Genomic DNA, 57,671 nt, shown 5'->3' with positions numbered 1-57,671 from the left:
ACCGGTCATGGCCGGCGCGAGCCAGTAACTCAGCAGCGGCGCCATCAACGCCGTGGCCAGCGAGGCCACCGCCGCCGTACGCACGCGCCAGGCCAGCAGAAACCAGCACAACGCGCAGATCAATGCGACCGGCGTCGCCAGCATCAGCAGCACGCCAAAGGCGCTGGCCACCGCTTTCCCCCCGTGGCCTCGATGCCAGACCGGGCAGCTGTGCCCAACCAGCACGCCGAGCCCCACCAGTCCCTGCGCCCAGACCGACAACGACAGCGCCCCCGCCAGCCACAGCACCGGCATGCCTTTGACCGCGTCGACGATCAGCGTCAGCAGCGCCGGCCGCCAGCCAAACGCCCGCAGCACATTGGAAAACCCCGGGTTTCCGGAGCCGGCAAGACGCGGGTCGCGAAGCCCCCAGGCACGACAGACCCAGATCGCGCCAAGCAGCGAACCACTCAAGTAGCCGGCCACCATCAGCAGACCGGTAACGAGGACCGAGGGCAAAGGCATCAATCTCCTTGTTGGCGCGGGTCGGGCATCATCGAGAGGCCCTGATTCTGCCACTCTCATCGCGTACAATCGACGCCACCTTGGCCGGGGCCTCGATCGACACGCCTCATCGCCGACAACACCGGCCGCCAACCCGACCCGCTGCTGACGAGGACATCGCGTGGATCAGATATTGATCGAGGGCCTGACCCTGGAGACGGTGATCGGCGTCTACGACTGGGAGCGCACCGTACGCCAGCGCCTGGAACTGGACCTGGAACTCGGTACCGACATCCGCCCCGCCGCCCGGGGGGACGATCTCACCCGGACACTCGACTACGCCGCCATCTGCCAGCGCCTCACCGCCTATGCCGAGGCCAACGCCCATGGCCTGGTCGAGACCTTCGCCGAGCGCGTCGCGGCCATACTGATCGATGAGTTCGGCGTTCGCCAGCTGCGCCTGACCGTGCGCAAACCGGGCGCCGTGGCCGCGGCGCGCGCCGTGGGTGTCCGTATCGAACGCAGCGTCGACTGATGGCGCTGGTCGTGCTCGGGCTGGGCAGCAATCTGCAACGCCAGCGCCACCTTCGCCGCGCGCTGGACGCGCTGACCGATCTCGCCGGTGCGTCGCCGCTGCAACTCTCCCGAGTGTTCGAAAGCCCGGCCGTTGGCTTCGACGACGACCGCCCCTTCTACAATCTGGTCGTGGCATTCGAAACCGAGCTGTCGCCGGGAGACGTGACCGATCGCTGCAAGCGTATCGAAGGGGATAACGGCCGTCCGCCGGGGCCTGCCAAGTTCATCGCCCGCACGCTGGATATCGACGTGCTGCTATGGGGCGATGCCGTCGGGTGCTACGGTGAGGCACGTCTGCCACGCGAGGACATCACCCGCTACGCCTTCGTGCTGCATCCGCTGGCCGAATTGCTGCCCGCGCACGCACACCCGGTCGACGGTCGCACTTTCGATGAGCTGTGGGCAGCCTTCGACGCGACCGGTCAGCCTCACTGGGCGGTGGACTTCCGCTGGGGGGGCCGCTGGATTTCCCGCGCCGACGAGCGCTGATCGAGCTGGACTCGGCCAGGCGCCCGACAATTTCCAGCGCGACGATCTTCAGAACGACGATCTCCAGCACAACAATCTCCATAATGTTTTCCCATTGCCTGAATCGTCATTGCTTCGCCTTGCGCCACACTCCAGAGATCGACGCCACCCGTGAAAAAGCCAGACGCTATGTCTTTATCGCTCAGCAGCCGACGTGACTGGCCACGACTATCACGCCTCAGCATCAAGCTCTTCGCCATCATCCTGATCACCAACGTGCTGATCAGCGGGCTGGTGTTCGTTTTCGTGTCGCGCAGTCTGGACGAGGGTTTCGTCAACTATCTCGAACGCAGCCAGTCGACGCGCGCCGAAACGCTGGCCAACGCGCTGGGCGAACAGTGGACCCAACGCGGCAGCTGGCAGTGGCTGCGCGACAACCCCCGCGCCTGGCAAAGCCTGGTCCGCAGCCAGCTGTGGTCGAGTGATCGCCATCCGCCCACGGGCATCGATCGCCAGCTTTCCGATGCCCGTGGCTACGTGCTGCTGGATGAGCTGAGCAATCCGGTCATCGGCGAGCCGCTACTCAAGCCGCCCCCCGACGATCTCGACATGCCTCCGCCGCCGGAGCCGCACTTCGTGCCGATCCGTAGTGGCGACAAGCTGGTCGGTCAGCTCGGCTATCTGCCGCCGGAGCGACTGATGGCGCGCATGGATCAGATCTTCCTCGAACGCCAGCAGCGCAACCTGACGATCATCGTCGGCTCGCTGTTTCTGACCTCGCTGCTGCTGGCCGGCGGGCTCGCCTGGTGGCTGGGTCGCCGCGCCCGCCTGATGACGCTCGCCACCCGGCGGCTGACGCTGGGCGACTACAGCGTGCGGCTCTCCGAGCGCGGCCGGGACGAACTGTCGCGCCTCTCCGCGGATTTCAACCAGCTCGCCGAGACGCTCGAGGCCAACCGCCGCGCCCGCCAGCGCTGGGTCGCCGACATCGCGCATGAACTGCGCACGCCGCTGGCGGTGCTGCGCGGCGAAATCGAGGCCATGCAGGACGGCGTGCGGCCGCTGTCGTCGGATAACCTGGGCTCGTTGCAGCAGGAGGTCGATCAGCTCGGCCATCTGGTCGAGGATCTGCGTCTGCTGGCTCAGAGCGACGCCGGCGCGCTGGATATGCATCTGGTCCCGGTCGATCTCGGGGAGTCGCTGGAGCAGCGGCTCGACGACAGTCAGGCGCGGCTAGAAGGTCACGGGCTTTCGCTGCAGCTGGAAACCGAATCGCTGTGGGTGCGTGCCGACAATCAGCGGCTCCGCCAGCTCTGGGACAATCTGCTGTCCAACACCATTGCCTACACCGACAGCCCCGGTACGCTGCGAGTCACGCTGAAACGCCAGGATCAGCGCGCGGAAGTCACCTGGGAAGATACCGCGCCGGGCGTCTCGGACGACGAACTGCCGCGCCTCACCGAACGTCTCTATCGTGTCGAGGGATCGCGCAATCGGCGTAGCGGCGGCAGCGGACTGGGCCTGTCGATCGCCCGCGCACTGATAGAGGCGCAAGGCGGCACCCTGATCCCGTCCACCTCGTCGCTGGGCGGGCTGCGCTGGACGCTGACCTTCCCGCTTGACCTGCCCGACAGCGTGTCGACCGATGTTTCGAGCCATGTTCCGGCCGGATCCGCTGCGGGATCATCACCGACGCGATCCCCGAAGCGATCTCGACAACAACCCAGCGAATGACCCGATAAACACGGCAGTCACGCCAACTGACCCGGAGCCGGCTTGATGAACGACACCATTTTGATCGTAGAAGATGAACCCAAGATCGCGCGCCTCGTCGCCGACTACCTGTCGAAGAGCGGCTACGCTTCCGACCATATCGATCACGGCAATGCGGTGATGGAGTGGCTGGAAGAGAACCAGCCGATGCTGATACTGCTCGACCTGATGCTGCCCGGCACCGATGGCCTGACGCTGTGTCGCCAGATCCGCGAGCGATTCCCGGCAATTCCCGTCATCATGCTGACCGCGCGCGTCGAAGAGGTGGATCGTCTGCTGGGGCTCGAACTGGGTGCCGACGACTACATCTGCAAGCCCTTCAGCCCCCGCGAAGTGGTGGCCCGCGTCAAGGCGGTGTTGCGCCGTAGTCAGGGCGTCGCCAGCGTGGGCGAAGACAGTGTCGCCGCCGCCGACCGGCTGACGCTGGACGAGGACGGCTGGCGTGCTCTGGCGGGCAGCGAGGATCTCAATCTCACCGCCGTCGAGTTCCAGCTGCTCAAGGTCATGATGCACAGCCCAGGGCGGATCTTCTCCCGCGACCAGCTGATGGATCACATGTACCGCGATCACCGCATCGTCTCCGAGCGCACCGTCGACAGCCACGTCAAGAAGCTCAGGCGCAAGATCGCCGACATCTGGCCTGAGCGCGATATCATCCGCTCGGTCTACGGCGTCGGATACAAGTACCAGCCCGAGGAATGATGCATAACCAGCCCGAACAATGCATGAAAAGCGTCCCGAGACTGACTACGAGAGAATGACTACGTCGAGAGGGACGCGTTTTCGAGAAAGCCCTCGGCGTCCGAGCTGGAGAAGAACATCAACGTCACCGTGAGGCCGGGAAACTCGGGCAGCGTCTCGCCCATCACCCCAGCCACGATCTTCGCCGCCGCATCGGCCGGATAGCCGTAGATCCCCGTGGAAATGGCGGGGAATGCCAGCCGTTTGAATCGATGCTCACCCGCCAGACGCAGGGCGTTGCGGTAGCAATCGGCCAGCTGTCCGGAACGATCCTCGGACTTCGCGAAAACCGGCCCCACGGTGTGGATCACTTGAGACGCCGGCAGTCGAAAGCCCGGCGTCATCGTCACCTCTCCCACGGGCAGTCCGTCCGGCCAAGTCGTGCGCCGCAGCTCGCGACACGCCTCGAGCAGCTCGGAGCCCGCCGCGCGGTGAATCGCACCGTCGACACCACCCCCGCCTTGCAGACTCTTGTTGGCGGCATTGACGATGGCATCGCCGTCGAAACGGGTGATATCGCCCTCGGCGACGATCAGACGATCTCCCTGCCAGTGAATCTTCATTGCGACCTCCGCTTGGCGACACGTACCTGATTATTCCCCAACGTAGGTCGCGATACCGACTTTCGCGAATCAGGAAGCCTGCCCACCCGCCTCGGCGTTGCCGCCAGCGACTGGCGCCGCCGTTGCCACTGCACTCTCACCCCGCTTGAGCAAGGCGTAGCCGACACCGGTGATCACCGAGCCCGCAGCGATGGCCAGCAGATAGAGCAGCGCCAGGTTGACCGCATTCGGAATCAGCAGCACGAACAGCCCGCCGTGTGGCGCCATCAGCTTGACCCCGAACCACATCGACAGCGCCCCGGTCACCGCCCCGCCGATCATCGAGATCGGAATCACCCGCAGCGGGTCCTTGGCCGCAAAAGGAATCGCCCCCTCGCTGATGAAGCACAGCCCCAGCACGAACGACGCCTTGCCCGCCTCGCGCTCGGCCTGGGCGAATCGGCTGCGCCGCAGGAACGTGGCCAGCCCCATGCCGATGGGCGGCACCATCCCCGCGGCCATGATCGCCGCCATCGGCATATAGGTCTCGGTCGACAGCAGCCCCACGCCGAAGGTGTAGGCTGCCTTGTTGACCGGCCCGCCAAGATCGAAGCACATCATCGCGCCGAGCAGCACGCCCAGCAGGACCGCGTTGGTCGACCCCATGTTGTTGAGAAACGCCGTCAATGTCGACAGCAGCGCGGCCACCGGCGTACCCACCACATAGATCATCACCAGCCCGGTGAACAGGCTCGCCAGCAGCGGGATGATCAGGATCGGTTTGAGCGATTCCACGCTGGACGGCAGCTTGACGTAGCGCGTCACCGCCTTGGCCGAATACCCGGCCAGAAAGCCGGCCAGAATCCCGCCGATAAAGCCGGCCCCCAGGGTCGAGGCGAGCATCCCACCGATCATCCCCGGCGCGATCCCTGGCCGGTCGGCGATGGAGTAGGCGATATAGCCGGCCAGCACCGGCACCATCAGCGCAAAGGCGGTGCCGCCGCCGATCTGCATCAGCGCCGCCGCCAGCGTCCCTTCCTGCTCGTAGGCCTTGATACCGAACACGAACGACAGCGCGATACAGAGCCCGCCCGCCACCACCATCGGCAGCATGAACGAGACCCCGGTCAGCAGGTGCTTGTAGAACCCGCGCTCCTTGGCGCTTTTCGGGGATCCGCCGCTCTTGCGCTCGCTGCCGGCCGACTCCACCTGAGCGTCGTCCAGCGCGCGCTGGATCGTCTGCTGCGGCTGCTTGAGCGCGCTGCCGGTAGAGGTCCGGTAGACCCGCTTGCCCGCAAAGCGCGCGTCGTCGACCTCGATATCGCAGGCCAGCAGCACGATGTCCGCGGCTTCGACGTCCTCGTCGGTGATCCGGTTCTGCGCCCCCACCGACCCTTGCGTCTCGACATGAATTCGATGACCCAGCGCCCGCCCGGCCTGCTCCAGCGCCTCGGCGGCCATGAAGGTGTGCGCCACACCGGTCGGGCACGCCGTGACCGCGACGATGCGCTTGATACTGGAGCCCTCGGACGACACTGCCGCCGCAGGCCCCACCGGCTCGCTGTCGGCATCGAATGTCGTCGCCTCGCGAGCGGCGCGGTCGAGAAAGGCGTCAGGATCCGGTAGCGCCTGCTGGATCGGCGCGCGGTAAAGCCTTTTGCCAGCGAAGCGCGCCGCTTCGGGCACCCGCTCGGCGGCCACCACGACCAGATCGGCCGCCGCGATCATGTCACGGGATACCGGCGTCACCGGTTCGAGCTCGCCGTGCATCTCGGTGTGGGGCTGCCAGCCGCGACGCTGCGCCGCCTGTTCCAGGCGTCTGGCGGCCAGGAAGGTCGTCGCCATGCCGCCGGGACAGGCGGTAATCAGAATGACGTTCATGTGTTCCCCGCTCATCCGCTCTTCGCTCATCCGTTCCCCATTCAGGGACTCGCCGTTCATACTCCCCTCCCGACGTGCGCTTCGCCGCAGCGGCTGACGCTCGTCTGTTGCCGTAATTGCTGAAAGTCGCTGGCGTGCGGGTCACCGACGCCGACGTGGCGCACCGCCTCCGCCGCCAGCGCCGTCGCCTGGCGCAGCGTCTCCTGCGGTGATAGATCCTTGATTACCCCGTGCAGCATCGCCGCCAGCAGCGTATCGCCGGCGCCGACCGTATTTCTGACCTCGACCCGGGGCGGGATCGCCTGCCACTCGCCGCGTCGGCTGATCCACAGCACGCCTTCGGCGCCAAGCGACAAAATTGACTCCTCGACGCCGGCGGCGTGCAGACGCCGGGCGGCGTCGAGCTGCGTCGACGCATCCGTCAGCGGTTCGCCGGCCCAGTCCGCCAGCTCCTGTTCGTTGGGCTTGGCCGCATGGGGCAATACCGCCAGCGCCGAGGCCAGGGCCGGCCCGCTGGTGTCGACCCAGACCGGCACGCCGCTGGTCTTGAGCGCCTGGATCAACGCTGCCAACGCCTCCGGCGTCACCCCCGGCGGCAGACTGCCGGTGACCACCACGGCAGCGGGCGATGTCGTCTCGCAGCGGGCGACCAGATCGGTGCTCAGCTCGGCCAGTGCCGCCTCGGAGACCTCAATGCCCGGGCCGTTAATGTCGGTCACCCGGCCGTCGTCCTCGGCCAGCTTGGCGTTGATCCGGGTCTCGCCCGGCAGACGCAGGCTGGCGTCTTCGATCCCGTCAAGCTGGCAGGCCTGGACGAAGGCCGTGTCGTTGTCCGCACCCAGAAAACCGGAGAGCGTGACGCGATGGCCCAGCGCCACCAGTACCCGGGCCACGTTGAGCCCCTTTCCGGCCGCCGCCAGATGCGACGACCGGGCACGATTGACCGCGCCCGGTTCGAGCTGAGGCAACTGGATCGACAGGTCCAGCGCCGGGTTGAGCGTCACCACAAGCACGTGCGCCATCAGAGCGCCTCCAGCGCATCACGCACGGCCTGACTGGTGGCCTGTGCCAGCGCCGTCTCGGCGTGCAGGCGCGCCGTTTCCCAAGTGATGCCGCGCAGCCGCGCCTTGACCATCGGCACCTGGCGCACGGAGACCGAGAGCTCGTCGACGCCGAGCCCGACCAGCACCGGTACGGCAGCGGCGTCCGACCCCAGTTCACCGCAGACACCGACCCACTTGCCCTCGGCGTGGGCGGCGTCAACGGTCATCTGGATCAGCCGCAGTACGGCCGGGTGCAGGCCATCCGCCTGCGACGACAGCTCGGGATGACCACGGTCGATCGCCAGGGTGTACTGGGTCAGATCGTTGGTGCCGATGGAGAAGAAATCGACCTCGGCCGCCAGGCTCGGCGCCAGCAGCGCGGCGGAGGGAATCTCGATCATCACCCCGACCTGAACGTCGGGTGCGGCGATCTCCTGCTGCAGCCGGTCGACGATCGCTCTGGCCTGGCGGTACTCGTCGACGTCCTTGACCATCGGGAACATGATCCGCAGCGGACGGTCGCCGGCGGCGGTCAGCAGCGCCCGCAGCTGGGTTTCCAGCACGTCCGGGCGAGTCAACGCCAGGCGAATGCCGCGCAGACCGAGAAACGGATTGTCTTCCGCCGCCACCGGCCAGTACGGCAGCGGCTTGTCGCCGCCGACGTCCAGCGTGCGCGCCACCAACGGCCGACCGTCGAGGGCATCGAAGGCGCGCCGATATTCGCCGATCTGGGTCTCCAGATCCGGCGCCTCGGGATACGCCATGAACAGGAACTCGGTACGCAACAGCCCGACGCCCTCGGCGCCCTGCTCGACGGCGTCCGCGGCATGCGCGGTGTTACCCAGATTGGCGGCGACCTCGATACGCCGGCCGTCCGCCGTACGCCCCTCTTCGAAGCGCAATCCGTGCGCGTCGCGACGCAGTGCCTCGAGCTCCTTGAGACGCAGCTGGGCGCGATCGCGTCGCTCGGCACTGGGCCGCACGATCACCCGTCCAAGATCGCCGTCGAGAATCAGCTCATCATCGTTGGCAAGCGTCAGCGCTCTCGCGCCAGCGCCCACCACGGCCGGGATTCCCAACGCCCTGGCGAGAATCGCGCTGTGCGAAGTGGCGCCACCCCGTGCCGTCAGCAGTCCGCGCACCTGCGCCGTATCGAGCCGCGCCACGTCGGAAGGGCCGATGTCGTCGGTGACCAGAATGTAGGGCCGCTGCGGCGGTGTCGGCATTGTCACGCCGCAGAGTACGCCCAGCACGCGACGCCCCACGTCGCGCAGATCGGCGGCGCGCTCGGCCAGCAGCCGATCCGCCAGCGCTTCCTGGGCCCGCGCCGCGGTATCGATCGCCTGCCACCACGCCGCTTCGGCGCTCAGACCATCGCGCATGCCCTCGAAGGCCGCTTCGTGCAGTTCGGGATCGTCGAGCATCTCGGCGTGCATGGAAAGAATTTCGGAGACGTCACCGCCCTTGGCGGTGCCGATCAGCGCACGCAGCTGATCGCGCGCTTCAATCAGACTGGCCCGCAGCCGCTCGCGTTGGCGCTCTGCATCACCCTGCCTGTCCGGCGTCAGGTCCCTGGCCCGCTCGGGATAGTCGAAGCTCGGTGCGCGCATCACGAAGACCGGCGCGATTGCCAGCCCCGGCGACGCGGCGGTGGCCGGCAGCGCGGTATCGTCGGCGAAGGGTTCGTACGCCGCTTCAGACAGGGTTCCGGCATCCGATACGTTGGGCTCGTGACGTCGAGCGCCCTGATGCCTGGCATCGCCGACGTTCGACAGCGGCCGCACGGACTCGCCGAGCCCACCGTTGACCGCGGCGACCATTGCCGCCAGCGCCGCTTCGGCACTTTTCCCTTCACCCCGGCCGTCGGCACTCTTGCCTTCACCCCCGCCCTCGGCGGAGAAGATCAGCGTCTGTCCACGCCGCGCGCCGAGTCCGATGACCTTGGTCAGGCTGGCGGCGGAGACGGTTTCCGCCGCGCCTTCCATCAGGCGCACGCGGACCGGCAGGGATTGCTCGCGGGCCGCTTGAACCAGCAGCTTGGCCGGGCGCGCATGCAGGCCGTGAGCGTTGAGCAGCGTCACGCGGGCCGTCTCGGTACGGCTCGATTCGCCGGATAGACGGGCCAACACGTGATCGGCATCGGCATCGACCAGGGCTTCGCCTTCGCCGCTATCCAGCAGGTCCGCCAGCCGCCCCAGCAGCTCACGGTGCGCTTCGCCCTGCGCGGCGACGCAGAAGACCCCGTTGACGGCACCGCGGGGGCCGGCGAACGCTCGCTCCGGCGTGGCCAGCGCCAGCGCCGGCTGGCTGACACCGGTGCCGGCGCTCACCAGCCACAGCCCCTGGCCCAGTGAAACCGGCTCCTGCTCGGTGATCGCGGCCACGAAACGCGCATCGACGCATTCGGCCTGGCGCAGCCGCGCGGCTGCCGCCAACGCCAGCTCGAACCGGTCTCGCGCCGGGAATCCCAGACATAGCGTGCCGGCGTCCAGGCGGGCCTTGACCTTGGGCTTGGCGAGCAGCGCGACCATGGCCTCGGCCGTATCCGCCTTGGCCAGACGTTCGGCCACGCCCTCGTCGTCAAGCACGTGGGTCAACCGGCGTAGCACGTCGAGATGCTCGTCGCTGGCGGCGGCGATCGCTACCAACAGGAAGACCCGGTTGCCGTCGTGCCAGGTCACGCCGTCGGGAAACTGCAGCAACCGCACGCCGGTTCGATGAATCTGGTCGCGACTTTCCGGGGTGCCGTGAGGAATGGCGATACCGCTGCCGAGAAAGGTCGAGCCCTGCGCCTCGCGGGCATGCAGCGCATCACGATAGCTGGCTTCGACCAGGCCGGCTTTGTGCAGCGAGGCGGCGGCCTGATCCAGCGCGTTCTGCCAGCTGTCGGCCTGACAATCGAGCGCCGCGTCCTGCGGTTGGAGGGTCAGCATAACGGTCTCTCCGAAGGGTCATTCGATGCACGCAGCATGGTCCGCCAAAGCCTCCCGACGCAATCGGCGCTGTCCAAGAGGTGCATTCTGCCGGATGCTGAATCGTGTCACCTAGATGATAAACATGCTCGCCTTTCGCGACCGCTTTGACAAGCTAGACCTTCGACGCAAGCGATGCCGGGCCGCTGTGCATCACGATCGGGCTGGGCCAGAAAAGCCCGACGAGGTATCGTTCCAGGCTGGTCGGATGCATCCCACCGATCATCAACGTTGCAGGAGCCTTGCATGAAGCTTGCCGATATCGCCCGTCTGGCTGGCGTTTCCCGGACCACCGCCAGCTATGTGCTCAACGGTCAGGCCAGGACGCGGCGCATCAGCCAGGCCACGGTGGAGCGCGTTCTGGCCATCGCCAGCGCCCACGATTATCGAATCGATGCCCAGGCGGCTGCGCTGCGCGGCGGCGACAGTCGCACCCTGGGTCTGATCGTGCCGGATCTGGAGAACGGCAGCTACGCGCGCCTGGCCAAGCGACTCGAGCACGGCGCTCGCCAGCAGGGCTATCAATTGCTGATTGCCGGTTCCGACGACGACCCCGGCAGTGAACGCGAAGTCGCAAAGTCGCTGCGCGCTCAGCGCTGCGACGTGCTGCTGGTTGCCAGCAGCCTAAGCCCGGAGGATCCGTTCTACGTCGAACTGATGGCGCAAGGGCTGCCGGTCATCGCCATTGACCGCCCGCTGGACCCTGAGCGGTTCGTCAATATCGTCACCAACGGCCGCGCCGCCGGCGAGATGTTGACTCGTTCGCTGCTGGCCGAGGGCGTCTCCGACGTGGTGTGGCTGGACGCGGTGCCGGATCTGTCGATTAGTGCCGAGCGCCGACTGGGATTCCTGGACGCTCTGCGGGACGAACCGGACTGCCAGCCGCGCTGTCTCAGCGGCGAGCGTTATGACCGCGATAGCGGGGCGCGACTGATGCGCAGCCTGCTGAACGACGGCGGTCTGCCGGATGCCATCGTCACCGCGTCCTACACGCTGATGGACGGGCTGCTCGACATCCTGCTCGAGCACGGCGCGCCTCCGGAGACCCTGCGACTGGCCACTTTCGGCGATGATCGGCTGCTCGATTTCCTGCCCTGCAAGGTCAACTCGCTGCCGCAGGATCACGATCGGGTCGCCGAGCAGGCATTGGCAAGAGCGATGCAGGCGGCACGCGGTGAGTACAGCCCGGGGCTGGACGTGATCGACAGAACGCTCAAGCGGCGGCGCTGAAAGCCTGCCTGTCGGCGTGAATCGTGCGTCGCCCCTTGAACGCGCTCTTCATGGTCGCTGTATAGCGGCTGAAGTATGCTTAGCCCATCGACGCTTTCAGGAATGACGACTTGTCAGACGATCTCCCCGACATTCTGGCCGGCCCCCTGCTCCGCCGCGCCGCACCCCGTCGGCTGGTGTTGTGGTTGGCCGCCTCCCGCGCCCTCGAACTTCAACTGACCCTCAGCTCTGACGAAGGCGACCGGATCTATGATCTGGAAGCGGCGACGACCCGGTTGGCGGTCGGTAGCCACGCGCACCTTCACCTGATCGATCTGCGACTGGACGATCCCCTCCCTCTGGATGCCGTGATCGCCTACGACCTTGCCTATCGTGTGAGTGCGCAAGGGGGATATTCCGAAGGGGAAGGTTCCGAAAGCGAAGGTTCCGAAAGCGAAGACGTCGGCTGGCGCTCGATGCGCGAGTGGGGCGCGTCGCTGTGCTACGACGGTGAGCCGCTGCCGACGCTGGTGTTGCGTTCGCGCTACGACAATTTGCTGCATGGTTCCTGTCGCAAGCCTCACCATCCCAGTCAGGATGGTCTGGCGCGCGCCGATCGCTGGATGAGCGAGCGCCATCAAGACAGCGCCGCCCGGCCTGCAGCGCTGCTGATGACTGGCGATCAGATCTACGCCGATGATGTGGCCGGCCCGATGCTGGCCGCCATCCATTCGCTGATCGCCCGTCTGGGGCTCCACGACGAATGCCTGGAAGGTACGGACATCGCCAGCGGCAGCGAGTTGTATGCCCGAGACGAGACCTACTACCACCGCGATGACCTGCTGCCGGCCATTCGATCCACCGAGGCCCTGCGCGAGAAGTTCTTCGGCGGCGTGCGCAAGCCGATCTTCACCACGGCCAGCGCGGAAAATCACCTGATCACCTTCGCCGAGCTGCTGGCGATGTACCTGCTGGTCTGGTCGCCGACGCCATGGCGGCTGATCGAGGTGGAGATTCCTGAGCTCGCCGCCGAGGAGCTGGACCGTTATCGCGGCGAACAGCAGCATATCGATGCTTTCGTGGCCGGGCTGCCGAGCGTGGCACGCCTGCTTGCTCATCTGCCTACACTGATGATCTTCGACGATCACGATGTCACCGACGACTGGAATCTGTCCGCCGCCTGGGAGGCTGCGGTCTACGAGCACCCCTTCTCGCGCCGGATCGTGGGTAACGCGCTCATCGCCTATCTGCTATGTCAGGGATGGGGCAACGATCCTGACGGTCTGGCCGAGCCGTTGGCCGCCAGCCGTGCGTGGATCCACTCGGCCAGCGCCAGCGGCCAGCTCGACTGCGAGAGCCAGAATCAGCTCGTGACGCAGCTGCTCCGGTTTACCGGCTGGGGCTACACGATCGACTCGACGCCTCGGCTGGTAGTGCTGGATACGCGTACCCGGCGCTGGCGCAGCGAACGCCGCCTGCATCACCCCTCGGGGCTGATGGATTGGGAAGCGCTGAGCGAATTCCAGCAGCAGCTGCTCGGCGAGCCGTCGGTGATCATCGTCTCCCCGGCGCCGGTCTTCGGGGTCAAGCTGATCGAAGGCATCCAGCGCGCGTTCACCTGGTTCGGCAAGCCGTTGCTGGTCGACGCCGAGAACTGGATGGCGCACCCCGGCGCCGCCCATACCATGCTCAACATCCTGCGCCACAGCCGCACGCCCCAGCGCTACGTGATTCTCTCCGGCGACGTGCACTACTCCTTCGTCTACGCGATCACCATTCGTCAGCGTCGCAACAGTCCCCGCATGTGGCAGATCACCAGCAGCGGCCTCAAGAACACCTTCCCCGAGACCCTGCTCGACTGGTTCGATCGCCTCAATCGTTGGCTCTATGCGCCCTGGTCGCCGCTGAACTGGCTCACCAAGCGGCGCCGCATGGCCGTGGCACCCTACGACCCCGAGCACGCCTCGAAAGGCGAGCGGCTGTGGAATCGGGCCGGCATTGGCCAGGTCCTGCTGGACGATCAGGGCGCGCCCCGCGAAGTGACCCAGCTGGGCGCGGCCGACTGTGATACCCGTTTTTGCGAGACTCGCCGGTGAGCATTCTGCGCGAAGCCAGACTATCGGACCTGCCGGCCATCGAGGCTCTGGTCAAAGCGGCCTACGGCCATTACGTCGATCGCATCGGCAAGATCCCCGGGCCGATGCGTGACATCGATGACCACCGCTATGCACGCCATATCGATGCCGGCCACGTCAGCCTGCTATTCGATAACGCGGACGGGGAAGAGAGCGTCGATGCGGGAAATGGCGATGAGCCGGTGGGTCTTCTGGTGCTGATTCCCCAGACCGATACGCTGCTGCTGGATAACGTCGCCGTCGCTCCCAGCGCTCAGGGACGTGGATTCGGCAAGGTACTGATGCAGGTCGCGGAGGCGCGGGCGCGCCAACTCGAATTCGACAGCATCACGCTCTATACCCAGGAGCTGATGCACGAGAATCTGGCGATCTACCGACGCTACGGCTACGTGGAAACCCATCGCGCCGAAGAGTTCGGCCTCAAGCGGGTCTATCTGCGCAAATCGCTGGCCTGAAGCGCCCTTAATACCCGGCAAAGCCAACCGCCGCGTCCCGTGGGAAGGCGGCGGTTGGCAGGTGGCTTATCTCAAGGGTCCTCTTATAGGCCCTCTTCAGGCCCGTTTCAGACGATGCGGGCAGTCGCGGGGACGGCTTCGACATCGCCGAACGTGCCGCTGGTCCCTTCGACGTCGCGCAGTTCGACCACGATCCCCCGGGCCGCGGCGTTCTCGACGAAGCGGTCGATGTCTTCGCGAATATCCGGATCGATGTAGTTGGCACCGATTGCATCGATGATCAGCTCCCCGTTATCCGGCACGGCGTCGAGACACTGGCGCATTTCCTCGCGATTGAGAAACGAGACGTCCTGCTGAAACTTGAGCAGCATGTGATCGCCGCGCCGGGTGCAAGCAATGGCCGAGCGGTAACCCGATTGCAGCAGGAAGTAGAGACTGCAGACTAGCCCTACCAGCACGCCCATCAGCAGATCGGTGGCAAGAATCGTGATCACCGTCACGGTGAACGGGATGAAGCGACGCATGCCTTCACGGTATTGATCGAGAAACAGCGCCGGCCTGGCCAGCTTGTAGCCGGTATGCAGCAGGATCGCCGCCAGGGTCGCCAAGGGAATCTGCTCCAGCCACATCGCCAGGAACGCCACGCTCACCAGCAGCAGGCTGCCGTGTATCAAACTCGACAGCCGGGTTCGGCCACCGGCATTGGCATTGGCGGAGCTGCGCACGATCACCGCCGTGACCGGCAGCGCGCCGACCAACCCGCAGACCATGTTGCCGATACCCTGGGCCTTGAGTTCGCGGTGGGGCGGCGAGTGACGCTTGAGCGGATCGAGCTTGTCGATCGCCTCCAGACTCAGCAGGGTTTCGAGACTGGCAATGATGGCGATGGTGATGGCGACGGTGTAGACCGCCGGATTGGCCAGAGCGCCAAGGTCGGGGTGAGTCATCTGCCCGATCAGTTCCGTCGGCCCGGATAGCCCGCCCAGATCGATATGGTGCCCGGCACTCAGAGCCCAGCCAGGCATCGCACCACCGACCAGGCGATCGATGGCGATACTGCCGAGCACCACCAGCAGCGGGCCCGGAATCAGCGCCAGCGCGCGGTGGCGTTTGATGATCGGCTGCTCCCACAGCACCAGCAGACCGAGACTGAACAGCGCGATCAGGGTGGCCAGCGGCGAGATGTCGCTGAACAGCGCCACCGGATCGGTGATCGCCGGCATGTCATCCAGCGGGTGACCCAGCGCCATCGGGAACTGCCCCAGCACCAGAATCAGACCGATACCCGCTAGCATGCCCTTGATCACCGAGGTCGGCACGAAGGCACCAATTCGCCCCAGCTTGAACACGCCCATCAGCAGTTGCAGTACGCCGGCCAGAATCACGGCGATCAGAAACGCGGCGAAGCTGCCCAACTGCTCGATCGCATCCAGCACGATCACCGTCAGCCCCGCGGCCGGGCCGCTGACGCTGAGCGCGGAGCCACTGAACATCGTCACCACCAGCCCGCCGATCATGCCGGCGACGAGCCCTGCGATAGGCGGTGCACCGGACGCCAGTGCAATTCCCAGACAGAGTGGAATCGCAACCAGGAAGACGACGATTCCCGCCGGGATATCCCGGGAGAGATGTCGCAAGGACAAGGTGCCGGAGTTGTCGTGAGGTGTTGATGTCGTCGACGTTATGGGCGCCGTCTGTCTTGATGCAGTCTGTCTTGATGTCGTCATCGTCGTGTCCTCGAATCCATGAGTCACAGCGTAAAAGGAGTTGTTCTATCCGGCCGCGGCGCGCTGCCAGTCGGGCTCGGCGCTTTCGGACCCGAGCCCTTTCGCCTCGCGACGACAGACTTCATCCAGATACCCGCTCGCGAGGTCGTAGACCCAGCCGTGCAGGCTCGGCGCCCGACGGGCCTGCCAGCTATCGGTGACCAGACTCATCTCGGCGAGCCGTTCGACCTGGGCGATCACGTTGAGCTCGACCACGTGGTCGACCTTCTGGCTGAGCTGCGAGAACTGCTCGAGCGCCACGTGATGATCGGCGACCAGCCGTTTGACCTGGCCGAGATGTCTGTCGACATAGGGCAGTGCCTGCAGGGCATCGCCACCGCTGACTGCCGCCTGAATGCCGCCGCAGCCGCGATGGCCACAGACGATGATGTGATCCACCTCGAGCGCGTTGATCGCGTACTCGAGCACGCTCGAGACGTTGGCGTCGTCTTCATGCACCAGATTGGCGATATTGCGATGGATGAAGAGTTCGCCGGGTTTGGCGTTGCAGATCTGCTCCGCCGGTACTCGACTGTCGCAGCAACCAATCCATAACGCGGCAGGCGATTGCCCCTGATGAAGCCGCTGGAAGACCTCCGGATCGGAAGCCTTCATGTCGTCGGCCCAGGCCCGGTTTTCGAGTAACAGTCGGTCGAAGAATTGCATGTCCAGCACTCCCGTATGGTGGCGATCGAAGAGCCTTGTCCGTGAGCAACCGGGAACGTCGGTCGGTTTCGATACCAGTCGCGGTCTCAACACAAGGTTCTGGTGAAATCACCTGCCCTATCGATAACTACGAGCCGAAGGTTCAAATCGAAGGAGACGAATCGGCATGAGACGAAAGGCGCAGGCTTCGCTTTCAGTGGTACGGCGAGGAGGCTGGAACGGGCAAGCAGAATCCGCTTTGCAGACGGCAAATTTCGTAAGGCTAGGTGATGGAATGTTGATTCGGAAAAACGTGACAGAAGAGACCCACTGACATCGGATAGCAGCCAAACGGCGAGTACCGACTGTCCCAAAACGTAAAATGGGGCTTCCGGAGCAGGGACGGAGGTATAGATGAACCCGGCATGACAGCGGGCTTCATGAAATAAAAACGAAGGCAGGACACATCAAAAATTTAATAAAAACTAATGTAACAGAAGGCGCGACAACCTTGCGTGAAGATGAATCGATTTCAATCGCTCGTAACGCTTGCAGGCATGAACGCCATTTGCCGATGGCGTTCATGCCGGGTTCATGTCAACGGACGAATTCCAGCACCTGGATCGAGTCGTTGACGCTGATGTCGCCACTATTTTCCGCGACGAGATTCTGACCGAAATAGACCTTGCCCTTGTCGCCTCGACGATAGCCTGCCAAGGTCTTGAGCGGCTCCTTGTCGACCCGCTTTTCACCGCGCGCCGGATCGACCGTCACCATGGCGCAGCGTGCGCAGGGCGCATCGATCCGAAACGTGACGTCGCCGATCCGAATACGCTTCCAGCGATCTTCGGCGTAGGGCTCGGTGCCGGTGGCGACGAGATTGGGCCGAAACTGGGCCATCACATGAGTGCCATCGGTACGCGCGTTGAGATCCTCCAGCGAGGCCTCGGAGATCAACAGCAGCGGGTAGCCGTCGGCGAAGCTTACCCGGACACCGATCGACTCCCGGTAGCGCGACGATCGCTCGCCCAGCCACAGCAGCCGCGCGGGTTCGCCGGCAGCCTCGCTGAACCACGCGTCGAGCGAGTCATGGGTCGTAGTTGCCGTGAAGGGGTCGGCCCAGACCTGAGTCTCGAACGGCTGACCCGAAAACTCCTGGCGCGCCACGTCCACCGGCGGCAGCCTGCCGTGAGTCACGGTGAGGCGTTCGCCATCGAACTGTGCCCGAACGAGCTGGAGCCCGGGATGCGTCCGCGCCGTCAGGAAAGTGCCGTCGGGCTTGACCACCATGAACCGGCGATCGCCGACCAGGCCCTCTTCCTCGACTCGAGCACGTTGCAACGATGAGCCCGCCGTGGACTTGATCGGATAACGATGAATGGCAGCGAGGGTTGGCACGAAAGACTCCTTGCGAAAAGTGATGACGCGAATCCGCGGGAATCAGCGCTTGGCGGATCTCAGCCGACGCTGATAGTCACGCTTGGCACGCTGGTAGGCTTGGTCGTCGCGTACCTGGTCCAGCATCTCACGATAGTGCTCGGCAATGCGTGCCTTCTCGGCGTCGGCGTTGCTCGGTTGCCGCAGGCGACCCTCCGCATCCTTCTTGCGCCCACCGGGATAGCGCGCATAGCGCCGCGCGCGGGTGTAACCCATCTGGAGATACTTGCGCGCCATGTCCATGCCGACGAAATCGCCCTGCTGGCGATAGTCGCGGTAGCGTTCATGGATGTCGGCAACGGCCTGCCTGGCATCGGCCTCGTTACGAATCGCCCACAGCGGGAGCAGCTCGTCCTTGTAGGGATGGACGTGGAACACGCCGCGTTCCCCATGACCGATACGGTAGCACTCCGGGTTCTGGCGATAGTCGATGGATGCGTCGGGAAAGCTCACGGTCACCTCGTTCATGCTGACGATCAAGCGGCGCAACGACATCGGCGCGATCGAATCGAATAAAAAAACGGCCGTCTCCGGAGAGACGACCGTCATGTTGCCACGCTAGCGATCCCGCGTCAGGCGGTCGCGACGCGTTCCGGCTTGCTCGCTTTGGGTTCACGTCGACGCCGCTGGAGCAGGACGACCAGCCCGAACAGCAACAGACCCGGGATCCACATCAACTCTTTCGGCATCTGAGACGTGGGGATACGCACCGATACGATCTGCTGATCGAAATCGAAACCGAGCTTTTCCGCCTGGCTATCGAAATCGGTCATGTCGACCAGCGTCTTGCCGTCTTCCTGCATCAGATGCAGACCCAGGCTCGAGAGCCGCTCGGCCCCAGTATCGCCCTCGGTCGCCGGCACCTGGATCACGAAACTGGTGGGCGAACCGTAGGCATCGAGACCGTCGATACGCGTCATCAGATGACCGTCGGGGCCGATCTCACCCAGGGCCTTTTCGAACTGCGCCGGCGGCACCTCTTCATAGGGCGCATCGACCATGTCCATCCAGAAGCCGGGGCGGAACAGCGTGAAAGCGACCAGCAACAGCAGCAGACTCTCGTACCAGCGACTGCGTACCAGCATGAAGCCCTGCGTCGCCGCCGCAAAGATCAGCATCGCCGCCGTTGCCACCACGAAGATGATGACGCCATGGATCCAGTCGACGTTGATCAGCAGCAGGTCGGTATTGAAGATGAACAGGAACGGCAGCGCCGCGGTGCGCAGGCTGTAGTAGAACGCCTGGAAGCCGGTGCGGATCGGATCCGCGCCGGAGATCGCCGCCGCCGCGAATGACGCCAGACCTACCGGCGGCGTGACGTCGGCCATGATGCCGAAGTAGAACACGAACAGGTGGACGGCGATCAGCGGCACGATCAGGCCGTTCTGCTCGCCCAGTTGGACGATGACCGGCGCCAGCAGTGCCGATACCACGATGTAGTTGGCGGTGGTCGGCAAGCCCATGCCCAGGATCAGACTGAGCACGCCAGTCAGCAGCAGCATCAGCAGCAGGTTGCCCATCGACAGCGTCTCGACCAGATCCGCCAGCACCAGGCCGACACCGGTCTGTGCCACCGCACCCACGATGATCCCCGCGGTAGCGGTCGCGATGCCGATACCGATCATGTTGCGGGCGCCATCGATCAGACCTTCCAGCAGATCCTTCCCGCCGCGTCTGATGTCGTTGGCCAGGTCGCTCTGACCGCGGAAAAAGGCGTCGATCGGGCGCTGCGTCAGGATGATGAAGATCATGAAGGCGGTGGCCCAGAATGCCGAGAGGCCCGGCGACAGCCGCTCCACCATCAGACACCACACCAGCACGATCACCGGCAGAATGTAGTGCAGCCCCACCATCACGGTAGGTTTGGTCCGCGGCAGCGTGGTGATCTCGCTGTTCGGATCGTCGATTTCCAGCGGCGGGTAGTTCGAGCCCAGCTTGATCAGGCCAACGTAAACGGCGGCCAGCAATACCGCGATCACCCACGGGGCGGCCTCGCCCAACGCCGGCTGAAGCCAGCCGAGACCGTAATAGACGACGGCGGATACCAGCATCAAACCGACCAGACCGGTCAGGAAACCCAGAATCTTGCGCATCCACGGGCGCACCGGATTGCTGCTCTGCAGCCCTTGCATACCGGCTTTCATGGCTTCGAGATGAACGATGTAGAGCAGTGCGATATAGGAGATCACCGCGGGCAGGAAGGCGTGCTTGATCACCTCGAGATAGGAGATGCCCACATATTCGACCATCAGGAAAGCTGCCGCGCCCATCACCGGCGGCATGATCTGGCCATTGACGGACGAGGAGACTTCCACCGCACCGGCCTTGGTGGCACTGAAACCGACGCGCTTCATCATCGGAATGGTAAAGGTACCGGTGGTCACGGTATTGGCGATCGACGAACCCGAGATCAGACCGGTCAGCCCGGACGCCACCACGGCCGCCTTGGCCGGCCCGCCGCGATAGTGCCCCAGCAACGAGAATGCGACCTTGATGAAGTAGTTGCCCGCCCCGGCCTTGTCGAGCAGCGCGCCGAACAGCACGAACAGGAACACGAAGCTGGTGGAAACCCCCAGCGCGATCCCGAACACCCCCTGCGTGGTCAGCCACTGGTGATTGACCAGCCCGTAGAAGCTCACACCACGGTGGGCCAGAATGCCCGGCATGTAGGGCCCGGCGAGGGAGTAGATCAGAAAGATCAAGGCAATGATCATCAGCGGCGGGCCAAGCGCGCGGCGCGTCGCTTCGAGCAGCAGCACGATGCCGATGACGCCGACGATCACATCCTGCAGGATCGGGGCACCGGGACGCTGTGACAGCTGCGCGTAGAAAAAGTAGAGATAGGAGGCGCAGAACGCCGCCACGATCGCCATGACCCAGTCGAGGGTCGGCATGCGTTCGCGCGGAGAGCGCTTGAACGCCGGATAGGCCATGAAGGCAAGAAAGACCGCGAATGCGAGGTGGATGGAACGCGCCTCGGTGGCGCTGAAGACACCGAACCCGACCATGAAGGGTAGCGGCGAAGCGATCCAGAGCTGAAACAGTGACCACAGCGCCGCTATGCCCAGCAACAGGCGATTCGGCATCCCGGTCAGCTTGCGCCCCCCGGTATCGGTCGCAGCCAGTTCGTCCAGCTTGGCCTGATCAGGGCCAGAAGTTTTGTTGTCCGTCATGAGCAGATCCTGACTTGAGGAAACACTGAATAATTGTCTGCGCGAGCGAATCGCTACGCTATGACCGCCATCCCTGGCGGTCACCTAAGGCCGGCCTACGGCCGTTCAAATTCGCTCCCGGCGAATTTGTGCGCGGTACTCGAAGGCTCACCTAACCCCAAGTTATGTCTCACCTTCTGCGTTCCGTGCGCCTTGCGCTTCATCTCGCTCGGAGAATGACTCAGCGCTCCCTTGGCAGCCGGTAGGCGAAAGGACATCGAGACGACATCATTTCGCGCTTGATTCGATGCGACGCCAGGCGTCGCGGGGACTCGATCCAACGACGCGGCGGTTGTCACCAACCACCGCGTCAGAGTGTCAACGCCATCCTGGAAGAATGGCGCTGTGGGCGATTACAGCCTGCCCTTTTCCTTTACAGCCAGCCCTGCTCTTTATAGTAGCGCTTGGCACCTTCATGCAGCGGTGCAGAAAGACCCTGACTGATCATGTCTTCCGGCTTCAGGTTGGCGAAGGCGGGGTGCAGGCGCTTGAAGCGATCGAAGTTGTCGAACACGGCCTTGACGGTCTGATAGACGATTTCGTCGTCGACGTCGGCAGACGTGACGAAGGTGGCGCGGACACCGAAGGTCTCGACGTCATCCGGGTTACCCTCGTACATGCCGCCGGGAATGGTGGCCATGCTGTAGTAGGGGAACTTGTCGACCAGCCCTTTGACCACATCGTCGTTCAGCGGCACCAGATTGGAAGGAACGGTAGTGGTCGCTTCCTGGATCGCACCGTTGGGGTGACCGACCACGTAGGCCATCGCATCGATGTTGTTGTCGGCTAGTGCCGAGGCCATCTCGGCCGCACCCAGTTCGGAAGCCAGCGAGAACACGCTGGTGTCCCAGCCCTCGGCGTCCATCAGCACTTCCATGGTGGCGCGCTGGCCGGAACCCGGGTTGCCGATATTGACGCGCTTGCCCTTCAGGTCCTGTACGGAATGAATGTTGGCATCTTCACGCGCCAGGATGGTGAGCGGCTCACCGTGCAGCGAGAAGACCGAACGCAGATTTTCCATCGGCTGGTCGAACTGCGCTTTGCCTTCATACGCGTTGAACTGGACGTCCGACTGAGCGACGCCCATGTTCAGTTCGCCGGACTTGATCCCGTTGATATTGGCAACGGAGCCGCCGGTCGACGGCGCGTTACAGCGGATGCCGCTCTCTTCGGCACTGCGGTTGACCATCCGGCAGACGGACTGGCCGACGACGTAGTAGACGCCGGTCTGACCGCCGGTACCGATAGTGATGTATTGCTGATCCTGCGCCATGGCGGGCGTCGAGACCGATGCGACCCCCATCAGGGCCGTGGAGAAGATGGCTGCGGTTAATGCGTGGCGTTTCATGCGCATACCTCGAATTTTTCCCGTTTATTGTGTTGATCGGCTTTTCCGACCGCGAAGACGACAGGCTGAGCGGCGTGCCTCACAGGCGTGATTGACATCGCACCCTGCCCGTGGACTTATCTATTGCAACATACGTATCGCGAACTAGCTTAACCCGACGGCGCGACATCATATAGCGTGTTCTGAGCTGGCAAAACCTTTGCGAACGGCATATCCATCGCCCTATCGCTGAAATGGCAGCACCGGTCGGCCTGCAGCTACCGCTCTCGAGACACCGGCCGCGAAAAACAGCGCGCTCGCGCGTCGAACTCGCGCGTCGAATTAGCAGTCCGTTATCGGCATGTCTCATGCAGGAAACGAATGCGTTTCAGGGCGAATCCAGCCACGGCGCCAGTTCGATGCGATCGCCCACGCCGATGCCGCGCGCGGCAAAGTATCCGGCATTGGTCTCCAGCGCCGCGCGGAATGGCGCGCCCGCCGGATAGACGGGACATTGGCTAGACTGCTCGGCGTGACAAGGCGACATCGTCTTGAGCGAACGGATCACGCCCTCGCTGTCGATGAAGGCGATATCCAGCGGGATTCGGGTCTTGTACATCCAGTACGCGTTGGCTCCCGACTGTTCGCTAGCGTAGAGAAACAGCATGCCCGCCTCGGCAGGCAACGCTTGCCGCTCCATCAGTCCTTTCGCGCGCTCTGCTGGCGTTCTCGCAATCTCGACCTGAAGGCTATGTTCACGCTGCCCGCTATCGACAGTCAGCTCATGGCGTGGCGACGTCTCTCCCCAAGCAGGCATCGTCAGCAATACCGACACCAGCAACGCGCCCTGGATCATCATTTTCGCCAACGGTTTTATCGTCGCCATGACACCTGCCGGATGAGTTGTGGAGGCATTCTGGCGCATGGTAGCGCATTCATCCCCAGTAAGGGATGCCGAGATGCCGCGCCAATAGCAAGGATTCGCAATGTCTCGGAGCGACGATCGGCACGCCAGCTCAAAATAACCTTGCTCTCGTCCGAGGCGCTGGGACAATGTCTCATCAGCGCCATGCGGCAGCGCTCTTGAACGATATCTTCGAACGTAACAGACGCTTTTAAACGACGCCCTTAAAGACGAGTATCGCGCGTGCCTCTCAAGCATCTACTGATCGGCCTCGGCATCATCGCCATCTGGGCTTTCAATATCATCGTGATCAAGGTCGGGATCGAGGATCTGCCACCCCTGCTGGTAACGGTTCTTCGCTTCATGCTGGTCGCCGTGCTGGTGGTGCCGTTCACACGCATTTCACGTCGGCAGCTGCCCTGGATTCTGGTATTGGCCGTGACCTTCGGCGGGTTGCACTTCCCGCTGCTGTTTCTGGGCCTGCAGCGATCGGAAGCCGGTACCGGCGCCCTGCTGGTACAGATGGGCACACCGTTCGCGACGCTGCTGGCGGCGATATTCCTCAAGGAGAAACTCGGCTCACGGCGAATCGTCGGATTGATCCTGGCATTCGGCGGTGTCGTGATGCTGGCCGGCGGCCCTTCGCTGCCGCCGCCGGCATCCACCGCCCTGCTGCTCGCCAGCGCGTTTTTCTGGGCGGTCTCGACCATGATCATCAAGCTCGCCCCGCCGATCGCACCGCTGACCCTGACCGGCTGGATCTCGCTGTTCGCGATCCCGCTGGTCGCGCTGGGTAGCTGGCTATTCGAGGATCATCAGTGGCAGGCGATCCAGCAGGCTGGCTGGGCCGGCTGGGGTGCCGTGGTCTACACCGCGGTGATGTCGTCGATCGCCGCCTACGGGCTATGGTACTGGCTACTACAGAAACACCCCGTCAGCCGAGTAGTACCGTTGACCCTGCTGATGCCGGTCTTCGCCGTCATTCTCGGGGTCTGGCTGCTGGGCGACCCGCTGGGCTTCAACAAGCTCGCGGGCGGCGCCATGGTCATTGCCGGGCTCGCCGTCATCAACATCCGTTTCCGACGTCACCGCCAATCGAGTGCTGCCCCATGAACCATCAATCGATGCCCGACATCCAGCCCATGACCCCCGACGATCACGCGGATTTCGCCGCCATGATGCTGCGCACCCCGGGTGTGGTGCTCAGAACCGCCGATGGCTATGCGGCCACGCAGCGCTATCTCGAGCGCAACCCCGGATTGAGCTTCGTGGCGCGCCCAGCCGAGGGAACAGGTATCGTCGGCTGCGCCATGGCCGGCCACGATGGCCGACGCGGCTATCTGCAACACGTCATGGTCGACCCGGACTACCGTCACCTCGGACTCGCCCGGACGATGGTCGAGCGCTGCCTGGCGGCGCTGCTGGACGCGGGGATCGAGAAAGTGCATCTCGACACGCTGGCGGATAATCACCAAGCTCACCGTTTCTGGCAGCACCTGGGCTGGGCCGACCGGCGCGACGAGATCGTCAAGTTTTCACGCGTATTAGTCGAGGATGACAACGCCTGACACTCGATGCAGAACCCGATGATGCGGAAGTCCAGAAAACCACCGTTTCGCCGATAACAAGAAAAAGCCTGGGAATAGAAATCATGTTGCGACAACTCATCGTTGGGTTAGTGATCGCGCTGTCTCCTTTATCGGCATTGGCCGATGAACCGCCCTATCCCGAGGATATGGCGCTGCTCAGGATCGTCGATCCCCACGGGCAAGTATTGGCGACATTGACGTTATCGGATATCGAGGGGTTACCCAAGCGCGAGATCGCGGGCTCGATCCCCGACACCGCGGATCCTGAAGCTCGCTGGTCGGGGGTCTCGATGAAAGTGTTGCTGGAAAGTCGAGCGATCGTGCTGCCCGACAGAATGCGCGCCGTGGGCCTCGACGACTACAGCGACGTCATTCCCCGATCGGACCTGGAGCAATATGATCCCGTGGTCGCCTACCGCCGCGATGGACGCTATCTCACGGTCGACGGCTATGGGCCGCTGGTAGTCATGTACCCCTATTCCGAGTACCCCGAACTCCACGAGCGCACGTACTACAGCCGAACCGTATGGCAACTGAGCGAGCTCCAGCTACAGTGACTGAACAGGAAACAAACGGGGGCGGCACGAGCCGGCGCTGGCCGATCATGTTGCTGATCGCACTCGCCACCGCGATGATCGTCTCCGCGCTTGCCGGCCTCAAGCTGATCTCTGACAAAGGCGATGACTACGCCTCGCCCGGGCTGCATACCGAGGTGTGGCAAGGCTATCAGTTACGCTCGGAAATGCAGCGTCTACTCAATACCGCCCGTGCCGTCGAGAAAGGACAGGAAGGCGCCACCGCACTGATGATGCGCCTCGGTGTCATGCGCAATACGCTCGACCCCTTCCGCCACACCCGCGTCTTCGACTATCTGCCGGTCCCTAGGCCGGAGGCAAGGGCTACGATCAAGCGCCTCGACTCACTCAGCGCGAACTGGATGCAGAAATTGGCTTGGCAGGATGACGCCGGCGCCAGGCGCGTCGCTTCGGACATGCTGAACGTTCTGCCAGGGCAATTGCGCCCAGCGCACGACCTGATCGTGATATCCAATATCGCGGTCGCGGCACAGCTCGACAGCGAGCGACAATCACTGCAACTGACGTTTCACCGGTTGACCGGCACATTGATATTGATGGCCTGTGGCTGCCTTATCCTGGCCTTGCGCATCCTGAGCTCGCAACGTCGTTCTCGACGTCTTGCCAGAGAGCTCCAGATACTCAACAGTTCTCTCGAACGACGCGTTCAAAGTCGCACAGCGCTGCTCCATGAACGTGAAGCCTTGCTGCGGACGATCCTCGATTCGACGCCGAGCGATGTCACCCTACTCAGTGCCGATCAGCGCCGGGTGTTCTACGTGAGCGACAACCTGCTGGCCCAGACAGGCACTCGACGCGCCGAAGATTTCCATCTCGAGACACTGTTCGAGAACCAGGACGACTACCGGCTTACCACCGAACGACTGAAGCGCGGGGAAACGCTTCATCAGGTAGAGGCACGACTCTGCCCGACCTCACCTTATTGGGCCCTGCTGACCGCAAGACCGTTACGTATCCACGCACAATCCGCATGGCTGATCTGGTGTCTCGACATCACGCATCGCAAAGCGATGGAGCACAAGCTCCAACAATTGGCCGCTACCGACGCACTGACGGGGCTCTATAATCGACGAGCGTTGTTACGCGCCGCCGTCAAGCAGCTGCGACGAGACCGAAGAGCATCCTTGAGCGTGCTGCTGATCGACATCGACCATTTCAAGCAAATCAACGACGAGCATGGTCATCCGGTGGGCGACCAGGCGCTGCGAACCTTGGCCCAGCAACTCGGCGGCCTGATGCGGGACAATGCTCTGCTGGGTCGTGTCGGCGGAGAGGAGTTCGCCGTCGTGCTGCCGGGTAGGTCATGCGAGGCCGCAGGTCTAGTCGCCGAACGACTACGCGCCGCCATCGCCGATACACCGCTGAGAGTGAACGATGCCGTGACGCTGTCGATGACCTTGAGTATCGGCGTGAGTCAGCGCCACGAGGGGGATAGCCTCAAGAGTCTGATGACGCGAGCGGACCGCGCGCTCTATCAGGCCAAGGCGGAGGGCCGCAATCGCTGCTGTCAGATAGCCTTCGAAGCGCCGCCCGAACTCGTGGTCCCGGCTGTCGATGAGGCTTGAGATGCCGACGGCGGTTCGAACGGGAATGCTACTCGGCTGGATCTGCCCCAACACAACCAGCTCTCAGGGCGGCAGGAAGCGTCCGGATGGTGCGCCGATATTCCGGTTTCAAGCTAGACTAGGCTGCATTCTTTTGAAGTGGCAGGCATCTGACAGTAAAATAAATAGCGCGCTAACATTTATCGCTTATCGAATTATCTCACTGCCAACAGGATACGTATGGGTCTACAGGAAATCGCCGTTGGCGGAATCTTCATCAGCCCACTGCTGCTCTACGCGATGATCGGATTCATCGCCACCATCGCCGTGCGCTCGCTGCTGCACTGGATGATCGGTCAGCGCGCGCTGTGGTATGAGGCCTGGTTCGACGTTTCGCTGTTCGTGATGTTCACTGCCGGCATTACCTTTCTGTTTTCCGTCCTGCTCGAGAGTACTTGATGCGCAATTCGCTACGTGTCCTCCTGACCCTCGTCGTCGTCGCGATCGCCGTGGCCGCCGGTTTCTGGCTGTGGAACTACTACCTCTTCACGCCATGGACTCGAGATGCGCGCGTGCGTGCGGAAGTCGTGACCATCGCCCCGGACGTTTCCGGATGGGTACGCACCTTGAACGTCAACGACACCGGCCTCGTCGCCAAGGGCGATACCCTGTTCGAGATCGACCCTGCACGCTATCAGGCGGCTCTGGAGCAGGCGCAGGCGACGGTGGAGAATCGTGAAGCGACCTTGAAGCTGCGCCAGACCGAGGCCCAGCGCCGCAGTCAATTAAGCAGCCGTTCGATCAGCGCCGAAGATCGTCAGATCGCCCAGATCAACAGCCGGGTCGCCGCCGCCAATCTGAAGCAGGCCCAGGCCGATCTGGCCAGCGCCAAGCTCGACCTCGAGCGTACCCAGGTCGTGGCGCCGGTCAGCGGTCATGTGCTCAATCTGCAGCTCGCCGCCGGCAACTACGTAACCCGCGGCACCGCGGTCATGGCGCTGGTGCAGTCGAACTCCTACTACGTCATGGGCTATTTCGAAGAGACCAAGATGCCCTCGATCCGGGTCGGCGATCCGGCCTCGGTCACGCTGATGAATGGCGATACCCATCTGCGCGGGCACGTCGCCGGGATCGGCCGGGGCATCGCGGACGCCAACACCACGCTCAACAATCAGCAGCTGCCGCAGGTTCAGCCCACTTTCAACTGGGTGCGGCTGGCCCAGCGTATCCCGGTGCGCATCACCCTGGACGACATTCCCGACGAGACGCTGCTCAGCTCCGGCATGACGGCAACGGTGCGGATCGAAAAGCCGGACGGCGATCATCCAGGCGATCGCGTCTCGCCGCCGAAGAGCACGGCCACGCCTGAAAATGTCCCTGCCGACCGACGCCCGACCCAGCAGGCGCAACAGCCTGACGGGACGCCGGACCAGAACGCTGTCGACGACACGCAGTGATGCGCATGCCGCCCCTCGTCCAGACCTATCTGATGCCCGAGGTCTCGGCGGTCAAGTTCGCCATCAAGACCACCCTGGCGATGATGATCGCGCTTTACCTGGCGCTATGGTTCAACCTCGACCGCCCTTACTGGGCGTTGATCTCGGCGGCCTTCCTGCAGATCCGGCCGATGAGCGGCATGGTCATCGAGAAAGGCATCTGTCAGATCAGCGGCACGCTGATCGGTGCGACGGCGGGAATCATCATCATGGCGCTTTTCGCCCAGGCGCGAGTGCCGGCGCTGATCACGCTGACGCTGTGGATCATGCTATGTACCTACGTCGGCTCCCTGTGGCGCAATAACTACACCTACGGCTGCCTGATGGCGGCCGTCACCGCCATGCTGATCGTGGTGATCTCCAACGGCAGCACGCCGGGAGGCATCTTCGATATCGCGGTGGCGCGACTGTCGGAGCTGGGGCTGGGCGCCATCTGCGCCACCCTGGTCAGTTCACTGCTGTGGCCCTCGCGGGTCGGCAAGCATCTTTCCGACCAGGCCGATACGGTCATCAACGAAGCGTTCGAGAACGCCGCCCTGCGCCTCGAGGCCAGCGACGATATTCCCGCCATGCAGAAGGCGCTGCGGGGCAGCCTGGGCCCGCTGACAGTGCTGGAAACGGATAGCCAGGCAGCACGCTTCGAAGGCCCCGAGGGGCCGGGCCGAATCCGCGCGACTCACGTCCTGACCCGCCGCACGCTGCGTTTTCTGGCCAATCTGCAGGCGCTGCACCAGATGCTTCACGATCACGCCGATAAGCTGGACCCCCGCAGCATCGAGATTGCGCGCCGGGTCGCCCAGGGCTTTCGCGAGGCGGAACACGTCAAGGGCGTGCCCAAGGCGCGTCAGGAACTGCAAGATCTGCGTCATCTGGTACACGAGAGTGACGAGGAAGGCATGGCGCCGCTGGATCGGCGCGCACGCCTGGGGCTGCGGGAATCGATCGGCCACGCCATGGTGATGCTCGACGCCCGCGAAGCGATCGCCTCGCCCGGCACCCACAAGCTGCGTTCGGCCTCGCTGGCCTGGCATCGCGATCACCTTGCCGCCGGCATCAACGCCATCCGTTCGGGACTAGTATTCGGCACGCTGGCCACATTCTGGATTCTCACCGCCTGGAACAGCGCCATGGTCGCCATGCTGCTGGGCACGCTGTTCTCGTCGTTCTTTGCCAGCCGCGACAATCCGGTCGCGATCACCATGATGTTCTACAAGGGCATGCTGGCGGCGATCCCCAGCGCCTTTCTGTTCGGCCATGTGCTGCTTTCTCAAGCCCATGGCTTTCCGATGCTGGCCATGCTGTTCGGCACGCCGCTGTTCCTGGGGCTGCTGGGGGCGACCAATCCGGCGACGATGGGCTACTGCCTGGCCTTCACGATCTTCAACATCCTGCTGACCATGCCCGGCAACAACATGGATTTCTCGTTCGACAGCTTCGCCAACCGTGCCGTCGCAGTCATCATCGGGCTGACCTGCGTGGCGATGGGCTTCCGGCTGCTGCCGGGGCTGGGTACGCGTCTGCGTCGGCGCCGCCTGATCAATGCCATTTCCCGGGACATCCGTCACTTGCGCCGGCGTTCGATACGCGATGCCGAGACCCGCTTCAGCGGACACATGGCCGATCGTATCCTGCAACTGGCGCAGCACGACGACATGCTGCCGGAGGACCAGCGTCACCTGTTCATTCTGGGGCTGACCGGGCTGGATCTGGGCACCGCGACACTGCGTCTGCGTGACCGTCTCGACGATGCGCCACACCCGCTGATTCGACGTGCCCATCGCCAGCTACTGCGCGCGCTGGCCAGCGGCTTCGAGGAGAGCGCCAACGGCCGCCAGCCGCAAGGCATTCGCGAGGCGGGTCAGCGTCTGGACGAAGCCATCGCCGCCCACGGCAACGTGCCTGCCGATCGCCGTGTCCTCCTGGAGGGGCTGGTCGAGCGCCTCGAGCTGGCGCTGGAGCGGCTGGGACGCATCATGGCCGAGCGCCCCGGGATCAAGCCCGCGGCGCAGGCATCCGAACCGGCGACCTCCTGACCGAGCGCCGAATCGAGGCTCGTTAGCGGTCGCCGATGCGCGGCCAGGTATCGGCGAGACGATAGCCGGCGGGCCACGGGTCGTGAGGGTCGAGGGTGTGCTGATGGGTGCCGGTGATGAAAGCGCGGCCGCGGATCAGCGGCGTCACCGCTTCCTTGTCGCCAACGCGAGTCGTGCCGTCGAGCTGGCAATAAAAACGTGAATCGATGATCGATTCGCCGATGAAGGTCTCGTTCAGCCCGAGCTTGCCCTGAGCATGCAGCAGCGCCATGCGCGCGGAACAGCCGGTACCGGTAGGCGAACGATCGAGCTTGCCGGGCTGAATCGCCACCGTATTGCGCCCAAGCCAGGCATCGCCCTCCCGCGTCAGCGGCGCGGCGATCTGGCAGAACGAGACGTGCCGCCACTCGGGATTGGCGGGATGATGGAAGCCGAACTGCTCGTTGACCGCATTGGTAATGCGGATGCCGGCCTCGACCAGCTCCCGTGCTTCGTCCGGGACCAGTCGGAAGCCGAGATCCTCAGCATCGACGATCACGAAACTGTCGCCGCCGAAAGCCGTATCGACGCGAAGCGTGCCGAGCCCTTCCACTTCGAGCTGCAGATCGCGCCGGTCGACGAATGCAGGCAGGTTGCGCACGGTGACGTCCAGCACCCGACCATTCTCGCAGCGCGCCACCATCTCGATCACCCCGCCCGGCGCCTCCAGCACCAGCTGCGTCTCCGGCTCCTGCATCGGCAGAATGCCGGTCTCGAGCAGTACGGTGGCGACACACAAGCTGTTGGAACCGGACATCGGCGGCGTGTCTTCCGGCTCCATGATGATCCAGCCCATCTGCGCGCGCGGATCCTTGGCCGGCACCAGCAGATTGACGTGCCGGAAGACGCCTCCTCGAGGTTCGTTGAGCATGAAGTGGCGCAGCGTCTGGTCGCGTGCGATCCAGCGCGACTGCTCCCATAGCGTGTCGCCGGGCGGCGGCGCCACCCCGCCGACGATGACGTCCCCGACCTCGCCCTCGGCATGACAGCTGACGCTATGAATCACCCGACTGGTCTGCATTCGATCCTCCGACATTCGACAGGGCGCTGGCGATCTGGATGCAACGCCACGTCGTCACTCGCCGACGCCCAGGTAGGCCTTCACGATGGATTCGTCTTCGCGCAGCTCGGCGGCAGCGCCCTGCATGCGGATCTCGCCGTTCTCGATCACGTAGGCGTAATGCGCCAGACGCAGCGCCAGGCGCGCATTCTGCTCCACCAGCAGGATCGTGGTCCCGGCCTCGTTGAGACGTTTGATGATGCGCATGATGTCGGTCACCAGCTTCGGCGCCAACCCCATGGAGGGTTCATCGAGCAGCATCACGCTGGGCCCGTGCATCAAGGCGCGCCCCATCGCCAGCATCTGCTGCTGTCCGCCGGAGAGTAGCGAACCATCCTGATGGCGGCGCTCGTGGAGGATCGGAAACAGCCCGTAGACCTCGTCGAGTCGCTGGCGGCGCAGCGCGTTGTCCTTGACCGTGAACGCGCCGAGCTCCAGATTCTCCTTGACCGTCAGCCCACGCAGGATCCGGCGCCCTTCGGGCACGTGGACCACGCCGCGGCGGGCGATGTCGTGGGCGGCGAGCTTGGCGATCGACTCCCCTTCGAGCTGAACGTCGCCCCGATGCGCCCGCACCAATCCCGACACGGTCTTGAGCGTGGTCGACTTGCCGGCGCCGTTGCTGCCCAGCAGGGTCACGATCTCGCCTTCGTGGACATCCAGTGTCACGCCTCGCAACGCCTGAATCTTGCCGTAATAGGCTTCGACGTCGCGAATGCTCAGACGCACCTTGTCAGGCCGCTTGGCGGTGGCCGATGCCCCGGGGCGTGTGGCCTCGGGTCGTGTGGTGGTTTGCGTCACAGCGCCAGCTCCTCCTCGTCCTGACCGAGATAGGCCTCTATCACTCTGGGGTCGTTCTGCACCGTGTGGGGGTCGCCCTCGGCGATCAGACTGCCGTGATCGAGCACGCTGATCCGCTCGGAGACGTTCATCACCAGGCTCATGTCGTGTTCGATCAGCAGCACAGCGACGCCGCGCTCGTCCCGGATGCGTCGAATCAGCTCGATCAAGCTCTGTTTCTCGCTGCTGTTGAGCCCCGCCGCCGGCTCGTCGAGTAGCAACAGCTTGGGCTCGGTCGCCAGGGCGCGGGCGATCTCGACCCGGCGTTGATGCCCATAGGCCAGATTGGTCGCCAGTCGCTCCTGTTGCCCCAGCAGGTCGACGAAATCGAGACACTCGAGACTGGTCTCGAGAATCCGGCGCTCTTCGGCGCGCTGACTCGGCAGGCGCAGTATCGCCGCCAGCGCACCGGACTTGGTCCGGCAGTGCTGTCCGGCCATGACGTTCTCGAGCACCGACATCTCACGGAAGAGGCGCACATTCTGGAAGGTACGAGCGATGCCCATCCGGGTCACGGCATGCGGCTTGCGTTTGACGATACGCTCGCCATCCAGGGTGATATCGCCCTGCTGCGGGCGATAGAAGCCGGTGATCACGTTGAACATCGAGGTCTTGCCGGCGCCGTTGGGGCCGATCAGGCTGTGAATGCGCCCCGCCTCGACACCGAAGTCGACATCGTGCAGTACGGTGTTGCCGGCGAAGCTCAGCGACACCTGTTTCAGTTGCAGCAGCATCGCTTTCTCCTAGGATCTCTTTTCGGGCCAGATACCACTCGGCCGGAACAGCATGATCAGCAACAGCAGTACGGCGAATATCAGCAGTCGCAGGGTGCCGAAATCACGCAGCAATTCGGGGCCGAGCACCACGATGAACGCGCCCAGGATGACGCCGGGTATCTTGCCCATGCCACCCAGCACCACCGCCAGCAGAATCAGCACCGACTGCTGGAAGCTGAAGCTCTCCGGTGAGATGGCCCCCAGATTGACCGAGAAGAAAATCCCGCCGATCGCCCCGAAGATGGCCCCGGTCACATACGCTGCCAGCTTGGTCGCCACGCGATTGATCCCCATCGCTTCGGCGGCGTCCTCGTCGTGGCGCACGTAAAGCCAGGCCCGCCCCAGCCGGGAATCGAACAGCCGCTGACTGGCGACATAGGCCACCACCGCCAGCACTACGAAGACATAGTAGAAGTCGATCGAGCTATCGATGTGCCAGCCGAACAGCGACGGCTCCGGTATGTGCGACAGACCGCTGGCACCACCGGTGATCTCCAGGTTGCGCGCGGTGAAGCGCACGATTTCGCCGAAGCCCAGCGTCACGATCGCCAGATAGTCACTGCGAAGACGCAGCGTGGGCCCGCCGATGATCACCCCGGCGAGCGCCGCGGCCAGCAGGGCAAACGGAATGGCCGCCCAGAAGTTGACCCCGAACTGCTGGGTCAGAATGCTGACGGTATAGGCGCCGACGGCGAAAAAGGCGGCGTAGCCGAGATCGAGCAGCCCCGCATAGCCGACCACGATGTTCAGCCCCAGGCAGAGCACGACGTAGAGCAGCGCGTTGGTCAGAATGACCGTGGTGTATTGACTGGATATCCATGGCGTGACGATCAGAATGGCCAGAATGACGACATGCAGTGCGCGCCGTCTTCCCGGCGATTCGAAGGCGGCATAGAGGCGCTGAAACAGATTCCGCGGCCGCGGTTCTTGGCCGTCTGGGGCAGTCACCGGGGTTGGTTTGGGTTCGGACATGTCACATCCTCTCCACTTCGGATTTGCCCAGCAGTCCGGTGGGCTTGAATACCAGCACCAGAATCAGGATCGAGAAGGTGAAAACGTCCTTCCACTCGCTGCCGATGAACGGAATGTGCGTACCGAAGGACTCCAGCAGGCCCAGAATCAGGCCCCCCAGCATCGCCCCGGTAATACTGCCGATCCCGCCGATCACCGCGGCGGTAAAGGCCTTCAATCCGATCAGAAAGCCCATGAAGTACCAGATACTGCCGTAGTACGCACCCGCCATGGTGCCGGCGGCGGCGGCCAGCCCCGAGCCGATGAAGAACGTCACCGCGATTACCGCGGAGACGTTGATTCCCATCATCCGACACATGTCCTTGTCGATCGACACCGCACGCATGGCGCGCCCGTACAACGTCTTGGAAACGAACAGTTCGAGCGCAATCAGCAACACCGCGGCGGTCGCGACCAGGACAATCTGGTTATAGGAAAGAAAGAGATTGCCGAGGTTGAAGCCACCGAATCCCAGATCGGTCTGAAACGCGGTGTACTGGCCACCGGTCAGTGCCAGCGCTGCGTTCTGCAGTACCAGCGAAACCGCCAGCGCCGTAATCAGGATCGACAGCCTCGGCGCGCCGAACATGGGATGGTAGGCCACCCGTTCGATCACCACGCCAAGACAGCCCACAGCGAGCATTGCCAGCAGCATGGCGATGAAGATGCCGAGCCAGCCGGCGCCGACGAAACCGGAGATCAGCGATAGTCCGCCAAAACCCGCGAAGGCACCGGTCATGTAGAGATCGCCGTGGGCGAAGTTGAGCAGTTTGATGACGCCGAACACCATGGTGTAACCGAGCGCCACCAGGGCATAAAAGGAGCCCAACACCAGCCCGTCGACGAGCTGCTGCAGAAAAGAGTCGTACCAGGTCATGAGCGTGCATCTCTGGACAGCGGAAAGCGCAAGGGTGCGCCGGGAGCGCTGCGGGGATCATCGAACCCGCAGCGCTTGCCGGCACCGTCGGCTCAAGCGGTAGCTCGGGCCACGGGGCTACCCGTCATTTCTTCTCGTAGCGGGTCCACTTGCCGCCCTGCCCTTCGAGCACCACGAAGTTGCTGCGCGCCAGGGTATGCTGGGAGGTGAAGGAGATCGGGCCAGCCAGCCACTCTTTGCCATCGGCGCTGTTCAGGGCTTTGATGATGGCATCGGCATCCGTCGATCCGGCCTTGTCGATCGCCCAGGCCATCAACTGCAGGCCATCGTAGGCGAGCGGTGCATATGGCCCCGGCGCATTGTCGAACTTGGACTGATAGTCGCTGATGAACTGCTTGGCGGCCGGCAGGAAATCGGCGGTCGGATTGGAGAATGCGAACACGCCTTCCGCCGCCTGGCCGGCAATGTTGAACAGCTCCGGCGAGTTGGAGCCATCGCCCACCGCGATGGTCCCCTGGAAGCCGCGTTGACGGAGCTGACGAATCAGCAGGCCGCCGTCGGCGTAGTAGGCCGTCCAGAAGACCGCTTCGGCACCGGAACCGCGGATCTTGTTGACCAGTGCGGAGAAGTCCTGCTCGCCCTTGTTGATGTATTCGAACGCGGAGACGGTGTGGCCGGCGCCGGTCCAGGCATCGCGGGTCAGGTTGGCCAGATCCTGCGAATAGGCGTCGCCCTGATTGACGATGGCCAGTTTCTCGATGCCTTCGCCCTCGAAGAAGTCGAGCGCGGTCTTGGCCTGATCGTTCCCCGTGGAATTGATCATGACCGCGTTGCCCGGATTGGCCGGAATCAGCTGCGTCGAGTTGGCGGCCACGATCACGAACGGGATATTGGCATCACCGTAGGTCTTGAGCGTGGGCTGGGTGGCACCGGAGCAATACCCGCCGACCACGCCGACGACTTCCCGCGAGGCCAGACGGCTGGCCGCGTTGACCGACTGCTGCGGGTCACAGGCGGTATCGCCGGTGACCAGCTCGATCTGACGGCCGCCCAGCAATCCACCCTTGGCGTTGATCTCGTCGGCGGCCAACGACATGGCGTTGAACATGTCCTTGCCGTAGGTGGCTTCGGAACCGGTCGTCGGAACCTGAACGCCCAGCGTGATGGGGCCCTCCTGAGCCATGGCGAGAGAACCGGCGGCGAGATTGATGACGGCCGCGGAGGCGATCAATTTGAGAAATTTACCCATACAGCAACACTCCCTTCAGCGCTTTTTGTTTGTTCATGCTTGTTTGTGGGTACTGCAAAGGGTCGGGCATCGCGCCCTTCCGTGCCTGGACCGCGCCGATCGCGGCATTCCTTCATCCTGCCATGGAAAGTTACATTCTGACACTAAGCTTTTCGTAGGCCGGCTGAAGCCGGCTGACAATAGACACTAGGCTTTTCGTATAAAATATACAAGAAGATCCCCGAGAGCCGTATGCCGTTGCCGAGCAAGCCCGTGGCGGCCCCGGCCGGCCAAAAAAAACGCCCAGCAATCGCTGGGCGTTCATCTTGCACCATCCCTGGCTCGGATCAGTAAGTCAGACCGAAATGGGACTGGATGCTGGTATGCCAGCCGTCATCGACGGGAGAACCGAAGTAGTTCAGCCCGTTCTTGTTGGTGATGACGTCGAACCAGGCGTAATAGCGACCAGCCGTCAGTTTGACGCCGATGTCGTTGAGCATCGGATCGTCCATGTCGCCATAGCCGCCATTGATGGCGGAGAAGTCGTCAGACGGATCAATGTAGCTGAAGTCGTTGAAGAAGTAGGCGTTCTCGATCGGTCCCCAGTCGACATCCATGCTGTAGGCCAGACTCGCCGAGTACATCTCGCCCTCGGCCGGAATCAGGTAGTTGAAGCCAAACGCGCCAATCTGAACCACGTTGTCGGAAATGCCGGAAGCGGCTTCACTCGGGTTCTTGGCATTGAACTCGTAGGTCGTGGCCTGCAGCTGAGTCATCCAGTTGCCATAGCTGCCATCCAGACCCATCGCCACCGCCCAGCTGTCTCCGCTCTTGTTCGTATTGTTGTTATAGAGCTGCCCGCCCTTGGCGGAAAGATTGACCTGAGTGGTGTAGTCACTGCCTTGATTGAAGGTGTACGCCAGGCGCCCGGCCAGCTGATTTTCCTCGGTATTGCCCTGCGCGCTGTCGCCGATGGCATTGGCGCCATAGTGCTCGTTACCGTCACCCAGCTGATCGCTCTTGAAGAAAGCCAGGCTGGACTCCCAGGCACCCTGGGTATGATCCCATTTGATGCCGGCATTCTGGTTGTCGTTGAAACCCGCCAGGTACGGGAGACTGCCGTACCAGCCGAGATAGCCGTAATCCATGTTGCCGAACGGCGTCTGGACCAGACCGAGCTTGACGTTGTCATTATCGCCGAACTGATAGCCGGCCCAGGCATGGTGCAGAAAACGATAGCCATCGTAGAGACGATACTGGAAAGAGTAGGAGAGCGGACCTTCGCCGCCATCCATCCCCAGAATGAACTTGCCGAAATCGAGATCCCCGGCCGTGTCCTGACTGGTCTCGTCCCAGTCATTGAAGGTGTAACCCAGCTCCACGGTACCGCTGAACTGCGGCGTCCCGACCTCGTCCAGCATGGAGCGATTTTCTTCGGCCATGTCGCGGGTCTTGGTCGCTTTCGTCTGCTGACTCTCCCGCTGTTCGGCCAACTGCTGTTGCAGCTGCTGGACTTGTTGCTGCAAGGCGTCGAGCCGACGCTGGATCGCGTCGTTATCCTGTGAAGTCTGCGCCAGCGCCGTCGGCACGCACGCCATCAGCCCTACGGCAAGGCCGAGGGATTTGAAGATCGGTGAAGTCACGTTGTCGTTCCCTTAGTACAGGTTATTAGTACGGATGCCGGGCTCGGATCCCGGATACAGATTCTTATTACAGGCTATTAGTACGGATCCTCGATATTATTAGGTTAGCGTTATTCCGGTGTCGTCGATAAAGCCGTCAAAAAAGCCGTCGATAAAGCCGTTGGACGCTCTTGTAGGCTTATTGCACATTTACCGTAACAAAACGGCTACCCCCCTTAAACCTTTGCCGGACAAAAGGGTTGACGCAATAGGTCGCCAAAAAGCCCGAATTAACGCGAATTTGTGGCCTGAAATCATCGCGACCCTGCGATACCATGACTATCCTTATCGCATGCGACTCCATGTCGCGGTAAGCATCTGGCGCATCGGAGCATGCGCCTGAATAACCATTAGAGTTTGTTTCAAGGGAGAATTCCGTGGCCACTTCGACCTCTTCCGGCGGCGTTGGCGCAATATTCGCCAAGCTTGTCGGGATCATCGTTGCACTTGTCGGTCTGGCGCTGGGAGCCGGTGGCGCTTATTTGGCGACACTCGGCGGTTCCTGGTATTACCTGATCGCCGGGATATTGATGCTGATTGCCGGCATCCAACTGTTTCGCGGCCGGATCTCCGGCGCCGGTATTTACGGAATCGTCTTCATCGGTACGTTCCTGTGGGCGGCCTGGGAGTCGGGGCTCAATTACTGGCGCTGGATTCCACGGCTCGACGTGGTGCTGATTCTCGCCATCCTGGTCGCACTGGTCACTCCCGCGCTCAGGGGCGGTCCGTCACGCAAGGCCGGGTTTTCTGTCGCAGGTGTCCTGTTCCTGGGCCTGATCGTGGCCGGGGCACTGGCTTTCCTTCCGAACCGCGGTTATGAGCATCCCGAAGATGTGCCGGCACTGGCCCAGGAGTCGCTGTCCACCGATGTCGGGGACGCCCAGCCGGCCGATGTTCCCGCTGACGAAGACTGGTCCGCCTATGGCCGGGATTCGGCGGCTACGCGCTACTCCCCTGCCGACCAGATCACGCCGGACAACGTTGGTGATCTCGAGGTGGCCTGGCAGTACCGCACCGGCGATATTCTCGACCACCGCTGGGGTGCGGAAACCACGCCGCTGAAGGTCGGCGACGATGTCTTCCTGTGCACCTCGCGCAATATCCTGATCTCGCTGAATGCCGCGACGGGTGAAGAGAACTGGCGCTACGATCCGCAGGTTTCCAAAGACGCTATTCCCTACACCGCCGCGTGCCGTGGCGTGACGTATTACAAGACGCCGACAGATTCATCGTCGAGCGCCGATCCGTCGACGGCTCAGAACGGCGAGGGCTCTCCGGCCGCCGATAGCGGCCAGGACGGCAACGATAGCCAGAGCGGCGACAATCAGCCGGCGCCGACAGACGATACGTCTTCCGGCCAGGGCGCAATCGCTTCGAACGACGATCAGTCCTGCCAGGCGCGGATCATCTCCGGCACGCTGGATGGTCGCCTGATCGAAGTCGACGCCGCTACCGGCGAGCCCTGCACCGACTTCGGCGACAACGGCCAGGTCGATATCAAGCGCAACATGGGCGAGACCCCGGACGGCTATGTCTCCATCAACTCTGCACCGATCGTGGTACGTAACGTGCTCATCACCGGCCACCAGGTGCTGGATGGTCAGCGCCGCTATCCGCCCTCCGGCGTGATCAAGGGCTATGATGTCGAGAGCGGTGAGCTGCTATGGGCCTGGGATGCAGGTCGTCCCGACCAGAGCGAGCCGTTGACGGGCGATGACACCTACGTACGCGGTTCTCCCAACATGTGGACCACCGCCGTGGGCGACAGCAAGCTCGGCATGATCTATCTGCCGATGGCCAACAGTGCCGGCGATTACTGGAGCAGTTCGCGCACACCGGAAGAGAACGAGTGGGCCGCATCGATGGTCGCGATCGACGTCGAGACCGGCCTGCCGAAGTGGCACTTCCAGACCTCACACAAGGATGTCTGGGATTATGATCCCGGCTCGCAGCCGACGCTGATCGACTTCCCCACCGACAATGGCAAGGTGCCAGCGCTGGTGATGCCGACCAAGCAGGGCGATATCTACGTCTTCAACCGCGAGACCGGCGAATTGCTGGGCGGCGGTGCCGAAGAACGCCCGGTCCCCCAGGGCGGCGCCGAACCGGATCAGCGCAGCAAGACGCAACCGTTCTCGCTCTACGCCACGCTGCGCCAGCCGGACATCGACGAGAAGGACATGTGGGGCATGACCCCGTTCGACCAGCTGTTCTGTCGTATCCAGTACCGTCAGGCGAGCTGGGAAGGCATGTACACCCCGCCGACCGCCGAACAGCCGTGGATCCAGTACACAGGCTACAACGGGGGCTCCGACTGGGGCAGCGTGGCGATCGATCCGCATCGCGGCGTGATCATCGCCAACTACAACGACATGCCCAACTACAACGAGCTGGTGCCGCGTGATGTTGCCAACAAGCTCGGCTGGGTGCCGCGCGACGAGCAGAAGGAAGACACGGGCGGAGCCGAAGGCGCCGGTGATCCACAGGCCAATACGCCCTATGCGATCAATGTCAACGCCGGCTGGCGCGTACCGTACACCGGCATGCTCTGCAAACAGCCGCCATACGGGCATATTCGCGCCATCGATCTGGCGAGCGGCGATACCCTGTGGGACCGTCCGCTAGGTACGGCTCGCGCCAACGGCCCATGGGGCATCCGTTCGGGACTGCCGATCGATATCGGTACGCCCAATAACGGCGGCTCGGCGGTGACTGCAGGCGGCCTCATCTTCATCGCTGCGGCGACCGACGACCTCATTCGCGCCATCGACATCGAGAGCGGCGAGACAGTGTGGCAGGCGCCGCTGCCGGCGGGAGGCCAGGCCAATCCGATGGTCTATGAAGCCGACGGGCGTCAGTATGTGGTCATCGTGGCCACCGGGCATCACTTCATGGAAACGCCTACCGGCGACTATGTGATCGCCTACGCACTACCGAAGGGTGAGGACGACACTTCATCGCAGTGACGAATCAGGCCCCGGTCAGGAAATAACTGCCGGGGCGTCGATCCGAAAAGTGTTGTTGATGTGATCGAGTACGATCAAGCGGCGGTGTCGATGACACCGCCGCTTTTTTTGATTGGCTGATATGAAGATGACGAGGCTGCTGGCACGGGACGGACTGCCACAACGCCACAACGCCACAACGCCACAACAGAGTCCCGCTTCAGAATCTTCCCAGCGAATACGGACAGGCGGACAGGCGGACAGGCGGACAGGCGGACAGGCGGACAGGCGGACAGGCGGACAGGCGGACAGGCGGACAGGCGGACAGGCGGACAGGAAGTGAAAACTAAGCGGACACCAAACCGACACTAAAAAGCCCGACCCCCGTGCAGTACGGGGTTCGGGCTATGCATCGATTTGACGGCAGTTTCTATACGAGGGGCAGTCGTCAGGCAGAAGAGATAACTAACGCTGGCCGGTTCTCATCGACCGGGCTGACTGCGACATGAAGCTCTTACAGACGGCGTTTCGGTTACGAGGCGCTACCGTTACCAAGTACCAAGTACCAGGCGCCCCTGTGGCAGGACGCGTTGATAACAGACGCGCTGATGACAGACTTACCGACCACAGACGCCGAGTATCAGGCGGCTACCATATCACCAAGCTGCTGCTTGATCTTCTTCATGGCGTTCTTCTCGAGCTGACGAATCCGCTCGGCAGAGACCCCGTAGACATCGGCCAGCTCATGCAGCGTGGACTTGTGATCGGAGAGCCAGCGACGCTGCAGAATGTCACGCGAACGGTCGTCCAGTTCGCTCAAGGCGCCTCGCAGCCGCCCCGTGTAGTCGGCTTCCCAGTCGTCCGCTTCGAGCTTGGCCGCCGGGTCAAAACTGTGATCCTCGAGATACTGCGCCGGCGCCTGATAGCCCTGATCTTCCTCTTCGCCGGGACTGGCGTCGAAGCCCGCATCATAGGATGACAGGCGACCTTCCATTTCCCGCACGACCTTGGGCTTGACGTCGAGATCCTTGGCGATCGCGTCGACTTCGTCATTGTTCAACCAGGCAAGACGCTTCTTGGCGCTGCGCAGATTGAAGAACAGCTTGCGCTGGGCCTTGGTGGTCGCAATCTTGACGATGCGCCAGTTACGCAGCACGTACTCGTGAATCTCGGCCTTGATCCAGTGAACCGCGAAGGAGACCAGACGAACTCCCTGGTAGGGATCGAAGCGTTTGACCGCCTTCATCAGCCCGACGTTACCTTCCTGAATCAGATCGGCCTGCGGCAACCCGTAGCCCGAGTAGCTGCGGGCGATGTGAACGACGAAGCGTAGGTGCGACATGATCAGGCGACGAGCCGACTCGAGGTCGTCCTCTTCGTACAGACGTACGCCCAGGTCGTGTTCCTCTTCGGCCGTCAGCACGGGAATGCCGTTGACCGCTTGAATGTAGCCGTTGAGATCGTGACCCGGGGAAAGGTTCCCAATGGATTGAAGACTGTTGCTCATCTGCGATGTCTCCATGCTGGGCGGCGTGTCGGAGCGAAGAGCCGGTCAGCTCGATCCGCTTGGGAACACGTCGCAACAGGTTGTTCTGCCTGTCTACGAGGATACCTGATAGGACCCTCAGCCTAGACAAAAGTTCAATATTCTCGCCAGTATCAGTGGTGCTGAAACTGAAGCTTGGCGAGTGATGACCGATACGTTGAGTGGTTTTTTAGCGCATCCCATGGCCATTGACCATCGCGCCGAACCACCCATGACGACTCATGACTACCCATAATAAATAGGCTAACGCGGTTTGATGTCCGCCAGATGACGACCCACCGCGAGCCATGCTCCCAACCAGCCTAATAGTGTACTAAAAAGCAGCAGGAATGCCGAATGTCCGATACCCAGCGAGGGCAATGCGAAGTGCGCACCATAGCTTTCTGCCAGCGCCGCGACCGGCGAGGCCAGCCAGTTGCCGCCAAGTACCAGAATGATCAGCGACAGCGCCCCGCCGCCCAGTCCGTACCAGGCACCGCTATAGAGAAAGGGGCGGCGGACGAAGGCATGGGTCGCGCCGATCAGCGTGACGACCTCGATTTCCTGCCGCCGGCTTTCTACCGCCAAACGTATGGTATTGCCGACTACCAGTAGCACGCCCAGGCCGAACAGCAGCGCCAGCGCCAGCGCCACGCGCTGGCCGAGCGCCGCCAACTGTTGCAGACGATCGAGCCAGGCCAGATCCAGACGCACTTCGTCGACCCCGTCGAGGGCCTGCAGCCGTTGACTCAACGCCTGAACTTCAGCGGGCGCCGTCGCGTCGGGGGTGACTACGACACTCGCCGGCAGGGGATTGGTCTCGAGCTGCGAAAGCGCATCGTCCACACCCAGCGTCTGCTGGAAATCCGCCAGCCCTTCGGCGGCAGTCACCAGCCGCGTGCCGGCCACACCGGGCTGCTCGCCGACTTCGGCGGCCAGGTCCATGGCGCGAGACTCGCCCACATCGGCGGCGAAATAGACCGTCAACGTGGCACTCTCGTCCAGCTCGGCGTCCAGCAGCCGCGCGCTGTCCAGTGCCAACCACAGGCCCGCCGGCAGGATCAGCGCGATGGCGATCGCCAACATCGTCAACAGCGTTGCTATCGGCCGTTTGACCAGTCGCAATGCGCTGTCGCTCATCATCGCCCGATGATGCCGCAGCCAGGCGCGCCCGCCGCCGGAAGCGCGACGCTGCGGCTTCTGCGCGCCGCGAGGGCGCTCAGCGGAAGGCTGGCGTTCGCTCATGCCGCCTCCCCGTCACCGACCAGGCGGCCGTCGCGCAGCTTCAGCACGCGATGCCGCAGCCGCGCGATCAGGGCCAGGTCATGGCTCGCTACCAGCACCGTGGTCCCGATCCGGTTGAAATCCTCGAACAGCCGCATGATATCGGCGGACAGCTGAGGATCGAGATTGCCGGTCGGCTCATCCGCCAGCAGCAACGCCGGCTTGTTGACCACCGCGCGGGCGATTCCCACCCGCTGCTGCTCGCCGGTGGAGAGTTCGATCGGCAGCGCCCGCTCGCGATGCAGCAGCCCGACCTTGTCCAGCGCCGCGCGCACGCGGCGCGCGGCATCGGCCGGCTCGACCCCCTGGATCGTCAACGGTAACGCCACGTTGGCGAAGATGTCGCGATCGAGCAGCAGCTGGTGGTCCTGGAAGACCACGCCGATCTGGCGTCGGTAGTAGGGAACCTGACTGATATGCAGGCGGTCGAGATCGTGACCGGCAACCAGCACCCGCCCCCGCGAGGGACGCTCGAGACGCATGACCAGTCGCAGCAAGGAACTCTTGCCGGCACCGGAATGGCCGGTCAAGAAGAGCATTTCGCCACGTTCGACGCGGAAATTGATATCGGCGAGCGCTTCGAAACGCCCGCCGTAGCGTTTGCCGACGTGCTCGAAAGCAATCATGAATCCGCGTCGCCATCCCGGCCGGCGTCTCGATCGAACAGCGCCTTGACGAAGGTCTGAGCATCGAACGGGCGCAGATCCTCGAGCGACTCACCGACGCCGATGAAACGGATGGGGATGCCGGTTTTCTTGGCCAGGGCAAAGATGATGCCGCCCTTGGCGGTGCCATCGAGCTTGGTCAAGGTGATACCGGTGACCGGAATCGCCTCGTCGAAAGTGGTCGCCTGAGAGATCGCGTTCTGGCCGGTGCCTGCATCGAGTACCAGCATCACCTCGTGCGGTGCCGTGGCGTCGAGCTTGGCCATGACCCGCTGCACCTTCTTGAGCTCTTCCATCAGATGGCTCTTGTTGTGCAGGCGACCGGCAGTGTCGGCGATCAACACGTCGACCTTGCGCGCCTTGGCCGCGGCGACGGCGTCGTAGATCACCGAAGCGCTGTCGGCGCCGGTATGCTGAGCGATCACCGGCACGCGGTTGCGCTCGCCCCACACCTTGAGCTGCTCGACGGCAGCGGCCCGGAAGGTATCGCCCGCCGCCAGCATCACGCTGCGCCCTTCGTTCTGGAAACGCTGGGTCAATTTGCCAATGGTCGTGGTCTTGCCGACACCGTTGACGCCGACCATCAGGATCACGAACGGGCCTTCGCCCTTCGGCGGCAGCTGCAGCGGCTGGGTGACCGGTTCGAGCAACGCCGCCAGCTCTTCCTGCAGCGCGCGGTAGAGCGCGTCGGCGTCGGCGAGCTCCTTGCGCGAGACACGCCCGGTCAGGCGCTCGATAATCTCGCTGGTCGCCTCGATGCCCACATCCGCCAGCAGCAGCTGCGTTTCGAGATCTTCCATCAGATCATCGTCGATCTGCTTCTTGCCCAGCAGCAGATCGGCGACGCCATCGGTCAGGTTGGCACGTGTGCGTCCCAGGCCAGCCCGCACCCGCGATAGCCAGCCTCCCTTGGGCTTCTCCTTGGGCGCTGGCGCCGGAGTATTCGACTCGAGTGAAGGCTCGGGCTCGAGCGCCTCGGATACAGGTGATTCAGGCTCGGGCGTCTGGGAGGCCTGGGATGACGGCGTGGGTGCGGGCGTCACATCCGTCGCCAGCTCCGTCGCTCGCGTGCCTGCCGCGGGGGTTTCTTCCAGCGAGGACTGCGGCGATTCCTGCGACAGCGGCTCGCTCAGCGCCTGCTTGGCAGCCGTTTCCTCGAGTGACGAAGGGTCGTAATCCACGGTCGCCGACCGATCGGGATCCTCGGCCTGGACGAGCGATTCATCGCCCGGTGTGGCGGTCCCGACTGCCGGGGCGACAGTGTCGTCTCGAACGGAAGGTCCGTCGTCGACAACGGGAGATTCCGGGTTCCGTTCGACGGCCGGCTGCGGTCCGTCGGAGGACGCGCTGTCATCCTTCGAGATGGCGCTTTCGCCCTTCGAGTCGGCGCTTGCCGAGCCGGCCCCCCTGTCAGGGTCGACCTCGTCACTTTCGCTGGCGGGAACCCCGGCCTCCGCGTTCTCCTCTACTGCCGCCGCTTCGGCCTCTTCCGCCTCGCGCCGACGCGCTTCCTCTTCCTGCTGCTGTTTCTTGCGACTCTTAAATAGTCCGAACATGGATGGCTTCACTGCTGAAAAGCCGTGCTGGCGCCGCTGGATCAGCGTCGGTCATCACGACTTCGGAGAATATCGATAACGAGACCTCATCCTATCACCGCGAGGGTTGCGGGGGTACAATTGCGCGCCATGAATCGACGTCGTCCACGTCGGGCCAGCAATAGCGCCCGAGACCGCACCCAAGGCAGTGCCCGTTCCGGCCAAGACGGCCCCGTGTCATCGCATCGGGGGCCCGGTCAGCTGCGCCTGATCGGCGGCGAATTCCGACGCCGCAAACTGGCGATTGCGCAGAGCCCAGGCTTGCGTCCGACGCCGGACCGAGTGCGCGAAACCCTGTTCAACTGGCTGGCGTTCGATGTCGGCGGCAAGCAGGTGCTGGATCTCTATGCCGGCACCGGCGCGCTAGGACTGGAAGCGCTCTCGCGCGGCGCCAATCAGGCGAGCTTCGTCGAGTCCAGCGCCGTCGTGGCTGACGCGCTCGAAGCGAATATCGAACTGCTGGGGGCCAACGGTCGGGTTCACCGAGGCGATGCGCAGCGATTTCTCGATGGCACGCCGACCGCGTTCGATCTGGTCTTTCTCGATCCGCCCTTCCGTTTGGGGCTTGCCGCTCGAACCTGCCAGCGTCTCGAAGCCGATGACTGGCTGGCGGCCCGAGCGATGATCTACGTCGAAACGGAACACGAACTGGAGTGGCAGCCGCCGGATGGGTGGCAGCTTCATCGAGAAATCGTCGCCGGGGAGAGCCATGGGCGGCTGTTTCGACGCACTCAGAGCGTGGATTGACGTCGCCGGTTCGAGACGCTTGTCGAAGGCTCCGGCGCCACGTAGGCTGGCGCCCACCAGGTCAACAGTTGTTTTCCATCAGGTTGTTTTTCACTAGACAGTCATGAGCTTTCAAGGAGCGTGCCAATGAACGGGGAAATCTTCGCCAAGCTGGAGCAGAAGATTCAGGATGCCGTCGACAGCATCGAGATGCTGAAGATGGAAAACGAAGAGCTCAAGGCGGAAAACGCGCGCTTCCAGCAGGAGCGCGAAGAGTGGGAGCAGCGTCTCGGCGGCCTGCTCGACAAGCTGCAGTCGCTGGATACCCAGACGGGCGACAGCAACAACGGCTGAGTTGAATCCAGGGTGGCCGACTTCTAGCCACCCTGTCGGCACGCCGGCCGCGCTCCCGCGCCTCGGCTCGAATCCCGCTGCCTCACTCCTCCCCCTGGCAAATCAGCTCCCGCGACATCAGCAGCGCATCCTCGCCTCGCCCATCTTCACGCCGATAATAACCCTGCCGCTGACCATCGATGACGAACCCGGCCTGCTCGTAGAGACGTCGAGCCGCCAGATTCGACTCTCGAAGCTCGAGCAGCAATCTCTCCGCCCCGCGCGCCATCGCACTCTCCGATACCCAGGCCAGCAACCCACGCGCCAGACCATGCCGCCGCTCGGCGGGCAGAACGCAGATCGACTGCAGCTCGGCGTCGAAAGGCAGGTGGGCCAGGACGGCCGTCGCCCGCAGCTCGGCACCCTCGGCCGACCACATCCCCCAGACTTCGTAATCGCTGTCGGTCAGTGCAGCACGCAACAACGCTTCCGACCAGGCATCGTCGTTGGCCAGGCGCTCGAACGCCAGCAGTGCCGGCAGATCGTCCATGCTGAGCCGGACCGGGGCAAGATCGGCTGGGAAAGTGTCGGTAGGAGAGATCACGTGGCGCTATCCGGAAAGCGTGGAAAAAATCGACATCGAGGAAGGCCGAGATGGGCAGAGGTCGATATCGTCAGTCAGCGGATCGATAGATGCCGGACTCGGCAAACAATAGTGCCGCTCATGCCCGCGGGGTAGCGCCCTGCCGCCAGGCAGTGGCCAACGATTGCAGCCGTGACCAGCATTCCCGCTTGGCATCAGCGGAAGTCAGCAGATCGTCGGGGTGAGGCAGCGAATGGCAGGTCCAGCCGACGTCGCTCCCGGTGTCGTCATCGGAACTGTTTCTTCCGGCGCTGTTTTCGGCATTCTTTTCGACATCGTTCAACAGCGGCGCCCAGATTTCGTCGCCCACGACGATGGCACCGTCGATCGTCAGGCCGTGGCGCTGGGCCTGGCCGGCACAGAACACCTGGATACCCTCGCGAGCCTCGTCGGCCGGGTCGCTTGCCTGCACGTCCATCAACGGCCAGGAGAGGCTGGACAGCGCGGCTCCATCGCCGGGAACGCCGACACTTCTCAGCATCTGCGCCAGCAGCGCGTGGCCGGCGGTCGACAGCGGCCGGTCACCGGGGAGCATCAGCCACCAGCGATCGCCGATCACCGCAAGCGACAAGGTGAAGCGAAGTGGGTCGGCGAGCACCGGGCGCTTTGCCACCTCTCCGGCCGAACCCACCGGCGCAGATGCCGAAGGAGAGGCTTGACGAGGCGTCGCCGCCGATGACGAAACGGTCGCTGGAGAGACTCCTTCTAGCAGCGCTCGGGCCCGCGCGGGCGGCGAAGCGGCCGGCTCCGACGGAACACCGATCTCGGGCTCCGGAGCGCTGACCGCGGAATGTTCGCGCGCCACCGGGGATGACGGGGTCTCCAGCAGCGCCTGCAGGCGCTGCCCCGGGGCCGGCTTGTCGGGCTCGGCCGCCACCTGCCACTCGCCCTGCTCAGTGGGACTGGCATTGACGAACCGGTATCGCGAGGTCCAGGCGGTGATGCCCATCGCCTCGAGATACTGAAGACGTCGAGGATCGGCGATCACTACTGGCCGCCCCCGCCGCGGCAATTGGGCGAGTCCGGGCGGACTTCACCTCGCGCCGCCCACTGCTGCGGCGTGTAGAGATGCAGCGCCAGCGCATGGACCGGGCCGGCGAGCTCGTCGGCCAGCAAGCTGTAGATCAACTGATGGCGCTTGACCGGCATCAGACCCTCGAACTGTCCGGAAACCAGCGTCACCTTGAAGTGAGTTTCCGAGTCCGGTGGCACATGGTGCATGTGACTCTCGTTCTCGACCGTCACACTGACCGGCTCGAGCGTCTCGAGCTTCTCTTCGATACGTGCCTGAACACTCATGGCAGCTCCTCCTGTACCAACCGGATTATTGTAACGCCTCATCCGCCACCGGGGCGACGGCCCGAAAGACGGGATGCCGGCGCAGCGGGTGGAGTCAGCGTCGAAAGTTCTTGGCGGCCATCGGCGTACGATAGAGACTCAACGCCAGGGCAATCACCACCGAGGCGCACCCCAGCCATAGCGCCAGCGTCAACGAACCGAACGAGAGCCCGAGAATCAGCCCTACCAGCGCCGTCCCCACGGACTGACCGAAGGTGCGCACCGACGCCAGTACGCCGGAGGCATTGGCGCTCAACTCCACCGATACGCTGCCGATCATCTCGCGATTGTTGGGTGCCTGGAACAGCCCGTAGCCCACGCCGCAGAGCGCGGTTCGCCAGACCACGTCGAGGTTGCTCGAATCGGCATTCAGCCCGGTTAGCGCCAGCATGCCGAGCAGAAACAGCCCCAGCCCGGTCGAGCTGATCAGTGCGGGGTTGCCCTTGTCCGCCAGCCGCCCGGCCAATGGCCCGATGATCATGATCACCAGCGGCCAGGGCGTGAACAGTACCGCCGACATGATCGGCGAAACCCCCATCACGGTCTGGTAGAGGAACGGCAGCCCGACGAATGCCACGCCCTGCGCCAGGAATGCAAACATCGACACGACGGCAGCGAACGAGAAGCGCGGCTCGGCGAACAGCGCCAACGGTAACAGCGGACTGGCGACATGGCGTTGGCGATAGATGAACCCCACCAGACAGATCACGCTGAGCGCCAGCGTCAACAGCGCCAGCGCGCCACCGTTGCCATGCCCCAGTTGATCGAGGGCAAAGACGCTGCCACTGAGCATGACGATCGACATCAGCGCCCCCCAGATATAGATTCGCCCGGCAATGGGCTTTTCTCGCGGCAGCGCACGGACGCCCAGTACCAGCGCCAGCAGCCCGATCGGCACATTGATGGCGAACAGCCACGGCCAGCTCGCCACGTGCAGGATCAACCCGCCCAGCGAAGGCCCCGCGGCGATGCCGAACGCCACCGTCAGCGCGCTAAGCCCGATCGCCGATCCCAGCAGGCGCGTGGGAAAGATGATGCGATAGAGCGATGGCCCGATGCTCAGCATGGCCGCGGCACCGACCGCCTGCAGCCCGCGCATCACCAGCAGGAACTCGAACGAGCGTGCCAGCGCACAGCCCAGAGAGGCCACGGTGAAGAAGATCAACCCGCCGAGATAGAGACGATGACGACCGATGCGCCGGCTCACCGCAGCGAAGGTGAGCAATAATGCGGCGGTGATCAGCTGGTAGACGTTGGCGATCCAAATGGACTCGGAACCGCTGATCGCCAGCTCTTTCGCCAGCGTGGGCAGCGCGATGTTGACGATACCGCTATCCAGCACCGCCATCTGGGTGCCGGTGATCATCGCCAACAGCGCCAGCTTGCGTTCACGCCCCGGCAGACCGTCGTCGCCGGGACGCTCTTCGAACAATCGCTTCAGCATGTGGTGAAAAGGCGGCCGACGCCGCCGTCGTAGAGCACCCGGGTCATCGGTCTTCGTCGGTCTCCATCAGCAGCTCATCGTCGACTTCGGACGTTTCCAGCTCGACCTCGTCGTCGAGATCAACCGCCAGGTAGCTGTGCTCGAGGGTCAGAAACTCCTCGAACAGCGCCCAGCTGAGGCTCTCCGGCCACTGGCGCTGGTCCTCTTCCCAGGCCCGCAGTTCGGACTCGAGGATGTCGCTGTAACGCTCTTCGACATAGGCGAGCAGCGCTTCCGGCGTATCCATCTCGGGGATCAGATAAACCGTATTTTCGCCGGCAATGTCGTCGAGGGTCAGATCGTCTTCACCGAGAGTCGGCTCCAACGAGTTGACCCAGTCGACGAACGCCTGGGTCGGCTTGACGCTCAGCGCGGAACGGTTGAGCAGCTTCATCGGTGTCACCTCTTTTTGGGAACCGCTCGGAGTCGGCGGAAATCGAACCGCAGCCATTATGGGCGCTAGCCGCGCTCGTGACCAACAACTCTTGCCCGGCTTCGCCGCGAGCCGCGAGCCGCGAGCCGCGACTGCAAGTCTCACCAGAAACACAAAGCTCGTAGCTCGTAGCTCGTAGCTCGTAGCTCGTAGCTCGTAGCTCCGTATTATTCCGGGCGCATCGCCGGGAACAGCAGCACATCCCGAATGGACGGGCTATCCGTCAACAGCATCACCAGACGGTCGATGCCGATGCCCTCGCCGGCAGCCGGCGGCATGCCGTATTCCAGCGCGCGAACATAATCTGCGTCGTAGTACATCGCTTCCAGATCGCCGGCGTCCTTCTCTGCCACCTGGGCGGCAAAGCGCTCGGCCTGATCCTCGGCATCGTTGAGCTCGGAGAAACCGTTGGCGATCTCGCGCCCGCCGACGAAGAATTCGAAGCGGTCGGTGACATGCGGATTGGTATCGTTGCGCCGCGCCAGCGGGCTGACCTCGGCCGGATATTCGGTGATGAAGGTCGGCTGGTCGAGCCGGTGCTCGGCGACTTCCTCGAAGATTTCGGTCTGCAGCTTGCCCAGACCCCAGCTCGGCTTGATCTGAATGCCGAGGCGCTGACAGGTTGCCGTCGCCCCGTCGATCGTATCGATCTCCGCCTCGCCGATGTTCTGCTCGGCACCGTATTCGAGAATCGACTGACGCAGGGTCAGGCGGCGAAACGACTGTCCCAGATCGTACTCGGTCCCCTGATAGGTGACGGTCGTGGTACCCAGCACCTGTTGCGCCGCATCGCGGACCATCGCTTCGGTCAGATCGAGCAGATCGCGGTAATCGGCGTAGGCCCAGTAGAACTCGAGCATGGTGAATTCAGGGTTGTGGCGCGTCGACAGGCCCTCGTTACGGAAGTTGCGGTTGATCTCGAACACCCGCTCGAACCCGCCCACGACCAGGCGCTTGAGATAGAGCTCCGGGGCGATGCGCAGATACATGTCGATATCCAGCGCGTTGTGGTGCGTGGTGAACGGCCGCGCCGTGGCTCCGCCGGGGATCGGCTGCAGCATCGGCGTTTCGACTTCCATGAAACCGCGCTCGACCATGAAGCGACGGATCGCAGCGATGACGCCGGAGCGCACCTCGAACACGCGCCGCGACTGCGGGTTCATGATCAGGTCGACGTAGCGCTGACGATAGCGGGCTTCGAGATCGGTCAGGCCGTGGAACTTGTCCGGCAACGGACGCAGGCTCTTGGTCAGAAGCTTGGCCTCGACCAGCATCACGTAGAGATCGCCCTTGCCGGATTTGTGGACCGGACCGCGGCCGGCGACGATATCGCCGATGTCCCAGCTCTGGATGTCTTCCAGCAGCTCGGCGGGCAGGCCCTTCTTGTCGACGTAGAACTGGATCTGACCGGAGACGTCCTGGATCACCACGAACGGACCACGCTTGCGCATGATCCGGCCGGCCACGGCCGCCTGACGATCGAGCGACTCGAGCTCGGGCTTGTCCTTGTCGCCCAGCTCCGCCTGCAGATCCGCCGCCAGACTGTCGCGCCGGAAGTCGTTGGGGAACGCGCTGCCGCCCCGCTCCGCCGCCTGCTCGCGACGTGCCGCCAGCTTGGCCCGGCGCTCCGAAATCAGCCGGTTTTCTTCCTGCGCGTCATTCTGCGATTCAGAATGCGCCTCGGAATGAGATTGCGGATTGTCCTGGTTCGCCATGTCGTCGCCTGTCGAAAATTGAAATAAAGCCGCGAGCCGCGAGCCGCGAGCCGCGAATGCAAGTTGCAGCCAAAATGCATCGCTCGTAGCTCGTAGCTCGTGGCTCGTAGCTAGAGACCCTGCTTCAAACTCGCTTCTATGAACTGATCCAGATCCCCATCGAGCACCTTGTCGCAGTTGCTGCTCTGCACGCCGGTGCGCAGGTCCTTGATCCGCTGATCGTCGAGCACGTAGGAGCGGATCTGACTGCCCCAGCCGATATCCGCCTTGCTGTCCTCGGCCTGCTGTTTGGCCTCGTTGCGCTTCTGCATCTCGTGCTCCCACAGCCTCGCCTTCAGCTGCTTCATGGCGAAGTCGCGGTTGGCGTGCTGGCTGCGCTGACTCTGGCACGCCACCACGATGCCCGTTGGCTCGTGGGTGATACGCACGGCCGAATCGGTGGTGTTGACGTGCTGACCGCCGGCGCCGGAGGAGCGATAGGTGTCGGTACGCAGATCGGCCGGATTGATCTCGACCTCGAACTTGTCGTCGACTTCCGGCGACAGAAACACCGACGCGAACGAGGTATGACGGCGACCGCCGGAGTCGAACGGGCTCTTGCGCACCAGGCGATGAACGCCGGTTTCCGTTCTGAGCCAGCCGAAGGCGTACTCGCCCTGCACGTGAATGGTGGCGGACTTGATCCCGGCCACTTCGCCTGCCGAGACTTCGGTCAACTCGGCCTTGAAGCCGTGATGCTCGGCCCAGCGCAGATACATGCGCAGCAGCATGTTGGCCCAGTCCTGGGCCTCGGTCCCGCCGGAGCCGGCCTGGATATCGAGATAGGCGTTATTCTCGTCCATCTCGCCGGCGAACATGCGCCGGAATTCGAGCTTGTCGAGCTGACCCTCGAGATACGCAAGCTCCTTGCGTACTTCGTCGATCGTCGCGTCGTCCTCTTCCATCACCGCCAGCTCGAGCAGCTCGCGATTGTCGGTGAGGCCGCTGTCGAGCGTGTCGATCGTCTCGACCACCGCCTCGAGCGAGGCACGCTCCTTGCCCAGCTTCTGGGCATAGTCCGGATCGCTCCAGACATCCGGGTTTTCCAGCTCGCGGGAGACTTCTTCTAGCCGGTCTTTCTTCTCGGCATAGTCAAAGATACCCCCTCAGGACGTCTGTCCGTTCGGACAGGTCCTTGATGAGGTTGTTGATCGGGTTGATCTCTTGCATGGGGCTCCTGCCAACGTCGCCACCGGCGTGGCGAACGGTCCCGGGATACGGAAACGATCGACTCGCCGAAAAAAGGAGGCCTATTGTAGCCAAACCCCGGCATAGCGTCATCCCGCACGGCGCGGCCGGGCGCGATACGCTAAGGTAAAAAAATCACCCGCTGCCGATCCATGATCTTTTGTCCGCGATCATCGTTCGACCACCGACAATCATTCAAAGGGATGCCGTTTTCATGTTACCGACTCGACTCGCAGCCGCCATTGGTCTCGCTGCCGGATTGACCGCCCTGCCCATCCAGGCCGCGACGCTTCAGGTGGGCATCTCCGGCGACCCCGCCTCGCTCAGCCCGGCCAGGATCACGGGCGGCGTGTGGGAAGAGGATGTCCTGCGGGATATCTTCGAAGGCCCGATCGCCATCGATGCCGACGGCCAGATCATTCCCGGCGCCGCCGAGAGCTGGGATATCTCCGACGACGGCAAGACCTACACCTTTCATCTACGTGACGGCCTCGAATGGTCGGACGGCGAGCCGTTGACCGCCGACGATTTCGTCTACGCCTATCGCCACCAGGTCGATCCGAAGACCGCCTCCAACTATGCCCATCGCCTTTACCCGGTGGTCAACGCCCAGGCGATCAACGGCGGCAGCAAGCCGCTCGATTCGCTGGGCGTGGAATCCCTGGACGAGGGCAGGACACTCAAGATCACGCTGAATTCACCCACCGTCTATTTTCTGAAAACGCTGGTGCTGCCGTTCGCCTATCCGATCCCGAAGCACGTCGTCGACGAGTTCGGCGATGACTGGAGCGATCCGTCGCATATCGCGGTCAACGGCGCGTTCAAGCCGGTGAAGTGGGTCTCCAACACCGAGCTGGATACGGTCAAGAACGATCGTTTCCACGACGCCGACAACGTCAGCCTCGACGGCGTCGACTATTTCCCGCTGGAGGACAAGAACGCCGGCATCCAGCGCTTCCGCGCCGGAGAGCTGGATATCTTGCGTGACTACCCGGCGGCGCAGTATCCGCGTCTGTCGGAAAACCTGCCCGACGCCACCCATCTGTTCCCGTCGCTGGGCACCTACTACTACGTGTTCAACCTGCGCGACGGCTCCCCCGTCGCCGACAAGCGCGTGCGCGAGGCGCTGAGTCTGGTCATTCGCCGCGACGTGATCGCCAAGCAGCTGCTGAAAGGTGGCGTCGAGCCGGCGACCTCACTCGTTCCCCCGGGCACCAGCGATTACCAGGCCCAGTCCCAGCCGGGGCTCAACGACGACATGGACAGTCGACTGGCCAGAGCCAAATCGCTGATGAAAGAGGCCGGATACGGCCCGAACAAGCCGCTCGAACTGACCCTGCGTTTCAACAGCGGCGACGAGCACCGTCAGATCGCGGTGGCCGTGGCGGCGATGTGGAAGCCGCTGGGGGTCGAGGTCGAACTGCGTAACACCGAAGCCAACGTTCACTACGCCGACCTGATGGAGGGCGATTTCCAGGTCGCCCGCGCCGCCTGGATCTCCAGCTACGACGACGCCCAAAACTTCCTGCAACTGCTGTCGGCGGAAACCAACAACTACGGCGGCTACCAGGATGATGACTACAATCAATTGGTCACCCGGTCGGAGGCCGAACAGGACCCGGCCAAGCGCGCCCAGCTGATGCAGCAGGCCGAAGCGCTGGCGCTGGCCGACTACCCGCTGACACCGATCTATACCTACAGCTCGCGCAGTCTGGTCAACCCGGCCATCGAAGGCTGGAACGACAACGCGCTGGACATGCACGCCTCGCGCTGGATCCATTTGCCGGAGTGACTAGACCAACGTCTAACTGTTACTGAAATCACAACCCGGGCGGCGCCCCAGCCGCCCTCACGCGGCCCTATGCGTGAAATGAAACGAACCATCGAGCATTTGTATTAGACGCCTCATGAGGTTCGCGCGAAGGTAGCGCATCGATACTAGGGCGCGCCGCCTGTCGGTTCAGACATGACGCGCCCGATTGGCCTACAGCGAAAGTTTCATAACAGATTTCCCAAATTTCCCAGAACAAAAAGTCGGAGTTCACAGATGTCGAAACTGCAACTTCCCCGCACCCTGTTTCCCCTCAGCGCCCTGGCGCTGGCCACCTCCCTGATGGCCTCGCCGGCGCTAGCCGAAACGCTCAACATCGGCGTTCAGGGCGAGCTCGCCTCGTTCGATACCTCACAGGTCTCCGGTGGCGTGTGGGAATCCCAGGTGTTGATGGACGTCTACGAAGGCCTGCTGAAGGAGTCTCCCGACGGCGAGCTGCTGCCAGGCATGGCAACCAAGTGGGAAGTCTCCGACGACGGCAAGACCTATACTTTTCATATGCGTGACGACGCCGAGTGGTCAGACGGCAAGCCGGTGACAGCCGAGGACTTCGTGTTCGGCTGGCAGCATCTGCTGGCGCCGGAAAACGCCTCCAAGTACGCCTACATGCTCTATCCGGTCGTCAACGCCGAGGCGGTCAATACGGGTGACAAACCGCTCGATGCGCTGGGCGTCGAGTCACTGGACGACGGCAAGACGTTCAAGGTTCACTTGGACCACCCCACGCCTTACTTCCTGCAGCTGCTGATCCACTACACCACCTATCCCGCGCCGAAACACCTGGTCGACAAGTACGGCAAGGATTGGGTCAAATTCGACCACATCGCCACCAACGGGGCGTTCAAGCCGGTGGACTGGGTATCGCAGTCGAAGATCAGCGTCGAGAAAAGCCCGACCTATTATGACGCCAAAGACGTCTCCCTGGACGGCGTCAACTATTTCACGGTGGAAGACCGCAATTCCGGCATCTCTCGCTTTCGTGCCGGCGAGCTGGATGTGCTGACTGACTACCCGTCCAGTCGCTATCAGTGGTTGACCGACAATCTGCCCGATGCCACCCACATGAGCCCGTATCTCGGCTCCTATTACTACGTGCTCAACAATCGCGACGGCAGCCCCACCGCCGACAAGCGCGTGCGCGAGGCGCTCAACCTGGCGGTTCGTCGCGAGGTGCTCTCCAAGCAGATCATGGCCGGCAGCTTCAAGGCTTCGACCGCCATGGTGCCGCCAGGCGTCAGCCACTACGACACCCAGCACATGGATCTCGGCAGCGACGACATGGACGATCGCATGGCACGCGCCAAGAAACTGCTGAAGGAAGCCGGCTACGGTCCCGATCATCCGCTCGACCTGCGCCTGCGCTACAACACCAGTGACGAGCACAAGAAGATCGCCATCGCCGTGGCTGCCATGTGGAAACCGCTGGGCGTGAACGTGCAGATGATCAATTCCGAAGCCACCGTTCACTACCAGACCATTCAGCAGGGCGACTTCGATGTGGCGCGTGCCGGCTGGATCGCCGACTACAACGATGCCGAGAATTTCCTCACCCTGCTGCATACCGGTGTCGGCAACAACTACGGCGCCT

At 63.4% G+C, this 57,671-nt stretch carries 48 protein-coding genes and 1 pseudogene (2 of these 49 cut by a window edge); 19 read left to right on the top strand and 30 right to left on the bottom strand.

Going from position 1 to position 57,671, the window contains the following annotated elements; genetic code table 11:
• Positions 1-504: pseudogene (locus BTW08_RS02025) on the bottom strand (glycerol-3-phosphate acyltransferase); its annotated part reaches 54 nt to the left of the window's first position; the annotation flags it as partial.
• 160 nt (positions 505-664) lie between these two features.
• Here BTW08_RS02025 and folB point away from each other — a divergent pair.
• The 4 genes from folB to BTW08_RS02005 all read left to right on the top strand — a co-directional run bounded on the left by folB (position 665) and on the right by BTW08_RS02005 (position 4,002).
• Entirely contained in the window at positions 665-1,018 is a 354-nt protein-coding gene (gene folB, locus BTW08_RS02020; RefSeq protein WP_075560836.1) for a dihydroneopterin aldolase, read from the top strand.
• Positions 1,018-1,548, top strand: a complete 531-nt coding sequence (folK, locus tag BTW08_RS02015) for a 2-amino-4-hydroxy-6-hydroxymethyldihydropteridine diphosphokinase (protein ID WP_075560835.1) — start codon at positions 1,018-1,020, stop codon at positions 1,546-1,548. The genes folB and folK overlap by 1 nt, the downstream gene beginning before the upstream one ends.
• Positions 1,549-1,716: 168 nt before the next feature.
• A complete protein-coding gene (locus BTW08_RS02010) occupies positions 1,717-3,261 on the top strand; it encodes an ATP-binding protein (RefSeq protein WP_075560834.1) in 1,545 nt (514 codons plus the stop codon).
• Between the two features lie 45 nt (positions 3,262-3,306).
• On the top strand, positions 3,307-4,002 hold the full coding sequence (locus BTW08_RS02005; protein WP_075560833.1) for a response regulator: 696 nt from the start codon (positions 3,307-3,309) through the stop codon (positions 4,000-4,002).
• Positions 4,003-4,061: 59 nt separating this feature from the next.
• On the opposite strand, the gene BTW08_RS02000 is transcribed toward BTW08_RS02005, so the two are convergent.
• From BTW08_RS02000 to ptsP, 4 genes are all read right to left on the bottom strand, one after another.
• Positions 4,062-4,604 carry an O-acetyl-ADP-ribose deacetylase gene (locus tag BTW08_RS02000; RefSeq protein ID WP_075560832.1) on the bottom strand — a complete coding sequence of 181 codons (543 nt, stop codon included), beginning with the start codon at positions 4,602-4,604 and terminating at the stop codon, positions 4,062-4,064.
• 69 nt (positions 4,605-4,673) lie between these two features.
• On the bottom strand, positions 4,674-6,464 hold the full coding sequence (locus tag BTW08_RS01995; RefSeq protein WP_075560864.1) for a PTS fructose-like transporter subunit IIB: 1,791 nt from the start codon (positions 6,462-6,464) through the stop codon (positions 4,674-4,676).
• Positions 6,465-6,520: 56 nt separating this feature from the next.
• Complete coding sequence (pfkB, locus tag BTW08_RS01990; RefSeq protein ID WP_075560831.1) at positions 6,521-7,486, bottom strand: 1-phosphofructokinase; 966 nt, start codon at positions 7,484-7,486, stop codon at positions 6,521-6,523.
• Complete coding sequence (gene ptsP, locus BTW08_RS01985; RefSeq protein ID WP_075560830.1) at positions 7,486-10,440, bottom strand: phosphoenolpyruvate--protein phosphotransferase; 2,955 nt, start codon at positions 10,438-10,440, stop codon at positions 7,486-7,488. Before ptsP ends, pfkB begins: the two co-directional genes overlap by 1 nt.
• Positions 10,441-10,725: 285 nt before the next feature.
• Here ptsP and cra point away from each other — a divergent pair, with 285 nt between their 5' ends.
• From cra to BTW08_RS01970, 3 genes are all read left to right on the top strand, one after another.
• Positions 10,726-11,709: a catabolite repressor/activator gene (cra, locus tag BTW08_RS01980; RefSeq protein WP_075560829.1), complete on the top strand. Its 984-nt coding sequence runs from the start codon at positions 10,726-10,728 to the stop codon at positions 11,707-11,709.
• Between the two features lie 110 nt (positions 11,710-11,819).
• The gene (locus BTW08_RS01975) at positions 11,820-13,784 is read left to right on the top strand and encodes an alkaline phosphatase D family protein (protein ID WP_246837624.1); all 1,965 of its coding nucleotides are present in this window, start codon (positions 11,820-11,822) and stop codon (positions 13,782-13,784) included.
• Positions 13,781-14,278: a GNAT family N-acetyltransferase gene (locus BTW08_RS01970; RefSeq protein ID WP_210403174.1), complete on the top strand. Its 498-nt coding sequence runs from the start codon at positions 13,781-13,783 to the stop codon at positions 14,276-14,278. The genes BTW08_RS01975 and BTW08_RS01970 overlap by 4 nt, the downstream gene beginning before the upstream one ends.
• A 107-nt stretch (positions 14,279-14,385) precedes the next feature.
• On the opposite strand, the gene BTW08_RS01965 is transcribed toward BTW08_RS01970, so the two are convergent.
• From BTW08_RS01965 to BTW08_RS01935, 7 genes are all read right to left on the bottom strand, one after another.
• Complete coding sequence (locus BTW08_RS01965) at positions 14,386-15,921, bottom strand: SulP family inorganic anion transporter (RefSeq protein ID WP_075560827.1); 1,536 nt, start codon at positions 15,919-15,921, stop codon at positions 14,386-14,388.
• 129 nt (positions 15,922-16,050) lie between these two features.
• Positions 16,051-16,710, bottom strand: a complete 660-nt coding sequence (locus tag BTW08_RS01960) for a carbonic anhydrase (RefSeq protein WP_075560826.1) — start codon at positions 16,708-16,710, stop codon at positions 16,051-16,053.
• 576 nt (positions 16,711-17,286) lie between these two features.
• On the bottom strand, positions 17,287-18,087 hold the full coding sequence (locus tag BTW08_RS01955; protein ID WP_075560825.1) for an MOSC N-terminal beta barrel domain-containing protein: 801 nt from the start codon (positions 18,085-18,087) through the stop codon (positions 17,287-17,289).
• Between the two features lie 42 nt (positions 18,088-18,129).
• Positions 18,130-18,621 (bottom strand): DUF4385 family protein, encoded by a 492-nt coding sequence (locus BTW08_RS01950; protein WP_246837622.1) that lies wholly within the window; start codon positions 18,619-18,621, stop codon positions 18,130-18,132.
• A gap of 77 nt (positions 18,622-18,698) precedes the next feature.
• Entirely contained in the window at positions 18,699-21,299 is a 2,601-nt protein-coding gene (locus BTW08_RS01945; protein WP_075560824.1) for a TRAP transporter permease, read from the bottom strand.
• A 412-nt stretch (positions 21,300-21,711) separates the two neighbouring features.
• Positions 21,712-22,686: a TAXI family TRAP transporter solute-binding subunit gene (locus tag BTW08_RS01940; protein WP_075560861.1), complete on the bottom strand. Its 975-nt coding sequence runs from the start codon at positions 22,684-22,686 to the stop codon at positions 21,712-21,714.
• Between the two features lie 367 nt (positions 22,687-23,053).
• The gene (locus tag BTW08_RS01935; protein ID WP_075560860.1) at positions 23,054-23,551 is read right to left on the bottom strand and encodes a DUF192 domain-containing protein; all 498 of its coding nucleotides are present in this window, start codon (positions 23,549-23,551) and stop codon (positions 23,054-23,056) included.
• Between the two features lie 261 nt (positions 23,552-23,812).
• Between BTW08_RS01935 and BTW08_RS01930 the strand changes: the two genes are divergently transcribed.
• The 7 genes from BTW08_RS01930 (at position 23,813) to BTW08_RS01900 (ending at position 30,827) form a co-directional block, all read left to right on the top strand.
• Positions 23,813-24,682: an EamA family transporter gene (locus BTW08_RS01930; RefSeq protein ID WP_075560823.1), complete on the top strand. Its 870-nt coding sequence runs from the start codon at positions 23,813-23,815 to the stop codon at positions 24,680-24,682.
• Complete coding sequence (locus tag BTW08_RS01925; protein WP_210403173.1) at positions 24,679-25,137, top strand: GNAT family N-acetyltransferase; 459 nt, start codon at positions 24,679-24,681, stop codon at positions 25,135-25,137. Before BTW08_RS01930 ends, BTW08_RS01925 begins: the two co-directional genes overlap by 4 nt.
• Positions 25,138-25,220: 83 nt before the next feature.
• On the top strand, positions 25,221-25,715 hold the full coding sequence (locus tag BTW08_RS01920) for a hypothetical protein (protein WP_075560822.1): 495 nt from the start codon (positions 25,221-25,223) through the stop codon (positions 25,713-25,715).
• 47 nt (positions 25,716-25,762) lie between these two features.
• A complete protein-coding gene (locus BTW08_RS01915) occupies positions 25,763-27,319 on the top strand; it encodes a diguanylate cyclase (RefSeq protein WP_075560821.1) in 1,557 nt (518 codons plus the stop codon).
• Positions 27,320-27,538: 219 nt separating this feature from the next.
• On the top strand, positions 27,539-27,757 hold the full coding sequence (locus BTW08_RS01910; RefSeq protein WP_075560820.1) for a DUF1656 domain-containing protein: 219 nt from the start codon (positions 27,539-27,541) through the stop codon (positions 27,755-27,757).
• Entirely contained in the window at positions 27,757-28,755 is a 999-nt protein-coding gene (locus BTW08_RS01905) for an HlyD family secretion protein (protein WP_075560819.1), read from the top strand. Before BTW08_RS01910 ends, BTW08_RS01905 begins: the two co-directional genes overlap by 1 nt.
• Positions 28,755-30,827 carry an FUSC family protein gene (locus tag BTW08_RS01900; protein ID WP_348638906.1) on the top strand — a complete coding sequence of 691 codons (2,073 nt, stop codon included), beginning with the start codon at positions 28,755-28,757 and terminating at the stop codon, positions 30,825-30,827. The genes BTW08_RS01905 and BTW08_RS01900 overlap by 1 nt, the downstream gene beginning before the upstream one ends.
• A gap of 22 nt (positions 30,828-30,849) precedes the next feature.
• Here the strand turns inward: BTW08_RS01900 and BTW08_RS01895 are convergent, their stop codons facing one another.
• The 7 genes from BTW08_RS01895 to BTW08_RS01865 form a co-directional block, all read right to left on the bottom strand.
• Entirely contained in the window at positions 30,850-31,887 is a 1,038-nt protein-coding gene (locus tag BTW08_RS01895; protein ID WP_075560818.1) for a proline racemase family protein, read from the bottom strand.
• Between the two features lie 54 nt (positions 31,888-31,941).
• Positions 31,942-32,655, bottom strand: coding sequence for an ABC transporter ATP-binding protein (locus BTW08_RS01890; protein ID WP_075560857.1), 714 nt, complete (start codon positions 32,653-32,655; stop codon positions 31,942-31,944).
• A 68-nt stretch (positions 32,656-32,723) separates the two neighbouring features.
• The gene (locus BTW08_RS01885) at positions 32,724-33,500 is read right to left on the bottom strand and encodes an ABC transporter ATP-binding protein (protein WP_075560817.1); all 777 of its coding nucleotides are present in this window, start codon (positions 33,498-33,500) and stop codon (positions 32,724-32,726) included.
• Between the two features lie 9 nt (positions 33,501-33,509).
• A complete protein-coding gene (locus BTW08_RS01880; protein ID WP_075560816.1) occupies positions 33,510-34,514 on the bottom strand; it encodes a branched-chain amino acid ABC transporter permease in 1,005 nt (334 codons plus the stop codon).
• A 1-nt stretch (position 34,515) separates the two neighbouring features.
• Positions 34,516-35,430, bottom strand: a complete 915-nt coding sequence (locus BTW08_RS01875) for a branched-chain amino acid ABC transporter permease (RefSeq protein WP_075560815.1) — start codon at positions 35,428-35,430, stop codon at positions 34,516-34,518.
• Positions 35,431-35,554: 124 nt separating this feature from the next.
• Positions 35,555-36,679, bottom strand: coding sequence for a branched-chain amino acid ABC transporter substrate-binding protein (locus BTW08_RS01870; RefSeq protein WP_075560814.1), 1,125 nt, complete (start codon positions 36,677-36,679; stop codon positions 35,555-35,557).
• 326 nt (positions 36,680-37,005) lie between these two features.
• A complete protein-coding gene (locus BTW08_RS01865; protein WP_245392099.1) occupies positions 37,006-38,301 on the bottom strand; it encodes a hypothetical protein in 1,296 nt (431 codons plus the stop codon).
• A gap of 416 nt (positions 38,302-38,717) precedes the next feature.
• Between BTW08_RS01865 and BTW08_RS01860 the strand changes: the two genes are divergently transcribed.
• A complete protein-coding gene (locus BTW08_RS01860; RefSeq protein WP_075560813.1) occupies positions 38,718-41,306 on the top strand; it encodes a membrane-bound PQQ-dependent dehydrogenase, glucose/quinate/shikimate family in 2,589 nt (862 codons plus the stop codon).
• Positions 41,307-41,925: 619 nt separating this feature from the next.
• On the opposite strand, the gene rpoH is transcribed toward BTW08_RS01860, so the two are convergent.
• From rpoH to ftsY, 4 genes are all read right to left on the bottom strand, one after another.
• Positions 41,926-42,792, bottom strand: coding sequence for an RNA polymerase sigma factor RpoH (gene rpoH / locus BTW08_RS01855; RefSeq protein ID WP_075560812.1), 867 nt, complete (start codon positions 42,790-42,792; stop codon positions 41,926-41,928).
• 282 nt (positions 42,793-43,074) lie between these two features.
• The gene (ftsX, locus tag BTW08_RS01850) at positions 43,075-44,055 is read right to left on the bottom strand and encodes a permease-like cell division protein FtsX (protein WP_075560811.1); all 981 of its coding nucleotides are present in this window, start codon (positions 44,053-44,055) and stop codon (positions 43,075-43,077) included.
• On the bottom strand, positions 44,052-44,720 hold the full coding sequence (ftsE, locus tag BTW08_RS01845; protein WP_075560810.1) for a cell division ATP-binding protein FtsE: 669 nt from the start codon (positions 44,718-44,720) through the stop codon (positions 44,052-44,054). Before ftsE ends, ftsX begins: the two co-directional genes overlap by 4 nt.
• Complete coding sequence (gene ftsY, locus BTW08_RS01840) at positions 44,717-46,315, bottom strand: signal recognition particle-docking protein FtsY (RefSeq protein ID WP_075560809.1); 1,599 nt, start codon at positions 46,313-46,315, stop codon at positions 44,717-44,719. Before ftsY ends, ftsE begins: the two co-directional genes overlap by 4 nt.
• A 213-nt stretch (positions 46,316-46,528) precedes the next feature.
• Between ftsY and rsmD the strand changes: the two genes are divergently transcribed.
• The gene (rsmD, locus tag BTW08_RS01835) at positions 46,529-47,101 is read left to right on the top strand and encodes a 16S rRNA (guanine(966)-N(2))-methyltransferase RsmD (RefSeq protein WP_246837620.1); all 573 of its coding nucleotides are present in this window, start codon (positions 46,529-46,531) and stop codon (positions 47,099-47,101) included.
• Between the two features lie 126 nt (positions 47,102-47,227).
• Entirely contained in the window at positions 47,228-47,434 is a 207-nt protein-coding gene (locus BTW08_RS01830; protein ID WP_075560807.1) for a cell division protein ZapB, read from the top strand.
• An 82-nt stretch (positions 47,435-47,516) separates the two neighbouring features.
• On the opposite strand, the gene BTW08_RS01825 is transcribed toward BTW08_RS01830, so the two are convergent.
• From BTW08_RS01825 to prfB, 7 genes are all read right to left on the bottom strand, one after another.
• Positions 47,517-48,017, bottom strand: a complete 501-nt coding sequence (locus tag BTW08_RS01825) for a GNAT family N-acetyltransferase (protein WP_246837619.1) — start codon at positions 48,015-48,017, stop codon at positions 47,517-47,519.
• 118 nt (positions 48,018-48,135) lie between these two features.
• Positions 48,136-49,044 (bottom strand): hypothetical protein, encoded by a 909-nt coding sequence (locus BTW08_RS01820; protein ID WP_075560805.1) that lies wholly within the window; start codon positions 49,042-49,044, stop codon positions 48,136-48,138.
• Positions 49,044-49,355, bottom strand: coding sequence for a BolA/IbaG family iron-sulfur metabolism protein (locus tag BTW08_RS01815; protein WP_075560804.1), 312 nt, complete (start codon positions 49,353-49,355; stop codon positions 49,044-49,046). Before BTW08_RS01815 ends, BTW08_RS01820 begins: the two co-directional genes overlap by 1 nt.
• Positions 49,356-49,449: 94 nt before the next feature.
• Positions 49,450-50,838 (bottom strand): MFS transporter, encoded by a 1,389-nt coding sequence (locus BTW08_RS01810; protein ID WP_075560803.1) that lies wholly within the window; start codon positions 50,836-50,838, stop codon positions 49,450-49,452.
• 43 nt (positions 50,839-50,881) lie between these two features.
• On the bottom strand, positions 50,882-51,271 hold the full coding sequence (locus tag BTW08_RS01805; protein ID WP_075560802.1) for a hypothetical protein: 390 nt from the start codon (positions 51,269-51,271) through the stop codon (positions 50,882-50,884).
• A 206-nt stretch (positions 51,272-51,477) separates the two neighbouring features.
• Positions 51,478-53,025, bottom strand: a complete 1,548-nt coding sequence (gene lysS, locus BTW08_RS01800) for a lysine--tRNA ligase (RefSeq protein ID WP_083627625.1) — start codon at positions 53,023-53,025, stop codon at positions 51,478-51,480.
• 110 nt (positions 53,026-53,135) lie between these two features.
• A protein-coding gene (gene prfB / locus BTW08_RS18875; protein WP_110640452.1) for a peptide chain release factor 2 occupies positions 53,136-54,234 on the bottom strand; the annotation gives its coding sequence in 2 pieces (ribosomal slippage) (positions 53,136-54,158 and positions 54,160-54,234; 1,098 coding nt in all).
• 232 nt (positions 54,235-54,466) lie between these two features.
• Between prfB and BTW08_RS01790 the strand changes: the two genes are divergently transcribed.
• Complete coding sequence (locus BTW08_RS01790) at positions 54,467-56,044, top strand: peptide ABC transporter substrate-binding protein (protein WP_075560800.1); 1,578 nt, start codon at positions 54,467-54,469, stop codon at positions 56,042-56,044.
• Positions 56,045-56,299: 255 nt separating this feature from the next.
• Positions 56,300-57,671, top strand: partial view of a peptide ABC transporter substrate-binding protein gene (locus BTW08_RS01785; RefSeq protein WP_075560799.1) — the 5' portion only. 227 nt of this gene lie beyond the right edge of the window; the window shows 1,372 of its 1,599 coding nt (coding positions 1-1,372); it begins with the start codon at positions 56,300-56,302; the stop codon falls past the right edge of the window.

The sequence above is a fragment of the Salinicola sp. MH3R3-1 genome, assembly GCF_001937155.1.
In the GTDB taxonomy this organism is placed as follows: Bacteria; Pseudomonadota; Gammaproteobacteria; order Pseudomonadales; family Halomonadaceae; genus Salinicola; species Salinicola halophyticus.
The sequence above is the reverse complement of the archived record's forward strand: the minus strand, read 5'-3'. Positions and strand labels throughout refer to the sequence as shown.

Bases quoted from the DNA above. Each gene is read 5' to 3' on its own strand.
- BTW08_RS01885 (WP_075560817.1), bottom strand. From the start codon at position 33,500: ATGCTGCTGCAACTGAAACAGGTGTCGCTGAGCTTCGCCGGCAACACC.
- BTW08_RS01790 (WP_075560800.1), top strand. From the start codon at position 54,467: ATGTTACCGACTCGACTCGCAGCCGCCATTGGTCTCGCTGCCGGATTG.
- BTW08_RS01805 (WP_075560802.1), bottom strand. From the start codon at position 51,271: ATGAAGCTGCTCAACCGTTCCGCGCTGAGCGTCAAGCCGACCCAGGCG.
- BTW08_RS01940 (WP_075560861.1), bottom strand. From the start codon at position 22,686: ATGAAACGCCACGCATTAACCGCAGCCATCTTCTCCACGGCCCTGATG.
- BTW08_RS01900 (WP_348638906.1), top strand. From the start codon at position 28,755: ATGCGCATGCCGCCCCTCGTCCAGACCTATCTGATGCCCGAGGTCTCG.
- folK (WP_075560835.1), top strand. From the start codon at position 1,018: ATGGCGCTGGTCGTGCTCGGGCTGGGCAGCAATCTGCAACGCCAGCGC.
- BTW08_RS01920 (WP_075560822.1), top strand. From the start codon at position 25,221: ATGTTGCGACAACTCATCGTTGGGTTAGTGATCGCGCTGTCTCCTTTA.
- BTW08_RS01995 (WP_075560864.1), bottom strand. From the start codon at position 6,464: ATGAACGTCATTCTGATTACCGCCTGTCCCGGCGGCATGGCGACGACC.
- cra (WP_075560829.1), top strand. From the start codon at position 10,726: ATGAAGCTTGCCGATATCGCCCGTCTGGCTGGCGTTTCCCGGACCACC.
- BTW08_RS01910 (WP_075560820.1), top strand. From the start codon at position 27,539: ATGGGTCTACAGGAAATCGCCGTTGGCGGAATCTTCATCAGCCCACTG.
- lysS (WP_083627625.1), bottom strand. From the start codon at position 53,025: ATGGCGAACCAGGACAATCCGCAATCTCATTCCGAGGCGCATTCTGAA.
- BTW08_RS01925 (WP_210403173.1), top strand. From the start codon at position 24,679: ATGAACCATCAATCGATGCCCGACATCCAGCCCATGACCCCCGACGAT.
- BTW08_RS02000 (WP_075560832.1), bottom strand. From the start codon at position 4,604: ATGAAGATTCACTGGCAGGGAGATCGTCTGATCGTCGCCGAGGGCGAT.
- BTW08_RS01880 (WP_075560816.1), bottom strand. From the start codon at position 34,514: ATGTCCGAACCCAAACCAACCCCGGTGACTGCCCCAGACGGCCAAGAA.
- pfkB (WP_075560831.1), bottom strand. From the start codon at position 7,486: ATGGCGCACGTGCTTGTGGTGACGCTCAACCCGGCGCTGGACCTGTCG.
- BTW08_RS01870 (WP_075560814.1), bottom strand. From the start codon at position 36,679: ATGGGTAAATTTCTCAAATTGATCGCCTCCGCGGCCGTCATCAATCTC.
- BTW08_RS01960 (WP_075560826.1), bottom strand. From the start codon at position 16,710: ATGCAATTCTTCGACCGACTGTTACTCGAAAACCGGGCCTGGGCCGAC.
- BTW08_RS01810 (WP_075560803.1), bottom strand. From the start codon at position 50,838: ATGCTGAAGCGATTGTTCGAAGAGCGTCCCGGCGACGACGGTCTGCCG.
- BTW08_RS01875 (WP_075560815.1), bottom strand. From the start codon at position 35,430: ATGACCTGGTACGACTCTTTTCTGCAGCAGCTCGTCGACGGGCTGGTG.
- BTW08_RS01915 (WP_075560821.1), top strand. From the start codon at position 25,763: ATGTTGCTGATCGCACTCGCCACCGCGATGATCGTCTCCGCGCTTGCC.
- BTW08_RS01895 (WP_075560818.1), bottom strand. From the start codon at position 31,887: ATGCAGACCAGTCGGGTGATTCATAGCGTCAGCTGTCATGCCGAGGGC.
- BTW08_RS01945 (WP_075560824.1), bottom strand. From the start codon at position 21,299: ATGACGGACAACAAAACTTCTGGCCCTGATCAGGCCAAGCTGGACGAA.
- BTW08_RS01905 (WP_075560819.1), top strand. From the start codon at position 27,757: ATGCGCAATTCGCTACGTGTCCTCCTGACCCTCGTCGTCGTCGCGATC.
- ftsY (WP_075560809.1), bottom strand. From the start codon at position 46,315: ATGTTCGGACTATTTAAGAGTCGCAAGAAACAGCAGCAGGAAGAGGAA.
- BTW08_RS01935 (WP_075560860.1), bottom strand. From the start codon at position 23,551: ATGGCGACGATAAAACCGTTGGCGAAAATGATGATCCAGGGCGCGTTG.
- BTW08_RS01950 (WP_246837622.1), bottom strand. From the start codon at position 18,621: ATGTCGTTGCGCCGCTTGATCGTCAGCATGAACGAGGTGACCGTGAGC.
- rpoH (WP_075560812.1), bottom strand. From the start codon at position 42,792: ATGAGCAACAGTCTTCAATCCATTGGGAACCTTTCCCCGGGTCACGAT.
- ftsE (WP_075560810.1), bottom strand. From the start codon at position 44,720: ATGATTGCTTTCGAGCACGTCGGCAAACGCTACGGCGGGCGTTTCGAA.
- BTW08_RS02005 (WP_075560833.1), top strand. From the start codon at position 3,307: ATGAACGACACCATTTTGATCGTAGAAGATGAACCCAAGATCGCGCGC.
- ptsP (WP_075560830.1), bottom strand. From the start codon at position 10,440: ATGCTGACCCTCCAACCGCAGGACGCGGCGCTCGATTGTCAGGCCGAC.
- ftsX (WP_075560811.1), bottom strand. From the start codon at position 44,055: ATGAGCGAACGCCAGCCTTCCGCTGAGCGCCCTCGCGGCGCGCAGAAG.
- BTW08_RS01830 (WP_075560807.1), top strand. From the start codon at position 47,228: ATGAACGGGGAAATCTTCGCCAAGCTGGAGCAGAAGATTCAGGATGCC.
- BTW08_RS01815 (WP_075560804.1), bottom strand. From the start codon at position 49,355: ATGAGTGTTCAGGCACGTATCGAAGAGAAGCTCGAGACGCTCGAGCCG.
- BTW08_RS02010 (WP_075560834.1), top strand. From the start codon at position 1,717: ATGTCTTTATCGCTCAGCAGCCGACGTGACTGGCCACGACTATCACGC.